The 57671-nt window shown below is 44.0% G+C and carries 47 protein-coding genes and 1 pseudogene (1 of these 48 running past the window's edge); 10 read left to right on the top strand and 38 right to left on the bottom strand.

Translation table 11 applies throughout. The annotated features are described in order from the left end of the window. A pseudogene (locus QM870_RS00240) lies at positions 1-249 on the bottom strand (hypothetical protein); its annotated part reaches 1008 nt to the left of the window's first position; the annotation flags it as partial. Between the two features lie 248 nt (positions 250-497). Here QM870_RS00240 and QM870_RS00235 point away from each other — a divergent pair. Next, entirely contained in the window at positions 498-2015 is a 1518-nt protein-coding gene (locus QM870_RS00235) for an ATP-binding cassette domain-containing protein (protein ID WP_049516153.1), read from the top strand. A 572-nt stretch (positions 2016-2587) separates the two neighbouring features. On the opposite strand, the gene QM870_RS00230 is transcribed toward QM870_RS00235, so the two are convergent. From QM870_RS00230 to QM870_RS00185, 10 genes are all read right to left on the bottom strand, one after another. Next, positions 2588-3172 carry a DUF1307 domain-containing protein gene (locus tag QM870_RS00230; protein WP_045759595.1) on the bottom strand — a complete coding sequence of 195 codons (585 nt, stop codon included), beginning with the start codon at positions 3170-3172 and terminating at the stop codon, positions 2588-2590. 127 nt (positions 3173-3299) lie between these two features. Continuing rightward, a complete protein-coding gene (galE, locus tag QM870_RS00225; protein ID WP_414367998.1) occupies positions 3300-4298 on the bottom strand; it encodes a UDP-glucose 4-epimerase GalE in 999 nt (332 codons plus the stop codon). Between the two features lie 64 nt (positions 4299-4362). Further along, the gene (gene galT / locus QM870_RS00220; protein ID WP_414367995.1) at positions 4363-5835 is read right to left on the bottom strand and encodes a UDP-glucose--hexose-1-phosphate uridylyltransferase; all 1473 of its coding nucleotides are present in this window, start codon (positions 5833-5835) and stop codon (positions 4363-4365) included. 12 nt (positions 5836-5847) lie between these two features. Further along, positions 5848-7026: a galactokinase gene (locus QM870_RS00215; RefSeq protein WP_155200362.1), complete on the bottom strand. Its 1179-nt coding sequence runs from the start codon at positions 7024-7026 to the stop codon at positions 5848-5850. Positions 7027-7267: 241 nt separating this feature from the next. Further along, the gene (locus tag QM870_RS00210) at positions 7268-9679 is read right to left on the bottom strand and encodes a glycoside hydrolase family 3 N-terminal domain-containing protein (protein WP_414367992.1); all 2412 of its coding nucleotides are present in this window, start codon (positions 9677-9679) and stop codon (positions 7268-7270) included. 126 nt (positions 9680-9805) lie between these two features. Then, positions 9806-11248 (bottom strand): sucrose phosphorylase, encoded by a 1443-nt coding sequence (gene gtfA, locus QM870_RS00205; protein WP_070466177.1) that lies wholly within the window; start codon positions 11246-11248, stop codon positions 9806-9808. Between the two features lie 477 nt (positions 11249-11725). After that, positions 11726-12559 (bottom strand): carbohydrate ABC transporter permease, encoded by an 834-nt coding sequence (locus tag QM870_RS00200; protein WP_021153463.1) that lies wholly within the window; start codon positions 12557-12559, stop codon positions 11726-11728. Positions 12560-12572: 13 nt separating this feature from the next. Next, the gene (locus QM870_RS00195; RefSeq protein ID WP_023022883.1) at positions 12573-13439 is read right to left on the bottom strand and encodes a carbohydrate ABC transporter permease; all 867 of its coding nucleotides are present in this window, start codon (positions 13437-13439) and stop codon (positions 12573-12575) included. Between the two features lie 13 nt (positions 13440-13452). After that, positions 13453-14712 carry an extracellular solute-binding protein gene (locus tag QM870_RS00190; RefSeq protein WP_031573760.1) on the bottom strand — a complete coding sequence of 420 codons (1260 nt, stop codon included), beginning with the start codon at positions 14710-14712 and terminating at the stop codon, positions 13453-13455. Between the two features lie 14 nt (positions 14713-14726). Continuing rightward, on the bottom strand, positions 14727-16889 hold the full coding sequence (locus QM870_RS00185) for an alpha-galactosidase (RefSeq protein ID WP_414367986.1): 2163 nt from the start codon (positions 16887-16889) through the stop codon (positions 14727-14729). A gap of 159 nt (positions 16890-17048) precedes the next feature. Here QM870_RS00185 and QM870_RS00180 point away from each other — a divergent pair, with 159 nt between their 5' ends. The 5 genes from QM870_RS00180 (at position 17049) to QM870_RS00160 (ending at position 22658) form a co-directional block, all read left to right on the top strand. Next, the gene (locus QM870_RS00180; protein WP_414367983.1) at positions 17049-17882 is read left to right on the top strand and encodes an AraC family transcriptional regulator; all 834 of its coding nucleotides are present in this window, start codon (positions 17049-17051) and stop codon (positions 17880-17882) included. Between the two features lie 67 nt (positions 17883-17949). Further along, the gene (locus QM870_RS00175) at positions 17950-18957 is read left to right on the top strand and encodes a LacI family DNA-binding transcriptional regulator (RefSeq protein ID WP_414367980.1); all 1008 of its coding nucleotides are present in this window, start codon (positions 17950-17952) and stop codon (positions 18955-18957) included. A gap of 8 nt (positions 18958-18965) precedes the next feature. Further along, entirely contained in the window at positions 18966-19907 is a 942-nt protein-coding gene (gene birA, locus QM870_RS00170) for a bifunctional biotin--[acetyl-CoA-carboxylase] ligase/biotin operon repressor BirA (protein WP_414367977.1), read from the top strand. 956 nt (positions 19908-20863) lie between these two features. Then, positions 20864-21967, top strand: a complete 1104-nt coding sequence (locus tag QM870_RS00165) for an ABC transporter permease (protein ID WP_414367974.1) — start codon at positions 20864-20866, stop codon at positions 21965-21967. Between the two features lies 1 nt (position 21968). After that, a complete protein-coding gene (locus QM870_RS00160; protein ID WP_368397709.1) occupies positions 21969-22658 on the top strand; it encodes an ABC transporter ATP-binding protein in 690 nt (229 codons plus the stop codon). 185 nt (positions 22659-22843) lie between these two features. Here QM870_RS00160 and QM870_RS00155 read toward each other — a convergent pair whose 3' ends face one another. The 9 genes from QM870_RS00155 to QM870_RS00115 form a co-directional block, all read right to left on the bottom strand. Then, the gene (locus tag QM870_RS00155) at positions 22844-24169 is read right to left on the bottom strand and encodes a sensor histidine kinase (protein WP_155124795.1); all 1326 of its coding nucleotides are present in this window, start codon (positions 24167-24169) and stop codon (positions 22844-22846) included. Beyond that, positions 24166-24819 carry a response regulator transcription factor gene (locus QM870_RS00150; RefSeq protein WP_070846066.1) on the bottom strand — a complete coding sequence of 218 codons (654 nt, stop codon included), beginning with the start codon at positions 24817-24819 and terminating at the stop codon, positions 24166-24168. Before QM870_RS00150 ends, QM870_RS00155 begins: the two co-directional genes overlap by 4 nt. 72 nt (positions 24820-24891) lie before the next feature. Continuing rightward, complete coding sequence (locus QM870_RS00145) at positions 24892-26268, bottom strand: ABC transporter permease (protein WP_155124794.1); 1377 nt, start codon at positions 26266-26268, stop codon at positions 24892-24894. Between the two features lie 12 nt (positions 26269-26280). Beyond that, complete coding sequence (locus QM870_RS00140) at positions 26281-26922, bottom strand: ABC transporter ATP-binding protein (RefSeq protein WP_049472614.1); 642 nt, start codon at positions 26920-26922, stop codon at positions 26281-26283. Between the two features lie 6 nt (positions 26923-26928). Next, positions 26929-28191, bottom strand: a complete 1263-nt coding sequence (locus QM870_RS00135; RefSeq protein ID WP_155124793.1) for an ABC transporter permease — start codon at positions 28189-28191, stop codon at positions 26929-26931. A 459-nt stretch (positions 28192-28650) separates the two neighbouring features. Then, positions 28651-29289, bottom strand: a complete 639-nt coding sequence (locus QM870_RS00130) for a YesL family protein (protein WP_049491958.1) — start codon at positions 29287-29289, stop codon at positions 28651-28653. 104 nt (positions 29290-29393) lie between these two features. Continuing rightward, complete coding sequence (locus QM870_RS00125) at positions 29394-30956, bottom strand: type 2 periplasmic-binding domain-containing protein (protein WP_049472611.1); 1563 nt, start codon at positions 30954-30956, stop codon at positions 29394-29396. Positions 30957-30965: 9 nt separating this feature from the next. Further along, positions 30966-31862: a carbohydrate ABC transporter permease gene (locus QM870_RS00120; protein WP_021153491.1), complete on the bottom strand. Its 897-nt coding sequence runs from the start codon at positions 31860-31862 to the stop codon at positions 30966-30968. A gap of 15 nt (positions 31863-31877) precedes the next feature. Continuing rightward, entirely contained in the window at positions 31878-32795 is a 918-nt protein-coding gene (locus QM870_RS00115; protein ID WP_070665232.1) for an ABC transporter permease, read from the bottom strand. A gap of 195 nt (positions 32796-32990) precedes the next feature. Here QM870_RS00115 and QM870_RS00110 point away from each other — a divergent pair, with 195 nt between their 5' ends. After that, a complete protein-coding gene (locus QM870_RS00110; protein WP_414367967.1) occupies positions 32991-34658 on the top strand; it encodes a sensor histidine kinase in 1668 nt (555 codons plus the stop codon). Then, complete coding sequence (locus QM870_RS00105; protein ID WP_414367965.1) at positions 34639-36183, top strand: helix-turn-helix domain-containing protein; 1545 nt, start codon at positions 34639-34641, stop codon at positions 36181-36183. Before QM870_RS00110 ends, QM870_RS00105 begins: the two co-directional genes overlap by 20 nt. Before the next feature lie 41 nt (positions 36184-36224). On the opposite strand, the gene QM870_RS00100 is transcribed toward QM870_RS00105, so the two are convergent. The 13 genes from QM870_RS00100 to yghU form a co-directional block, all read right to left on the bottom strand. Then, the gene (locus tag QM870_RS00100; RefSeq protein ID WP_013903789.1) at positions 36225-36422 is read right to left on the bottom strand and encodes a DUF3272 family protein; all 198 of its coding nucleotides are present in this window, start codon (positions 36420-36422) and stop codon (positions 36225-36227) included. A 38-nt stretch (positions 36423-36460) separates the two neighbouring features. Then, on the bottom strand, positions 36461-38137 hold the full coding sequence (gene dnaX / locus QM870_RS00095; RefSeq protein ID WP_414367962.1) for a DNA polymerase III subunit gamma/tau: 1677 nt from the start codon (positions 38135-38137) through the stop codon (positions 36461-36463). Next, positions 38137-38634 carry a GAF domain-containing protein gene (locus tag QM870_RS00090; protein ID WP_414367960.1) on the bottom strand — a complete coding sequence of 166 codons (498 nt, stop codon included), beginning with the start codon at positions 38632-38634 and terminating at the stop codon, positions 38137-38139. The genes dnaX and QM870_RS00090 overlap by 1 nt, the downstream gene beginning before the upstream one ends. Before the next feature lie 486 nt (positions 38635-39120). After that, positions 39121-39801: a YoaK family protein gene (locus QM870_RS00085; RefSeq protein ID WP_277838803.1), complete on the bottom strand. Its 681-nt coding sequence runs from the start codon at positions 39799-39801 to the stop codon at positions 39121-39123. Positions 39802-39994: 193 nt separating this feature from the next. Then, positions 39995-40633, bottom strand: coding sequence for a uridine kinase (gene udk, locus QM870_RS00080; RefSeq protein ID WP_003007856.1), 639 nt, complete (start codon positions 40631-40633; stop codon positions 39995-39997). A gap of 141 nt (positions 40634-40774) precedes the next feature. Next, positions 40775-41866 (bottom strand): hypothetical protein, encoded by a 1092-nt coding sequence (locus QM870_RS00075; protein ID WP_414367958.1) that lies wholly within the window; start codon positions 41864-41866, stop codon positions 40775-40777. 126 nt (positions 41867-41992) lie between these two features. Further along, complete coding sequence (gene rfbB / locus QM870_RS00070) at positions 41993-43039, bottom strand: dTDP-glucose 4,6-dehydratase (protein WP_414367957.1); 1047 nt, start codon at positions 43037-43039, stop codon at positions 41993-41995. Positions 43040-43241: 202 nt separating this feature from the next. Further along, positions 43242-43835, bottom strand: coding sequence for a dTDP-4-dehydrorhamnose 3,5-epimerase family protein (locus QM870_RS00065; protein ID WP_003007862.1), 594 nt, complete (start codon positions 43833-43835; stop codon positions 43242-43244). After that, on the bottom strand, positions 43835-44704 hold the full coding sequence (gene rfbA / locus QM870_RS00060; RefSeq protein ID WP_414367955.1) for a glucose-1-phosphate thymidylyltransferase RfbA: 870 nt from the start codon (positions 44702-44704) through the stop codon (positions 43835-43837). The genes QM870_RS00065 and rfbA overlap by 1 nt, the downstream gene beginning before the upstream one ends. Before the next feature lie 260 nt (positions 44705-44964). Further along, positions 44965-46053 carry an NAD(P)/FAD-dependent oxidoreductase gene (locus QM870_RS00055; RefSeq protein ID WP_414367953.1) on the bottom strand — a complete coding sequence of 363 codons (1089 nt, stop codon included), beginning with the start codon at positions 46051-46053 and terminating at the stop codon, positions 44965-44967. Positions 46054-46062: 9 nt separating this feature from the next. Beyond that, positions 46063-46860, bottom strand: a complete 798-nt coding sequence (locus tag QM870_RS00050; protein ID WP_414367951.1) for a Nif3-like dinuclear metal center hexameric protein — start codon at positions 46858-46860, stop codon at positions 46063-46065. Continuing rightward, entirely contained in the window at positions 46847-47536 is a 690-nt protein-coding gene (locus QM870_RS00045; protein ID WP_414367949.1) for a tRNA (adenine(22)-N(1))-methyltransferase, read from the bottom strand. The genes QM870_RS00050 and QM870_RS00045 overlap by 14 nt, the downstream gene beginning before the upstream one ends. Positions 47537-47858: 322 nt before the next feature. Further along, positions 47859-48647: a glutathione-dependent disulfide-bond oxidoreductase gene (gene yghU / locus QM870_RS00040; protein ID WP_414367946.1), complete on the bottom strand. Its 789-nt coding sequence runs from the start codon at positions 48645-48647 to the stop codon at positions 47859-47861. Between the two features lie 138 nt (positions 48648-48785). Here yghU and add point away from each other — a divergent pair, with 138 nt between their 5' ends. Next, positions 48786-49805 carry an adenosine deaminase gene (gene add / locus QM870_RS00035; protein ID WP_045759625.1) on the top strand — a complete coding sequence of 340 codons (1020 nt, stop codon included), beginning with the start codon at positions 48786-48788 and terminating at the stop codon, positions 49803-49805. Between the two features lie 317 nt (positions 49806-50122). Here the strand turns inward: add and QM870_RS00030 are convergent, their stop codons facing one another. The 5 genes from QM870_RS00030 to recJ all read right to left on the bottom strand — a co-directional run bounded on the left by QM870_RS00030 (position 50123) and on the right by recJ (position 55348). After that, the gene (locus QM870_RS00030) at positions 50123-50806 is read right to left on the bottom strand and encodes a DnaD domain-containing protein (RefSeq protein WP_118398563.1); all 684 of its coding nucleotides are present in this window, start codon (positions 50804-50806) and stop codon (positions 50123-50125) included. A gap of 9 nt (positions 50807-50815) precedes the next feature. After that, entirely contained in the window at positions 50816-51760 is a 945-nt protein-coding gene (metA, locus tag QM870_RS00025) for a homoserine O-acetyltransferase MetA (RefSeq protein ID WP_024055870.1), read from the bottom strand. A 101-nt stretch (positions 51761-51861) separates the two neighbouring features. Next, a complete protein-coding gene (locus QM870_RS00020) occupies positions 51862-52374 on the bottom strand; it encodes an adenine phosphoribosyltransferase (RefSeq protein ID WP_045759627.1) in 513 nt (170 codons plus the stop codon). A 158-nt stretch (positions 52375-52532) separates the two neighbouring features. Continuing rightward, positions 52533-53126 carry a TipC family immunity protein gene (locus tag QM870_RS00015; protein ID WP_414367942.1) on the bottom strand — a complete coding sequence of 198 codons (594 nt, stop codon included), beginning with the start codon at positions 53124-53126 and terminating at the stop codon, positions 52533-52535. Next, positions 53123-55348, bottom strand: coding sequence for a single-stranded-DNA-specific exonuclease RecJ (gene recJ / locus QM870_RS00010; protein WP_414367940.1), 2226 nt, complete (start codon positions 55346-55348; stop codon positions 53123-53125). Before recJ ends, QM870_RS00015 begins: the two co-directional genes overlap by 4 nt. Before the next feature lie 479 nt (positions 55349-55827). Here recJ and QM870_RS00005 point away from each other — a divergent pair. Then, positions 55828-57671 (top strand): Ig-like domain-containing protein (locus QM870_RS00005; RefSeq protein WP_414367938.1); only part of this gene is annotated, 1844 nt, incomplete at its 3' end.

Here is a 57671-nt window from a genome sequence, read left to right as displayed (position 1 = left end):
CCACTTGGAGAGAACCACATCACCCTGCCCCATAGTCGTAAATCTTTTATAGACTTGAATCACGTCTCCATACTCTTCCTCCAGTTCTGCACGTGACATTTTTGAGAGTTTGTCTTCTAATGTTTCAACCTTCGGATTCTTCACTTTGTTTAGGTTTGCTTGACGTTTTTGCCACCCTAAAGAGACTGTTTGCTTCCAAGATAGATCCACTCCACTACTTGGAGGCAAGTAGGTTCCACTAGCAGCATCTCCTGTCGCTAGCAGTTCTTTTGTTTAAATTAACACGCCTACAGAATCATCCTAATATCAAATTTTTTTGAGAAATACATGGACAAACTTCTTCTAAATTAATAAACTGACTTCATCATATGCTATAATTTAGTTATATTTTACAAAAATGAAAGTTTCTAACTAATGCCCCTATTTGCTCATTAATGTAACTGGGCTGTTATGTCATTATCAGTTTTATGTTATAGCTTTATCAAGGAGTTTCGTCTATGTTTCAATACCTTAAGCCTTTGCGCTGGTATCTTTTCTTTAATTTTCTCTTTAGTGGCCTGTCCAATATTTGTACGGCTCTTCTTCCATACTTTACACAAGAGTTAATTCGTGGCCACTATCAAATAGCTTTGTCAGGTTATTGCATCGCAGTTATAGGTTACCTGACTTGCAACTACATCCAAATGCGACTTGACTGGAAACAGGCCATTCTCTTTTCGACAAATCTAAAGAACGATTGGTTTCAATCTCTTTTAGGACTTGCCCACCATGATTTCAAGCAGAAAACAGTCGCAGAATACATTTCTTATCAATCTAATGATCTTGACTCACTGGAAAAAGATTATCTACCTCCACTGATGAGTTTTTTTAAGCAGATTCTACGAATTTTGATTTATACCATCATTATTACCAGAACGATCAATCCTATAGTGGCACTGATCCTACTGATTTCAACAGCCATCAGTATTCAAATTCCAAAGATCGTTGGTCAATTGACTGCGAAGCGTAGACAAACCTATCTTGAAAAGCAAGGTGATTATTATCGGACCTTGGAGGATCTATTCCGAGGACATCACCTAGTTAACAAACTTACTCTACCTCATTTTATAGAGCAACAAAGAAGTTCTCTCAAAAACTTGCAGGATAAGTATCTTGGGTATGGTTTGACTAAAATTACAGGTATTCTCTTGACGGGTATTTCTTTTGAATTCATTAGCCTTATTCTCTTTTCCTATCTAGCTTACTCTCTATATCATCATCAAATTGGTATCCCTGAGGTGGTGGCCAGTTTTGGTTATATTACAGCCTTCTCAGAACCAATTCAAGAAATCCTTTACGATCTGCAAATGTTGGAGTCGGTAAAACCTGTAATTAAAAGCTTTCAAACTATTGTTAAGCATCCATCTTCAATTCAGGCACCACAGCTTTCTTTTGAAACGATCAAATTGAAGAATCTTTCTAAACAACTTGGGGAATCAACATTGAAGATTTCTTTTGCCACCATTCACAAAGGAAATAAGATTGCCCTCATAGGAGAGAACGGATCAGGTAAGAGTAGCCTACTCAATATTTTAAATGGTACGGATGAGGATTTCCAAGGCGAGATTTTGCTGAATGATCTTCCCCTAAATCAGCTTTGGGGAAGATTTGGCTTGATTTTGCAACAAGAGCATAGCTTCATCTCTAGTTATGAAAATAATGTTACGCTATTCAATACTTTCCCTGCAGAGTTTAAGGATGTGGAGTTCGAAGTAACACCTCCTCAATCCCTGTCAGGTGGTCAACAACAACGCATGTACCTCAATCGAGAAAAAAACCGCCAGAGTCCATTAGTTATTATGGATGAACCTTTTTCAGCATTGGATGCTCATCAGTTCGAGGCAGAATTGAAAAAAGTACTAGACTTACCGTGTGCTGTCATCATTACTTTACACCGACAGAATGAAGCACTGAAGAACTTTGACCAAGTCTGGGAAATTAGATCTGGAGAACTAATCATTCAAAAAAATGAGTAGACTTGCTTTCTCACGAAGATTTGTTTTACCATGATCAATACATCATCAGGCACAGATAGATTGAGGTCATCTTAACCTCAAAAAGAGAGTGGGACAGAAATCGGTAATTCGTTAGAATTCGATTTCGTCGTCCCACCTCCGCACAGTTGAGTAGGGCTGTAAAAGCTGATGAAATCAGCGTAGTAGAGCCCACTCAACCACTGCGTCTTGCTCGACAATCCAAAAACAATTGAGAGGCTAGGACTTTTGTCCCAGCCTCTTTTTTATATTTAATTGTATTTCTTCCAACCCCTTCTATTACATCTTTAATTTCAAAAGGGATGAATCGTTTGATCAGTGCATAAGTAAACTGGATTGATCTTCTCAATACTTCCTACTCGTCAGTGGACTTCTTAACTGTAATCACTCAACTAAAGATTTTATTCATACAAATGCAAATCATGATTTGCACTCTCTAAAAAGATATCACTCATTTAAATACTCTTTTCCTTAAATCCTATTCTACAAAATATGGCCATGAATTCATACGAAAACAAAAAGAGAGCAACAAACTGAGCTACTCTCCATTTTGTTTATTTTTCGACCATTCCGCCTTTGATAAGACTGTCTTTCGTTACTGAATAACTGACTGTTTTGTCATCTAGGGGATTAAATCCTGGTACGATTTCTTTTAATTTATTAAAATCGATTTTTGTGTAATCAATGGTATTGCGGATATAAAAGATTCCGTCTTTGTATTCTGATGTTAGTTCAAATCCATGGCCCATCAGATCTTTGAATTTTTCTTGGCTCTTAGCAACGGCTTCTTTCATGGTTTCAAGAGGGTTCTCACCAGGCACTTTTGAGACGTCGTAATCATCAACTTTTTCTTGTAATAACAAGGTATCTCCCTTGTAATACAATGTAATAGTTGACTTACCTGCTTCATCACTCGTTTCGAGAACGGTTTTTTGTGCACCTGCTAGTGCATCTTCTTTTTTGCTTTCATCAGTTGATGACTCTTTTGTCTTCTCTTTAGCGGATGATTTGCTTGTTGCTTTACTGGTTGCTTTAGTAGACGATGGACTAGTAGATTTTGTAGTCTCTTTTTGTGCGCAACCAGCTAAAAGAAGACCCGCTGTCAAGAAGACGGCTAACATTTTTGTGGTTTTATTCATTTTGAATACCTCACTTTTTATGATGGTTAAGGAAATGACTGACGTTTGAAACGAGTCATTTAGCAAGATCAACTGTCGTTTTAAATGTTATTAGAAAAGTCTCAAAAATGATGTCCGCAGTCCCTCCTTATCGATCATTGTAGCCATCTGGGTGGCTGGAATGCCAAGCCCAGGCTGTTTGGATGATGGTTTCGATATTGTCAAATTTGGGTTGCCAGCCGAGGATGGCACGCGCCTTCTCAGAGGATGCGATCAGGGTATCTGGATCTCCTGGTCTGCGATCGGCCAGCTCAAGTGGGATCGGATGACCCGTCACCTTGCGGGCCGCTTCAACGATTTGAAGATTAGAGAATCCTGTCGATGAGCCCAGATTAAAGGCGGTAGAAGGGTTGCCATTACGCAGATACTCCACTGCTAAAAGATGGGCATCTGCCAAGTCAAATGGATGGACGTAGTCCCGAACATTGGTCCCATCTGGTGTCTTGTAGTCATCTCCAAAAATAGCGATCTTCTCGCGTTTGCCTTGGGCCACTTGTAAGACGATTGGCAAGAGGTGGGTCTCTGGTCCATGGTCTTCGCCAATAGAGCCGTCAGGTTTAGCACCCGCTACATTAAAGTAACGAAGGGGCACATACTTGATGCCATAGGCTTGATCGGCCCAGCGCATGATGGTTTCCATCATGAGCTTGCTTTCGCCATAAGGATTAATCGGTTTTTGTGGAGTGGTTTCAAGAATCGGAATCTCTTCTGGAATACCGTAGGTGGCAGCAGTTGAAGAAAAGACGATGTAGTGCACCCCACATTCATGCATGACTTCCAAGAGTTTGACCATGCCAGCTGTATTGTTATCAAAATACTTCAATGGATCTGCCATAGATTCCGCGACTAGTGAGTAGGCAGCAAAGTGGATGACCGCATCAATATCTGCATGTTCCTTAAAAACCCTGCGCATAAAGTCTTGATCCGCTAGGTCTCCTTGGTAAAAGACGGCATCTGGATGCACCGCTGCACGGTGTCCTGTGACCAGGCTATCGACTACGACGACTTTTTCCTGTCCTTCATTGACCAAACGGTCTACCATGTGGGAACCGATATAGCCAGCTCCTCCGAGTACGAGTATTGCCATTTGTTTTCCTTTCGCTTCTTTGTCTTCTCTCTTATTGTACCAAATTTCTGCCTCTTCTCCACACTTAAAGTGTCGCGACAAAGCGTCTAAAGGCTGCTTGGCCTTCTGCTGTTCGCTTGTAGACTCCGGCATCTTCGAGCACGCGCGCAAAGATCTGACCGACTGATTCACGAACAATAGCTTCTGCCTCTGCTTCTTCTGTGATGGATGGGTGAGTGGCTTTCAAGTCATCCGCCCAGTCCTGGTGGTAACTAGCCACACTGCTTTCTCGTCCAAGCAGATAATCTTGGACCTGCTTGAGCTCCTCCTTGAGTCGAGGTGGCAAAATGGCTAGACCCATGACCTCGATCAGGCCTATATTTTCTTTTTTGATGTGTTGGACATCCGCATGTGGGTGATAAATGCCATCTGGATGCTCTGGTGAGGTTTGGTTGTCACGGAGCACCAAGTCCAGTTCATAATGCCCATCACGAATCCGTGCAATGGGGGTAATGGTATGGTGGGGCTGACCGTCGGATACCGCTAAGACTTGAACGGCTGGATCCGAGTAGCCTCGCCAGGCTGTTAGGATATGGTCTGCCAGGGCAATCAATTGTGCCTTGTCGTCCGATTGCAAGCGGAGAACTGACATGGGCCAGTTGACAATCCCTACCGATACAGCCCCAAATCCCTCAACGCTAAAGCTTTCCTCCACAGGAGCTAGCTCCATAGGGAAGGTGTGGCGTCCGCCTTGGTAATGATCATGAGTCAGGATGGACCCCCCTACAATGGGCAGGTCTGCATTGGAGCCCGCAAAATAGCCTGGAAAAGTCTCGACAATGGTCAAGAGTCGCTCAAAGGTCTTGCGACTAATGGCCATAGGAACATGCTGGCTATCGAGGAAAATGCAGTGTTCATTGAAGTAGGCATAAGGGGAATATTGAAAGCCCCAATCATGACCGTCCATGTCAAAACGGATAATCCGATGATTGGCCCGGGCTGGATGGTCTAGGCGACCTTGATAGCCTTCATTTTCAAAGCACAATTGGCAGGCTGGATAATGACTGGCTTTGGCAAGCTTGGCCGCCGCAATGTCTTTAGGATCTTTTTCAGGTTTTGACAGATTGATGGTGATTTCAAGAGAACCGTAGGGAGTTTCTGCCTCAAAGGCAATGTTTTGCGCAATCGCTTTGACCTTAATGTAATCATTGCGCATAGAGAGGGCATAGAAATCTGCAATCGCGTCTTCCTTGGACTGACGGTAGGTTTCCCAGAAACGATGGTTGACCTGACTAGGGCTAGGGGTAATCCAATCCATCAACTCCGCACCCAGACTGTCTTTTGCGGCCATACTGTCCTGGATCTTGCTATTTGCAACAGCGATCTCTACCAGCTGATCTTTGAGTGCGATCAACTCTTCTTTTTGGGCTGGAGCATCTAGCCCTTCTTCTCCAACGCGACTCATGATGCGATTTTTTAGATAAATCCGATCCATCTCTTCGTAGTCACTTGCCGCAATGACGGCTGTGACAAATGCATCTAATACCTGTTCTGTCATCCTATCTCCTTTTTAATCAAGTACCCGTGTTCCTGCCGCAACTTCTGCAATATAAAAGCTAGGCGCATAGCCAACGACTTCTTCATAGCGTTTGCCGACAGCTTCTTTAAAGGCTTCAACCTTATCTTTGTTTACGAGGGCAATGGCGCAACCACCAAAGCCTGCTCCTGTCATACGAGCGCCCAAGACGCCTTCTTGTTCCCAGGCTGTATGCACCAAGGTATCCAATTCTAGACCTGTCACTTCGTAGTCATGCTCCAAGGATACGTGGGAAGCATTCATGAGACGGCCAAAGCCTTCCAAATCACCTGCTTCAAGGGCCTTACGAGCTTGGAGAGTTCGTTGGTTTTCAAGTACAGCATGGCGAGCTCGTTTGATGCGATTTTCATCCTTGATCAAGTAGCTGTAGGCATCAAAAGCCCAGAGATCCAGTTCCCCTAAGGTTTGGATATCCAATTTTTCTTGGAGTTCAGAGACGGCGGTTTCACATTCTGAACGACGTTCATTGTATTTTGAATCCGCTAATTCCCGGCGTTTGTTGGTATTCATGATGACTACGACATTGTCTTTGAGGTCCAGCGGTACCAGATCATACTCTAGGGTGTTGGTATCGAGATAAATAGCCCGTTGATCAGCTCCCATACCGATGGCAAATTGGTCCATGATCCCAGAGTTAACTCCGATGAAGTGATTTTCGGTTTGTTTTCCGATCTTGACCAGATCTAGACGATCTAACTGAAGATCATATAGTTTCTCAGCGATGACGCCAATCAAGAGCTCAAGGGAAGCTGAAGAAGAAAGACCAGATCCATTTGGAATATTGCCGTAGACATAGACGTCCATTCCGCTATCAATGACATGACCAGCTTCTTGCAAGAAGTGGAGTACGCCTTTTGGATAGTTGGTCCAGTTGTGTTCTTTTTCAAAGTGGAGGTTTTCAAGCGGAACTTCAATGATCCCCTTGTCTTCAAAGTTTCCTGAGAAGAAACGCAAGACCTTGTCCTCACGCTTTCTTGCCGCTCCGTAGGTACCAAGTGTAATGGCTGCTGGGAAGACATGCCCACCATTATAGTCCGTGTGTTCACCGATCAGATTGATCCGTCCTGGTGAAAAGAAAGTGTGGTCAGCCTTTTCCCCAAAGACAGCCTGGAACTTTTCTTGTAAATCTTGAGATGTGATTGTTGTCGTCATGAGAAACTCCTTTAGTTTTGTAAACGTTTTTATACTTGTATTATATCTGATCACAAGTAAAACTTCAAGTGTTTTTAGTAAAATTTTATTAATTTTTTATTTTATGCCAAAGAAGGCTATAACAAAGGGTTTTCCTCCGATTAAAACTTCTATTCGATCATTGACAACTTGAGTTAATTTTAGTAAAACTTTACCAAAAAATCTCAATTGGAAGTGTCACCCAATTGAGATTCTTAATTCATTAGTTTTTCTTTCTTGGATAGACAAAAGATCCAAGGAAGGTTAAGAGGCTGACACCCATAAGGGAGAGGAGGTTCCCTGTTTGACCGGTTTTTGGCAATACCGATGATGCAGGACTGGCTGAAACACTTGCAGGAACCTGAGCAGTGTCATGTGATACAGAAACCGGAGTGACTTGTGGACCATCAAGAGGGCTCACCTTTTCTTGCTTGCTAACAAGAACCTGTGTTCCAGTGTGACCAACCTCTACTGGTTGTGTCTGATGGGTTGGATCTTGAACTGGTGAAGTTGGATCTTGGGTTTCTGGTGTTGGCAATGGTGCAGGTGCTGGATAGAAGAGACCATGACCAATACGGTAGGCGTACTCTGTTTCCGACATTTTTCCGTCTACAATTTTTGGAATATCAACCGGTAAGGTACCTAGATGTTCTTTGCCATTGAAGATGACTTCCACTCCTGCAGGAATATTAGGACCAAATGCATTGTCTGGTTTGAGGGATTCCGTTGGATCCATTCCCTTATTTCCATAGACTGCCAAAATGGCTTTGGCTGCTGGATAGTTGGCTACATCATAAGGTTTAGAGATAGAAAGGACAGCTGCCTTCTTATGGTTGGTATTGGCATAATTGACGATCTCTGTTGGGATCTTGGTCCGCCAGAAATCTTTATCCAGTTGCCCTTCATAACCGATCTCTGAAATGACTACGATGTGAGTCGCTTTTTCAAGATCTTCTTTTAGACTATCCAGAGTAGATTCTTTAGTGAAGTTCTTGGCCACAAAGGAGGTGTCTTTTGGAAGCACTCCGTCAGCAATTAAGCGACGCATACCCAAATCGAGTCCAGGAACTTCGTTTTCAAAAGCTCCTAAGAGTAAGACATGGTCCCCTGTTTGCACCTTAAATGGCAAGGTATTGTCTTCATTTTTTACAACCGTCACCGCTGCTGCTGCAATCTTACGTTCCAAGTCACGGTTGAGACTAGATCCGACTGCTTCTTCTGCTTTTTCAGCTGTCCGAGCACTTGGATCAAAATTTAGGACCCCACGTTTTTCTTTGAGAGTCAGGATCCGACGAACCGACTCATTTAAGCGCTCTTCTGAAATGTCACCGGTTTTCACGGCATCTACCACTGCATCTACAATGGTATCAATCTTGCTCAAATCGGCTTTACTGCGAAGGGTCGTTGGCATCAAGACTAGGTCAACTCCTGCTTTGATGGCCATTTTCACAGCTTCCACCTCACCGAAGTTCTTGGCAATGGCATCCATTCCCATGGCATCGGAGACAATCACGCCCTTATAGCCGTATTTCTTCCTTACCAAGCCCGTTAAAATATCATCTGAAAGTGTCGCTGGAACATAGATTTTCTCACCCGTTTCTTTTGACACGACCTGATCTTTTTCAATTTGAGGGTATTGGATATGAGCCGTCATCAAGAGGTCTACCCCTTCATCCATAGCTTTTTTGAATGGAAGGAGTTCCAATTTTTCAAGCTCAGCAAGAGATTTATCTACCAATGGCAGACCTGTATGGGAATCGACCGCTGTATCTCCATGACCTGGGAAATGCTTGGCTGCTACAGCCACATTGTAGTCCTGAATCCCCTTCATCATCGGAATACCAAGATAGGCAACCCGATTTGGGTCAGATGAGAAGGAACGAAGCCCAATCACAGGATTTTGAGGATTGTTATTGGTATCTAGAACCGGAGCAAAGTCCACATTCAAGCCTAGCGCAGAAAGTTCACGTCCGATGATTTGACCGGCTTCTTTCGCTAGTTTGGGATCATTGGTAGCCCCAATGGCCATATTGCCAGGAAGGGCTGTACCTGTCCCCAAGCGGTAGACGATCCCCCCTTCTTGGTCGATGGCTAATAATAGCGGAATCTTCCCGTTATTGGCTTTGTTTTCAATCGCTGCCTTTTGCATATCTTGCGTCATAGCCAGGGTCTGCTTGGTCTCTTTGACGTTTTCAGCAAAAAGAATGACGCCTCCAAAATCATATTTATCAATCGCATCCGCTACTTCAGCATTGACCTTGGTGAGATCCTGTGGCGACTCCTGATTAGCCTCCTGCCACTTACGGAAGTCCGGCATGATCATTTGCGTAACCTTTTGCTTGAGAGGCATATCTTCAAGCAGTTTTTCCACTTGGGGAGAGGCCGTCTCCGTTGTTGTTTCCGTTGGGGAGGTTGTAGGGGTTACTGCACGGTCTGTTGAAGTTGGCGTTTCGGCCACTTCTCCCTGATTTTCTGTGGTGGTTTCTGGCGTTGGAGAAGCCACCACCTCTTCTACTGTTGCTGCCGGTTCATTGGCTTGATCCGACGCTTGAGCTGTGTCTGCTTTTGCTGTTTGGACGGACAATAGAGCAAAAGCCGCTAATAGGGCCGCAGATGGATACATGATTTTTTTCATAAAGCGACCTCCTTTCTTTCAATAGATATTGTACCATTGTTTTATAGTTTTGTAAACGGTTGCAAGGCGCTTGTTTTAAAAAAGGATAAGCATTTTTTACTTATCCTTTAGTTCGTTCATATTTTTTTAAAACACCATTTCTTGACCATTTTCTGTCACTTGGTAAGTTCCCTCAGCAAGATCGATTCGGGCTACTGCTGTGACAGTTTGGTCTTTATTTTGGCGCGTGATGACAATGGTATGATCATCTGGTGTTTCCACCTCAATGCTTCCTTCTAGGTCAAAAGCTTGCGAGTTATTCCGGAAACTAAAGAGCTTGAGAAGGGATTGCACGACCGGCCGCTCCACTTCTTGAGCAATTTCTTCATTGCTGTAGTAATGACGGTTGATATTGCGGCCTTCTTTGGTGTTTTCTAAGAGTTCCAAATCATTCTTCCCGGCTAGGAATCCAACATAATAAACTTGTGGAATACCTGGTGCAAAAGCTTGAATTAAGCGGGCTAGGAAGTACTTACGATCGTCATCTCCAAGCGCAGAATAGTAGGTCGAATTGATTTGGTAGATATCCAAGTTGTTGTACTCTGCTGTTGAATATTTGCGTTTAACATTTGCCCCAACCTTATAAAGCTCATTTGAAGCATAGTCAATCTCTTCATCCGTCAAGATATCCTTGACATCGACCACCCCAATCCCGTCATGGGTGTCCAGCGTCGTGAACTGCTTCATCGGACTCATCTTCAACCACTTGGCAAGGCGCTCCACTTTTGAGCTATAGAGGGTATAGAGGGTTACCATGGGTAGCGCGAAGTCATAGACATAATAGTCGTGATCGGCAATCTTAAATTGAATGGAATAGTGCTCATGAATCTCTGGAAGAAGCTCAGCACCGTAGCCTGCTGCCATATCGCGCACCTTATCCAACAAATCCCAAATGTCTGGCTCAACGAAGAAATCATTGGTGTCCAATTTCTTCACCGCATAGGCAAAGGCGTCCAAACGAATGAGGTCACAGCCATTGCTTGCCAGGTGTTCGATAGTCTTGCGAATAAAGTCCATGGTCACTTCCTTGGTCACGTCTAGGTCAATCTGCTCTTCCCCGAAAGTATTCCAGAGATGCTCAGTCGTCCCATCCGCAAAAGTGATTTCTTGCTTGGGAGCTCGGTCTTTGCGCTTATAAATCAAATCTACATCTGCTTGAGTCGGACGATTCTCCGGCCAGAACTTGTCCCAGTTGAGAAAGAGGTCCTTGTAAGCACTTTGGTCGTGCTTTTCTTGGTAGTCCTTGTAGTATTTAGACTGACGAGAAATGTGATTGATCATAAAGTCAAACATAAGATAGTACTTGTCGCCCAAGCGTTTGACATTTTCCCAATCTCCAAAGGCTGGATCCACTTGGTCATAGTCGACAGGCGCAAAGCCACGGTCACCAGTTGATGGGAAAAATGGCAAGAGGTGAACCCCACCTACTGCATCCCCAAAGTGCTTCTCCAGATTTTCATAGAGATCCTTCAGGTTATTTCCTAAGCTATCTGAGTAAGTAATTAACATGGTTTTGTTTTGAATTGGCATAATGGTTCCCTTTCTTTTTTGAAAGCCAAGTCTTTGAGGACCTGGCTTTCATGAGTTTTTCTATTTTAGAATTACTTCCTAGGATACGATTGAAATCAGCAAGCTGAATCGTCCCTTTGTATCTGGAATTGAACACGCCCTAAGCTCTGTGTGAAAAAGATGAATCTTCCAAGAAGCTGAGGCTTCTTATTCAGATTCCCTAGTTTTCCACAGCCGTTACTAGTTCAATAGTCTACGGATGTGGATGCCCTAGGGTACTACAGAAATTTTCAGCAAGCTGAATCGTCCTTTTGTATCTGGAATTGAACACGGGACTAATTTCTTAGGAAAAAAGATAAATCTCCTTGTGTGCAAGCACACTACGTCGATTTCCTATATTTCCACAGCCGTTACTACTTCAGTAGTTTACGGATGTGGATGCCCTAGGGTACTACAGAAATTTTCAGCAAGCTGAATCGTCCCTTTGTATCTTATTTCTTATTTCACTGCGCCGTTGCTCATTCCTGCGATGATATGGCGTTGGAAGAAGAGATAGACAATGGTGATACTGATAATGCCGACAACGTAGGAAGCAAAGCTTGGTCCGTAGTCGTTGAAATATTGGCCTGCGTAGTTGTATTGGAACAAAGGCAGGGTCCACATTTTGGAATCCCGGTTCAAGACAAGGAGTGGCAACATGAAGTCATTCCAGAACCAAAGGGCATTGATGATCATGGTTGTCGCATGCATGGGTTTCATCATTGGGAAGATGATACGGAAATAAGTTGTAAACTTATTAGCACCATCAATTTCTGCTGCTTCATCCAAACTTTCTGGAATCGAGATTTTGATATAGCCGACATAGAGGAAGAGGGTCTGTGGAATCGCATAGGTCAAGTAGAGCAAGATCAAACCAAAGGTGTTAGCCAAACCGAGTTTACTCATCATAACTGTAATCGGAATCATGATGACTTGGAAAGGTACGAAAATCCCAAGGATCAAGAGGGTGTACATGATAGTAAATGCTTTTCTCTTACTCATATTACGTGCAATGGAGTAGGCTGCCATGGGGATAAAGATCATTACTGCAAGTAAAGACAAGACAGTGATGACGACAGAGTTCCAATAATAGCCTCCGATCCCATCAGCCAATAGACGGCTAAAGTTGTCCCATGTGAAATTGGTCGGGAATCCAAAGAAATTGTCTACGATATCCTTGGTGGGTTTGAAGGAACTAAAGAGGGTGGCAAGGAGCGGCACTAAAATCAGAACCGATCCTAGAATCAATAGAATGTATTTGCCAATCAAGGCTTTTCTTTCATCTTGTTTCATCGTGCTTCTCCTCTTAAATTTCAAATTTCTTAGATACTCTCAATTGGATGATCGAAATCACTACAATCAAGAAGAACAAGATTACGGCAATGGCATTGGCATAACCGAATTGGTTGTTTTTAAAGGCGTAATTATAAACCAAGAGCCCAAGTGAGGTTGTGGCATTGTTTGGTCCACCACCAGTCATGGCAAAGACTTGGTCAAAGGCGGTAAGACCACCTTTTAGGGCCAGGATAAAGACCATAGAGACACTTGGTAGCAAGTAAGGCAATTCAACATTCCAGAAGACTTGCTTGCTCGTTGCACCATCGATTCTTGCTGCTTCTGTAATCTCAGTTGGGATAGATTGCAGACCAGCTAGGAAGATAATGATGGGCATGGCCACCCCTTGCCAAAGAAGGACAAAGACAGCCGCAAAGATCGCTCCCCACTTAGTCCCTAAAAGACTGGTTTGGAGAAACTCAATATGAAGGGCATTCCCAATGGCTGGTAGACCGTAGTTGAAGACTTGTTTGAAGATCAAAGCCACTGTCAAACCAGACAAAACAGCTGGGAAGAAGAACCAAGCACGGAAGAAGGTTTGCCCTTTGATTTTAGAGTTCAAGACACGCGCAATGAAGATCCCAAGGGCAATTTCACCAACCACCATGGCAATCGTGATGATCGCAGTAAAGCCAATGGCATTCATGAATTTTGGATCCATAAAGAGGAGCTTAAAGTTGTTCAAGCCAACAAACTTGTAGTTATAGGTCAAACCTGTCCAGTTGGTAAAACTGTAAAAGGCTCCTTGGAACATTGGCACATAGAAGAAAATTGCTTGTAATAAGAGGGGAATGACCACAAAAGCCCATGCCCAATATTTTTGTAATACTTTTTTCATTGTCTCTCTACTCCTAATCCACATCCGCTTTCATCGGGTTAAAGAAGGCATTCAAATCATTGACCATTCCTTGTTTATCACCTGTCAAGACATAGTTCATCGTCAAGGTATGGAAGTCTGCTTCACTGGTCCAGTATTGTTGCAACCAGACCAAGTGACGATCCGTAAAGGCATATTTGGTCATCCCAGCAAGCGGTGAATCCTCTCCTGCTTGTTTGACCCCTTCGATCGCTGTTGGAGATCCGTCCACATCATAGTACTTTTGCATGACTTCTGGACGGGTCATGTATTCCACAAAGGCATTGGCTTCTTTTGGATGTTTGGTAGTAGCTGAGATAGACCATGCTAAGTCTCCCGCACCAACGGTTAAGCTTTGTCCTTTTTCTTTCCCTGGAATCATGAAAGTTCCAATCTTAAATTTCGGTTTTTGTTCATTGATCGCGGTAATGGCCCAAGATCCATTTGGTGTCATGAGGACATCTCCACGCGCGAAGGCACCAATAACATCTGTATAGCCAGCGCCTTCCCAGTTCTTTTGCTTAGATCCTTTAATGCGAAGGATATCCATGACCTTGATGTCATCCTTCATAATCGGATCAGACAATTTAATGGAATTTGGCTGAGAATAACGAAGGTATTGATTGGCTTCTTTACCCCCACCTGCTGCTGTCGCAAAGGCCAATTGATTATACCCATTGAGCGTCCAAGCTTCTGCACCTGCAATTCCAAATGGTGTTTGTCCTTTAGCAACGATGTCTTTCACCAACTGTTCGAACTCGTCCCAAGTTTCAGGAACCTTCAAGCCCAACTCTTCGAATTTGTCTTTGTTGTAGTAGATTCCGTAAGCATTGGCTGTGAAAGGAACGTTGTAGACTTTTCCATTTACAGCATATTTTTCAGCGTAGCCGTTTTTCACGCGTTTGAGATAATCTTTATTGCTTAAATCTTCGAAGACACCCGCTTTCGCCCATTCTTGCAATTCAATGGACTGTGGGTAAATATTGACTACATCTGGCACATCCCCTGCGAGAACACGTGTTTTCAATACTTCACCACCATTTGGTACATTGACAACTTTGACCTTAACCTTTGGATTTTCCTTTTCAAAATCACGCGCGATTTCTTCCAAGGTTTTGGTCATTTCTTTTTTCTGGTTGAAATACTCGATGGTCACTGTGCCATCCGCAGATTTACCATCGTTGGAGCAAGCGCCGAGCCCAAACAAGGCTAGGCCTGTAGTCGCAAGAAGTCCGATTTTTTTATACCATTTCATTTGGCTGTCTCCTTTTATTTTTTGACAAAAACATATTGTTTGCTGAGGAAATCTCCCTGAGGAAGAACGACGGTTAAGCCAGCATACATGAGCTCGGCTCCTGAATAGACTTGATCCGTCCCTTCTAAGCTATAGAGCGCATTTTCTTCCAACCCTTTGAGTTTCAGGGTCGGCTCGATCTCCTCAACAGTTGATAAGACCCGTACATAAGTTACAACCGTGCGGTCTTGATAAGTGAACTGGACGGCTGCTTGATTGCTACCATGACCTGGATTGATCAAGCGGTAGTGTTTTCCGAACTGAACAAGTGGTCGAATCGTTTTGTAATGAGCGACTTGAGCTGCGATCCGATCCAACTCTTCTTGCAGAAGACTGGTTAGATCCAATTCATAGCCCAGATTTCCCATCATGGCTACATGACCACGCGTTTCAAGTGGTGTCATCCGTCCCATCTGGTGATTTGGCACCGCTGATACGTGAGCCCCCATAGAAATGGTAGGATAGAGGTAGCTAGAACCGTACTGGATTGGAAGTCTGGCAATGGCATCCGTATTGTCACTTGCCCAGACCTGAGGGAAGTAACGCATCATACCGAGGTCATTACGGCCACCGCCTCCAGAGCAAGACTCAAAGAGAATGTTCTCATACTTCTCTGTTAAGTAAGAAACCACTTCATAGAGACCTAAAATATACGCATGGGATTGCATCTTGGTTTCAAGGTAGGTTTTCCCATTCCCAAGCTTAGTGATATTGCGATTCATGTCCCATTTGATATAGTCGATCTCATGATTTCCAAGTAAGTCATCCAAGACCTGCTTAATATAAGCCACTACTTCTTTATTGGAGAAATCGAGCACCAGTTGATTCCGTGAATAGGTGTGTTCGTAACCTGGGACTTGAATAGCCCAGTCCGGATGAGCCCGGTAGAGGTCGCTATCAACGGAAATCATTTCTGGCTCCACCCAAAGGCCAAATTGAAGTCCCTTGTCATGGATGCCTTGGATCAGTTCTGCTAGGCTTCCTCCTAATTTTTCTTCATTGACAGTCCAGTCACCGAGAGCCCGATTGTCATCATAGCGATTGCCAAACCAGCCATCATCCAGAACGAAAAGCTCGATTCCCACTTTTTGAGCCTCATCCGCTAGCTCCAATAATTTGTCTTTCTTAAAATCAAAGTAGGTGGCTTCCCAGTTGTTGATCAGAATTGGACGTTCTTTTTGGGCAAAGGGGCTAGGAATGATATGGTTTTGGACAAATGCTTGACTCTCTTGACTGAGTCCGGTCAATCCCTTATGGGAGTAGCTGATCATGGCTACCGGCGTATCAAAACTCTGATTTGGCGCTAATTCCCAGGAGAAGTTTTCTGGATTGATTCCCAATCCAACCCGAACTTCATTGAGTTGATTCTTTTGAACAAATCCTTCAAAATTTCCACTGTAGAGCAGTTGGAAGGCAAGGGCAGAACCAGCATCTTCTGTCACTTCATGCTCAGCAAGAATCAAGGCTGGAGTCTGGGCGTGTCCAGAAGCACCACGGTTGGAGCTGATGGAGAAGATTCCTTGCTCTACTTGCTGGCGGCGGACTGTTTTTTCTCTCGCATAGGCCCCTTGAAGGGTGATGACATCGTAGTCACCTGCTGGGACATCGGCCAACACACTGAAGGCCTTGTGGATCACGACGGTTTCATCACTATAGTTTTCAATCTTTGAAAAGCTAGTGATGGTTGCTCGATCCTCGTAAGCCGTGTAATAGAGGGTCAAACGCAGGGCCGCTTTATCATCTTCAAAGACCAAGGCCAAGGTTTCAGCCTGATCTACTGTATGTGGATTGGGAAGACCAGTTGCCTCGACACTGCCAGAGTAGATATTGGCTCCGACATAGAGGAAATCCGTCACCTCTGTGGCCCCGTGCTGGATTTGAATAGACGGCTTTCGGAAATCTCCAAGCCCGTGCTGTCCTAGGATCTGACGCTGGGTATCCAAGCTGAAGGTTCGATTGTCAGGTGTTGGATTTCCAGAGAAAGCATGATCCTTCTCATGCACCGTATTGGAAAAATGATAAGACGGGATCGGACGCCCCAGATGCTTAAGCATCAGGTAGCCATCTCGATTTTCAAGGATCAGGCTCAGTCCCTTACTTTCTACATAGAACAAATTTTGTTCGATACGAATTGCCATATCTTCCTCCATTGGACCCTAAAAAATCACTATGTATTTTTATATTCAGTTCCAATATTTTTCTTTTTTTACATGTCTTTATTTTACTTGATGTAAACGCTTTCGAAAATAGAATTTTGTTGGACATATATGGTAAAATGTTAGGTAGGAGGTTTCCCTATGTTAGTCTTTTCTGAATACCAAACCGATACCATTGACCTAGCCCTTGATTTTTATGGCTATGAAGATTGTCCGAAGAACTATGAATTTGGCCCTAGCGTTCGGGATAATTTTGTTCTGCATTATATCACCAAGGGAAAAGGTGTCTTCCGCTTCAATAATAAAGAAATCCACCTAGAAGCAGGGGATCTCTTCCTTCTCCCCAAAAATAAGGTGACCTACTACAAGGCAGATGAAGAAGAACCTTGGTCCTACTACTGGATTGGCATCAGTGGTACCAAGGTGAGTGATTTCATGCGTTTTTCAACCCTGCATGCAAAAGGTTTTCTAAAGAAAACAGAGGTGGACACTGAGAGGATCGGCCAATTCATGGAGCAACTCATCCATAAGGCGGAAGCAGCAAAGCTGTCCCCACACTACCAGCTCCACCTTCTCTCGCAGATCTATGAACTGCTTTATCTCATTGGGGAAGTAGCTCCCAACGTACAAAAGAGCTATCTCTCTCCCACCTATCAACTCTACCTGACCTGCAAGCATGTGATTGAGACGCATTACAATAAAGAACACTTGAGTATTCAAGAGATCGCCGATGACCTCAATGTCCATCGGTCTTACCTGACAACTGTTTTTAAGGAGTTTCACCAGATCTCTCCCAAAGAATTCCTGCACTCGGTCCGCATGCAACGTGCCCAGCAGTTGCTGACCAATACAGACGAAAGCATCAAGATTGTTGCTTACTCGGTTGGCTTTTCAGATCCCCTTTATTTTTCAAAGGCTTTTAAGGCCTATAGCCACCTGACTCCTAGCCAATATCGCAGCAAACATAAAATTTAGTAAAAATTTATTTCTTTTTACTAGTATTTAGAGTATACTGGAACTAGTAAGCAATAAAGGATGAACTATGGCAACGATTAAAGACATTGCAGAAAAAGCAGGCGTTTCTCAGGCAACGGTCTCTCGCGTCCTCAACCAGGATGCGACCTTATCGGTTGGTGAAGACACGCGCAGTCGGATTCTTCGCATCGCTGAGGACCTGCATTACCAAAAGAAAAGTCGCAAAACAGCGGCTCAACCAGTCGAAGATTCTCATAAAATCGTCATCTTTGAATGGTACACGCGCGAAGAAGAATTAGAGGACCTCTACTACTATGCCATTCGGATGGGCTTGGAGAAACAAGCCCAGGAATTAGGCTATGAGATCTTTCGTATCTTTAATAATGACGATTGGTCCTTGATTCAAGAGGCAGACGGCATTATCGCTCTTGGGAAATTCAGTCCCAAGACCATTCAAGATCTGGAAAGCTACAGCAAACCCCTGATTTTTGTCGATAGCAATACCCTCTATCTAGGGCATTCCTGTGTGACGACCGATCTAGAAGATTCTGTCATCACCGCTCTCGAGTATTTCCTTGAGCATGGCCACAAGGAGATCGGGCTCTTGGTCGGGCAGGAAGAAACAGCAGATGCGACACCACTTCAGATGGATCCCCGTCAACGGACCTTTCAACAGTATCTCACGGAAAAAGGACTTTATGAGGAGCGCTTTGTCTCTGTTGGTCAATTTTCAACTGAGTCAGGTTATCATATGATGGAGCAACTGATTCAAGCATTGGGCGACGACTTGCCAACTGCCTTTTTCATGGCCAGTGATGCCTTGGCTGTCGGGGCTCTGCGGTCCCTTCAGGAGCACCAAATTGCAGTTCCTGATCGCGTCAGTCTCATTTCCTTCAATGATACTTCCATCGCCAAGTATGTCTTTCCTGCCCTTTCCACAGTGACCGTCTACACGGAAGAAATGGGCAAGCAAGCCATTCAGATGTTGCGGCAGACCTTTCAAGGGACTCAACCAAGTGTTCCCTATATGGTCAAATTAGCTACCAAACTGACGATTCGAGACAGCAGTCGTTAGGAGGTCTTATGAAAACACACGAAATCCTCTTTCAAACACTTTCTCAGGCAGATGATTATGTCAACGGGGAGCAGCTAGCAAAAGAACTAGGTGTTTCCCGCACCTCTATCTGGAAGGCCATCCAACGTCTAGAAAAAGATGGGGTCATCATCGAATCCCTCAAAAAGAAGGGCTACAAACTGGTCTCAGGCGATATTCTGCTACCTGAAGTGATCGCAAAAAATACCCAATTGACCGTTTCCTTAAATGAACAATGTAGCTCCACCCAATTGGATGCCAAATTAGGCATAGAAGCCCATCAAGAAGGCAAGGCGCTCTACCTAGCCAATTCGCAATCCGCTGGAAAGGGCCGCTTTGGTCGTGACTACTATTGCCCCGATCAAGGGGGCATCTACATGTCCCTTCATCTCAACCCTCAACTGCCACCTGCGGAGCTCCCTCCTTATACCTTGATGGTCGCTGGAGCCATCTATAAAGCTATTAAAAACCTGACCCTGATCGATATCGATATCAAGTGGGTCAATGATATTTACTACCGCCATAAAAAAATTGGGGGAATCTTAACCGAAGCTATCACGTCCATCGAGACTGGTCTTGTCACAGATGTCATTATCGGAGTCGGTCTCAATTTAGCCATCCCTACTTTTCCAGAAGAGCTAGAAAGTAAGGCTGGTTCCTTATTTGAAGGGCCTTGTCCCATCACCCGCAATGACCTCATCAGTGAGATCTGGAAGGAATTCTTCCAAACAGATGTCGATGAACTGGTCTACCTCTATAAAGAGCGCTCCCTGGTCCTAGGACGAACTGTCACTTTTGAGCAGAACCAGCAGACCTATCAAGGCCTCGCCAAAGACATCTCTGATACCGGCCAACTCTTGGTCCAATTAGACAAGCAAGAAGAAATCTGGCTCAATAGCGGAGAAATCTCCCTCAAGCAGTGGAATCTATAAAACAGAGCTCACAACTCACAAAAGAGTCTGGGACAAAACGCTGTCTCAGACTCTTTTGTGTGAAGAAATATCAAAACTTTTTAAACCAATTCTTGATAAATTCTAAGCATATATCCAGTAAGAATTTGATAAATAATAATACAATTCCAATCTTCACAAACATGTAATATTTAAATGTGTCATCAAATTCATGCACACGGATCGGAAAGGTGAAGATATTAGACGGATTGATAAGAAAATATAGTGAGATACAAATAGATAAAACCAACGCCACTATAAAAATTTTTTTATGTATTTGCATTTTTTACCCTACCCTTTCTTGTTTTACAACATTAAATACCAATCACCAATTTTATATAGCCTGATTCATTCTTTTCCTCCTCTTTCTAACAGGCTATTTTATAGTTCTTACACCTTCATCATATACAAATTTCAAAATAATACAAGTCTGTTTTTCTAATTATTTTCATGATATAATAATAAAGTTTGAATATTAAACAAAAAACTCAGTAACTATTCCAACAAACTCTATAAAATTAACTTTTTAGATAGCGCCATGATATATTTAAGCTACTAAACAGTTCAATTCAGTATGTTTTTTGCCCTACTTTATATCATGACATTGAAAATACCTAAAAGCGCCTTCCGAAATTCAATTAAATTTCAACATTATTAAGTACTCTCAATATGAAAGTTCTTTCCAAATCCATGCAGGGGGCATCTAAATCAACAGGAAAAGCCTTGAAATCAAGGCTTTTTCTTGTCTATAGCAGATTTATTTTTGTATTCATTAACAATTAATAATTGAGAATCAAATTGAACACAGTAAACAAATCCGATCCTTTCATACTCTACCAAACACCATCCCCATATTATCCCCCCACTTATGGTATGATAGTAGAGTATGTTTAGGTGCCAAGCTACTTGAGCACCTCCGTGCTAAAAGGAGAACGAATATGAAAATCGCATGGAATGAAATGAAATACCAACCCAAGAAGTTTATCCTGATTGAACTCCTCATTACCATCCTCATGTTTATGGTGGTATTCTTGTCCGGTCTGACAAATGGACTGGGCCGTTCGGTATCGGCTCAAATCGATAACTATGGGTCGCTACACTACATCCTTTCGACGGACTCAGAAGGGATTATCCCCTTCTCAACCATTACGGAGAAAGATTTAGATGAGGTCCAAAAGATAGAGGGGATGGACTATTCGGGTTTGTCCATCCAGCGAGCAACCGTCTCAAAATCAGAGGATTCCAATACTCTGGATATCACCTACTTCGCGACCGATCACAACGAAGAAGAAATCCTCAATCCAATCATGGAAGATACAGACCTCAAGATCTCCGACTTAAAGAAAAACGAGGTCATTTTGGACAGTTCTTTCAAAGAGGATGAGGGGATCCAAGTCGGTGATCAAGTGATCGATAAAACCTCTAAGCAAAAACTCAAGGTCGTGGCCTTCGCGAAAAATGCCAAATACGGCTATAGCGAGATTGGTTTTATCAGCTCGGAGACCTACACAGGCATGCGGCAAAAAACAGATCCAAGCTATCAATGGCAAGCCCAAACCCTTGTGACCAAGAAAAGCATCACTTCTAGTGATCTAGCCAGCAACTTAATGGTGGCGGATAAGAAGCAAGTGATCGATAAAATCCCTGGCTACAAGGCTCAAAACCTGACGCTACGGATGATCACGTGGGTGCTCTTGCTCGCTTCCTCTGCTATCCTTGGGGTCTTCTTCTATATCCTCACCCTGCAGAAGTTGAAACAGTTCGGCGTCTTGAAGGCTATTGGCATGTCCATGAGCCAGATTACCTATGTCCAACTATCCCAGCTCACCATTATCTCCCTCATCGGAGTGCTGCTGGGACTTGGCTTGGCAACCATAATGGCGCCATTTTTACCCAATAGCGTCCCTTCCTTTATGACCCTGAACGACAATCTCACCATCTCGGTTAGCTTTATCCTGACCTCTATTTTGTGTGGTGCCTTGTCCCTTGTCAAAATCAAAAAAGTAGATCCAATCGAAGTCATTGGTGGAAATGGAGAATAAGATGGCCATTATTGCATTAGAAAATATCAGAAAATCCTACGCCGATGGTAGCCAGATGCACCATGTCCTCAACCAGCTGAATTTAAACGTCGAACCCAACGAATTTGTCGCGATCTTGGGCCCTTCAGGATCCGGTAAATCCACTCTCTTAGCTATCGCTGGTTTACTCTTATCAGCGGACGAGGGGCGGATTTCTATCGCTGGCCAAGACTTGACCGGCCTCAACCAAGGCCAGTGGACGCAAAAACGTCTGGAATTGCTCGGCTTTATCTTTCAAGATCACCAGCTCCTCTCCTATATGAAAATCGGTGACCAGTTAGAACTGGTGGCCAAATTAAAAGGGGAGAAGGACAAGAAAAAACGCCAAGAGGAAGTCAAAGCCTTGTTGGCAGATCTAGGCATCGAAGCTTGTTACCACCAATACCCGAATCAGATGTCCGGTGGGCAAAAACAACGGGCAGCCATCGCTCGGGCCTTCATCGGAAATCCACAGGTCATTTTAGCCGATGAACCAACGGCTAGCCTAGACCCAGATCGAGGGCAAGAAATCGCCCAGTTGATCCAGAAAGAAGTCAAATCTAAAAACAAGAGCGCCATCATGGTGACCCATGACCGCTCCATCCTGACCTATGTAGATACCATTTATGAATTAAAACATGGCCAATTGCTAAAGGTAGAAAAGGTTGATTAAATACAAGAGAGTGGGACAGAAATCGGTAATTCGTTAGAATTCGATTTCGTCGTCCCACCTCCGCACAGTTGAGTAGGGCTGTAAAAGCTGATGAAATCAGCGTAGTAGAGCCCACTCAACCACTGCGTCTTGCTCGACAATCCAAAAACAATTGAGAGGCTAGGACTTTTGTCCCAGCCTCTCAATTATTCTTGTGGCTCCTTGGGCAGTTCCATACGGAAGCGTAGGCCCATAGCTGTTTTATCAAATTGATAGGCCAGTTCTTCATGGTCTAGCAAGTGTTGGACCACGAAGAGCCCCAGGCCGCCTTCCTTCTTCTGGCGACTAGCGGTCATTGGCATTTCAGCGGTCTCTACCATTTCCTGGCTGGTATTTTCAATCGCCAAGTGCGTCCCTTCCTCTTCGAGACGGAGCTGGATCTCTCCACCGGCATCCGAATGTTTGACGGCATTACTGATAACATTTGAGAGGACCAATTTCAGAATCGCTGGGTTCATATAGACTGGTTTGACTGGGATCTGATTGTCAATCATGAGCGAGCGAGATTGAGCCAAGACCTTGTACTGGTCGAGGATCTGCTCTACGACCTGATCCAACTGGATCCATTCCTTGTCTCCGGCCAATTCTTGGACAGAGGACAGGGACAGGATTTCTAGGACGATCTGGTTCATCTCATCGACGATATCGAGGGAGACCGACAGATAGCGGTCCCGGTCCTTGTAGCGGCCGATCTTATCCCGCATATTTTCTAGGATAATCTTCAAGCTGGCCAGAGGCGTCTTGAGCTCATGCGAGGCTCCCCGTAGGAATTCGACCTTCATCTGCTCCAACTTCAGATTTTCTTGTTTTTGCTGCTCTAGATTGTCAATCACCTCTAGGAGATGGTGATAGAGGTCGTTGATCTGTTGCTTGAGAACGCCGATCTCATCCTGCGAGTGAATGGGAAGACTGGCTGTCCGATCCAAGCGCTTCATCCGCTTGGTCATCTGCTTGATCTCAAGGATCGGAGCAGAAATCAGGCGGGCATAGAGATAGGAGGCAATCACTGACAGAACAAAGGAAGCAAGAAGACTATAGGGAAGAAAGCCCAGACTGATGTCCCGCGCTTCCTTTTGCGAATCGACGGTTGCTAAGAATTGCAAGGTCAAGTCTTTTCCCTCTTTGGTCTGGATCTTTCGCTCCTCAATGACCAGGGAATTGTTCTGACTGTTAGGGTTCAGGAGCAGGTCATCCTTGACCTCTAGGGCATTCTGTTTTTCCTTGCCCTTGATCGAGACCTTGATATCGTTGGTCTTGGAATAAAGGTCAATGACCGACTCAATGGTTCCTTCTTCCTGGCCTTGGAAACTCTTGGCCAGGGCCTGGGATTTCTTCAAAATCGTCTGGCGCTGGGACTCGATATAGGTCGAGGGGAAAATAAAGTAAACCGAAGCGTGTAGAAGGATGACTAAGCCACTAAATAGGGCAAAGGTGATCAGAAAGATCTTTGCAAAGATACTTCGTTTGGTCATGGTCTCTCCAATTTATAGCCGACATTGCGTACCGTTACGATACAGTCCAGCTCTAGTTTTTTTCGTAGTTCCTTGATATAGACATCGATCACCCGATCAAAAGGAATCTCCTCTGTCTCCTTCCAGACGGCATCGAGGATCTGAGAGCGGGTCCGGGCCTTGCCCTCATGCTGGAGCAAGTATTCCAAGATCTCCAACTCCTTGGCATTCATGGAGATAGGTTGACCAGCTAGGCTGGCTGTGTAGCTCTCAAAATCCACCCGTGCCTCTCCATAGGTGAAGACCCGGGAAGGCTGGAGCTTTTTAAAAATAGCTTCGATACGGACCTTTAAAAGTGACAAGGAGAAGGGTTTTTCCAGGTAGCCATCTGCCAACTCTCCAAAGGCCGTCAACTTATAGTCCTCGTCATGGAAGGCCGTCAGCATGAGGACAGGCACCGAGCTGGTCTTCCGGATGGTCTTGAGCACTTCCAAGCCATTGAGGATAGGGAGCTGGATATCCAGCAAGACCAGATCTGGCGCTTCTCTGTGAAAGAGGTCCAAGGCCTCCTGCCCATCACCTGCTTCAAAGACCTCATAGCCACATTCCATGAGATAGTCGCTCATCCCTTCGCGAATCAGGACTTCATCTTCTACGATTAGTATCTTCATACACTTTCCTTTTATCTAAGAAACTTCTTCTACCTCCTATTATACCCTATTTCTATTTTAGGAAACAATCTCTTATTCGACATCCACCAAGAGATCTTTTGGTTTCTTATGCAAGAGCCATTGAGAAGAAAGGATGGATACGAGAATCAAGAGGAGGCCGCCAACCAAAACAATCACCAACAATTGGCTCGGTTGGATGTCCATATGGAGGTCTGTTAGGGTCTTACTGAAGCTTTCTGCCTCAGCTCCACCACCAAGGTTGGCTGCAGAGGATTCTTGAGCCATTTGTTTGGCAATGCCACTGGTTACGTTCTTGAGTACCGTATCTCCGACTGTTTTGGCAAGAAGTCCTGCAACTCCATAGGAGAGGAGGAAGGCTGGGATGGAAATCATGACCAATTCTGCCACGAATTGCCCTGCAATCTGCACCTTGGAGAGTCCCAAAGCCAACAAGATTCCCACTTCTCTGCGACGGGCATTGAGCCACAAGACGAGGAGAAGGGTGAGAAGCAAGCTAGCAAAGATGAGGCTACCGATAAACAAGTAGTCCGCCACTTGGAACATGCTGCTGATCGATTTTTGCAAGGCTGGGTAGTTGGAAGAGCTCTTAACCAAGTCAAAGTAATTCCATGGGATATCCAAGGCTTTGATTTTTTCGATCAATTGATCGAGGTCCTGATCCCCCTTGGCAAAGAAGGTCGCATCCTCATAGGTAGCTGTTTGAACAGTATTGCCATAGAGCTTGGCAGCTGTATCTAGGTCAGAAATGAGGGTATCTTCATACAATTCTTGGGCGTAAGTTAGAGGAGCTTGGTTCTTCCCTGAAAACAGACCCTTAATGGTCACTTCGACGGTTTCATTGGCTCCTTTTTCATTGTCAGCATCGTAGAGATTAGACTTGAGACGCACCTTATCGCCTACCTTGAGGCCATTCTTTTTCGCCAAATCTTCATGCATGAGGATTTGGTTTTTGTCCTTATCCGTCAGGTGCTCCCCTTGGACCAGCTTGTAGGCTCCAGAGACAAACTTATCTTCTTTAGAAGAGTCATTGACCCCTGTCACCATCAAGGTATTCTTGAAGTGCTTGGCCCGCTCTGGAGATTGATTTTGCAGGGTTTCTTCGGTCTCAATGATCTCGTGGTCTAGTATATCCGCGATGGCATTGATCCGCTTGATGGAGGAGGTGATCCCCTCTACCTGGCTGATTTTTTCGATATCCTCTCCTCTGAGATTCCCAGCTCCCCGAGGGGTTCCCGGATTGGTCCGTCGGTTGATCTGCATGGAGAAGCTATTGGTGATGGATCCCAGGCTTTCCGATGAAGCTTTTTGGGTCGCTCCCTTCATGGAGAGTCCGATCAAGCTCAAGGTCCCCATGAGGAGAATGATGGCAAAGAGCAAGAGAGACTTGGGCCATTTACGTGTGATATAAGCAAAAGCATTTCGCAACATAGCATTCCCTCCTTACTTGCTCTTCTCAACGAGGCTACGGCGACTCAATTCCAAGACCACATCGGAGGCCTCTGCCACTTCCTTACTGTGGGTGACGACAATGACACATTTTTGGCGTTCCTTGGCCAACTTCTTTAAAATGGCAATAATGTCACCCGCTGTCTGTTCGTCTAGGTTTCCTGTTGGCTCATCTGCCAAGATGACAGGTGCTTCTGAAACGAGCGCACGCGCAATGGCCACCCGTTGCTGCTGCCCTCCAGATAGTTGCAGGACATTGCGTTTGATTTGCGTTTCGTCCAGCCCCAATTCCAAGAGAATGTCTTTCCCTGCCTGTTTGTTGACCAGGCGAACATTTTCAAGTGGCGTCAAATAGTCAATCAGATTGTAATTCTGAAAGACCAGGGAGACATGGTGCTTGCGGTGGTAGCTAGACCCTTTGGTCTGGATGTCCTCCCCATCAAAGAGAACCTGTCCCTTCTTGGGATTGTCCAGACCAGCCAAGAGGGATAGGAGGGTTGATTTCCCTGCTCCAGACTGACCGATAATGCTGTAAAAAGTCCCATTTTTGAACTGATAGTTCACGTCTGAGAAGATCTCTTCTTGGTAGCTTTGGTAACTATAGGATACATGTTTGAGTTCTAGCATATATGTCATTTCTCCTTAACTCATTTTTGTTAATATTTCTTTTGGGGTCTTGCGCCAGATCATGCTGGTCGTTACACCGAGCGACAGAAGGATCAAGCACAAGAGGCTAGCATAGGCGATTCCTAAGGAAAGGCCTTGAGGGACTTGGTTGAGCAAGTCTAGGGTCTGCTGTTGACCGGTCTGTCCGACAAACTGCTCTAAGAAACGATGGCTGACCATCCGCCCGATGAGAAAGGCTGGGATCACTGCTAGTAAGGATACCAGCACCACTTCCAAGAGGAACTGTCTAAAAATCCGGCCCTTGCTCTTCCCAATGGATAAGAGCACCCCGATTTCATGGATCCGCTCCCGTGTCCAGAGACTGAGTAAGAGCGATAGAGCACCGGCTCCTGTCACTAGGAGGAAGATCATCATGATCCGCACCAGGCCTTCTAGGGTCTGAGAGGATTCCTTCATCTGGTCAAAGGCCTTGCGATCTTCGACCACGCGTAGCGATTGCCAATCTAGATTCAAGCTTTTGACTTGCTTCAAGAGCGCATCGATTTTCTCAGGATCTTTGACGCCAAAGGTGACCTGGGTCACTTCTTGCTGACTGTGACCAAGAAGCTTGGTCGCATCCTCATAAGAAAGGTAGACTTGATTCTCACTCAAATCAGAGGTCATTCCTGTGAATTTTTCCTGTTTCTTACCCGAAAAGATCCCAACGATTTTAAAGGTTTGCTCTTTGGCAGGAGTCTCTCCCATCTGAAAGCTGGATAAGGTCAAGGAATCTCCGACCTTTAGCTTATTCTTCTTAGCCAACTCTTGGTGAATCAAGATCTGCCCGCGAGCCTTATCGGATAAGTGCTTGCCTTGCACCAGTTGAAAACTGCCACTGCGGAAATCTAGGTGCTGGTCTGTCTTCTGGGTAAAAACAGCGCCTAGCGCTTGCTTAGCTTCCTGACCCAAATCATCCCGCTCTACCGACTGCTGCCCAGTCACCGCTTCTTTACCAAGAATACGAACGGGACTTTCATATTGAGGAACCATGGCTCCCACCCCAGCTAGCTGCTGCACCTTTTTAGCCTCCTTCAGTGCAAAGGGAGTAGCCCCCTGCTTACTGGTCAGGGCAAAGCTGGTCCCAGCCGACTGTTTGATATGGTCCTCCAACCTTTCTCCCACTTGCATCAGTGAAAAACAGAAATACAAGCAAGAAAGGATCAAGAGGAGAATCAGAAAGAGGACCAGATTCCTCGTTCTTTTTCGAGAAATATAGGCGATTGCCTGTTGTAAGAGCATGATCTTACCCTCCATTTCAAGGTCCACGACAATACAATGTGGACGCTTTCATCATTTGTTATAGTTATTATAGAAAAGAAATGTGAAATGTTTATGAAATAGAAAAAGTTTCCTAGATTTTCTAGGAAACTTCGGATTGAGAAAAAGTCACCAAAGAAACTTTCCTTAGGTGAGAACGGACGTCAGCGAACTTCTTCAAAGTTCCATGACTTAGTTTTGGACCTAAAGTTCCAAAACTCCCGAGTGCTAGAAACAATTATGTTTCTAGCACTTTTCTCACAGCGGAAAGTTTCAGCATATGTTTGAATAAGGTTAAAAGCCGATATCATTTATTCTTTTAAGCATCACTTAGTTTTTTAGCAAAAAAAGTTGTGCTACTCTCTATCGTTTCCTAAAAATCTAGGAAACTTTATTCGATTTAAATAATATCAAGAAAACATACGTCCCATTTCCTTGACTTCATTTTTCAAAGATTTCTCCTTCTTGGATATTTGAAAAGATCTGATCGGTCAGTCGGACATTCAAGAAGCTCCAAAGAGCGAAACCTCCAAAGGTAAAGAGATAAATAGCTGTCAGTAACCGTTCAGGACTACTGAGACTGATATAAATCACTGCCAGATTGAAGAAGATAAGAAAGATGGTTTGAATAGGATTTAAGAGAGCAATGAGGAAACTATTCAGACAGACCTTTCTTGTAGGGTCTTCAAAGAGTCCAATATAAGGGAAGATCAAGGTCATCCCTCCACATAGAAGGACGATAAAGGGAAGCAAGATCCAAATCCCATACTCACTTAAAAAGGCCGTATTTGAAAAAAGACAGTAATCCAGATAAAGAAGGGCTGATAGTCCTAGGCAAGTCAGCCAAATCACCGTCGCTTGCTTGAAATTGGCGCGAAAGAGACGGAAAAAATGAAAGACGAGATCCGTATTTTCCCCTTTCAACAAGCGGTGCCACATGGTTGCTAAAGCCGTAAGCGATGCACCGATCGTGAGAACCGGAAGGCAGCAAACGATAAACAAGGTGTTCAAGATAATAATGTCTGTCAACCGGGTCAAAGTCTTGACCAAGCGTCCATCCAATGAAAATAATTTTTGCATCTTCTTCTCCTTGTTCTTCATCTCAATTTCTGCTACTTCCTCTACGGAAGCACTCAGGGGCTCTACGCCCCTGAGTTACTTACTTGAATCCATTTAGACCCCTGTTACTTCACTTCTTTTTGGTAACGATCATAGGCATCCTGTTGAATCTTCATAAAGTCATCAATGCCCATCTTCTTCAAGGTTGCTTTGTAATCATCCCATTCTTTTTCAATGCCCCCTTCTACTACCCATTTAGAAGCTTGTTGGGTAACATAGGAGTTGATATCTACATAAATAGAGGATAATTTGTTCAATTCTTCTTGAGAGTAGATGACATTTGGATATGCTGGCAAAGCGTATTGTTTCAATTCTTTGTCCATCTTCAATTTGAGACCATCACCTTGTGTTTGGTCGATGTCGACATGACTATTGATATCATCAGACACATATTTTGGTCCAAAGTCACGAAGGGAATTGATCCAAGCCCATTCATCGGCTGATTTACCATCTTTTGGAGCCAAGACCTTGTACTTATCGCCATCTTTTTCAGTCGCAATACCAAAGGATCCATAGAAGTTTTGGATGCTAGCATCATCCTTGTAGAATTTATCCAACCATTTGAGCAATTTTGCAGGGTCCTTGCACTTATTCGTGATCAGGATTTCATTTCGTCCATAGTTCAAATGATCTGGGTCAGAAATGACATATTGTTTGCCATCTGGGCCTTTCAATGCTGGGAGAGGAGCATATTCGCTAGCATGTTGGCCGAAGGTTGCATCTGCTGTCCAACCACTTGACACACCGACACGCGCCACACCCTTATCCATCCGTTTGGCAACAGACATAGAGGTATCTTCTGTAAAGAGTTCAGGGTCGATCAAGCCTTTCTTGTAGGCTTCATGCATAGCCGCTATCCCTTGTTTATAACTTTCTTCTGTTCGTAGATAGACCGGCTTGCCATCTTTGACGGACATTTCATAGGTATTATCTCCACCCAGACGGTTGTTGAATGGCAAGATATAAGAGAAGGTCGGATCAAAGTTACCAGAACCAAATGGAATTTCATCATTGACATCCCCATTGCCATTAGCATCCTTATCCTTAAAGGCTTGTAAAACAGTCACCAATTCATCATAGGTTTCGGGCATCTTCAAGCCAAGGTTGTCCAACCATTTCTTATTAATAAAGAGCTGGTTGCCGACGATTGGCCGCATTGGCAATTTCTTAGGCAGGCTGTAAATATGACCATCTGGGTTGGTCACCATGGCTTTTAATTTTGGTTCTTTTTCAAAGGCCTTGTTCAAGTTTGGCATATTATCCTTGATCAAGTCTTCCAATGGAATGAACATGTTTTGGTTCTGAGCGATTTCAGAATCCGTGAAGGCATTGGATCCCAAGAAAGCGTCTGGTAAATCTCCACTGGCTACAAGGACAGATTTCTTATCCGACCAGTCTGCAGCCACCATGGTATCCCATTTGATCTTGATACCTGATTCCTTGGCTGAATCATCTAGAAAACCTTTGTGATAGTCTTCCCCCCAATCCGACCAACGAACGGTCGTGATCTTGAAGGTATTTCCATCATTCTTGTCATTGCTTGATTTATTTGTGGAAGCTCCACAAGCCGTCAAGCCAGCTAAAGCAGCTGCTCCAAGGAGCAGATAGGCAAATTTCCTGTTTTTCATGATCTTCTCCTATTCTTTCAAGGCCCCTATCATGACACCTTGATTAAAGTATTTTTGGACGAATGGATACAGCATCATAATTGGTGCTGTTGAGATAACGATGGCTGCATATTTCATCATATCAGCCTTAATACGGAGGTCAGAAGCTACCTCCCCTGTTGCTTGCGATTGCAACATTTGATTACTAATTAAGAGACGGCGCAGGATCAGTTGTAGGGGTTGAAGATTTTCATTGGTCAAATAAATCAGGGCATTGAACCAAGAATTCCAGATCCCTACTGCTGTCCAAAGTCCAATAACTGCAATAATAGCCTTGGACAAGGGGAGCACGATCTTTCTAAAGTAGTGAATGGTTCCGCAACCATCGATCTGGGCAGCTTCCCACATCCCTTCTGGAATACTATTGTTGAAGAAAGTCCGAGCTACAACTATATTGTAAGGTGATACTGCAAACGGTACAACCATCACCCAGAAGGTGTCAACCAACCCCATTTGTTTCACTGTCAAATAAATGGGAATCAAGCCCCCAGAGACAAACATGGGAACGATAAAGAAGACACTGACCCATTTCTTAGCAAAAAGGTCCTTTCGCGACAAGGCGTAACCAGCCGGGATATTAATGACCAGAGCAACGATGGTCCCCACAACCGTGTAAAGGATGGTGTTGAGATAGCTCTTTAGAAATAACGGCTGCTCAATCAATCGTTGATAGCCGTCTAGTCGCCATTCCTTCGGGATAAACCAAACTTTACCAGTTGCCACATCAGACGGATTACTAAAGGAGGCAATAATGACAAACCACAAAGGGTAAACAATCAACAGAATCAAGCAAATCGCTAGACCATAGATAAAAATATCAAAGAGGATTTCTGACTTAGTCTTTCTCGCATGTTGAAATAGTTTCACAATTTCTCCTCCTTTCTAGAACAATCCCGTCTTGGTATAGCGTTTCGCAAACCAGTTAACCGACAGTAAGATGATCAAGTTGACCAAGGTATTAAAGAGACCGATCGCTGTCGAATAACTATATTGAAAATTAATCATCCCCACTTTGTAGACATAGGTCGAAATGATTTCACTTCCTGCCAGATTGAGTGGATTTTGCAAGAGCAAGACCTTTTCAAAACCAACACTGAGTAAGCTTCCTGCTCTGAGAATCAAGAGAATCATGGCCGTTGGTAACAGTAAGGGTAAGTCAATATGACGGATTTTTTGCAATCGACTCGCCCCGTCCATAGTCGCTGCTTCATAAAAGGTCGGATCAATGGCCGATAGAGCGGCTAGATAGATGATACTATCCCAACCGATATGTTGCCAGACATCGCTCCAGACATAGACACCCGCAAAGCTACCTGGTTTAGATAAGAGGGCAGGCATCTTTAAGCCGACCAATTTGAGGACATTGGCTAACAGTCCACTACTTGGAGAGAGAAAGAGAATAATCATCCCACACATGACCATGGTCGAGATAAAATGAGGCAAATAAGTTGTTACTTGAAAGATTTTTTTGAACTTGCCTACACGAATCTGGTTGCAAATAATGGCTAGAACAATCGGCAAGGGAAAACCAACCAGAATACTGTAAATAGAAATTTTCAAGGTATTCTTCATGGTTGTTGCAAATTGGAAGGATGAGAAGAACTGGTTAAAATACTTGAGACCAGCCCAAGGACTTCCAAATATCCCAGTAGCGGGAGAGTAATCTTTAAAAGCGATGACTAGACCCGCCATAGGGATATAGGCAAATAAAATCAATAAAATAATCGATGGCAGGAGCAGCACATATAAAGGAATATTTTTCTTACATTTGCTCTGCTTCGCATTAACTTCGCTTTTCATAAGGCCCTCCTTTTCTTTCTCCTCTATTTTATAGGAATCCTTTCCATCTTTATAGAACTTTTTCGTGCATCTTCATTCACTTTTCCGTTTTCTCCACACAAAAACATGCACTTTCCCGATTTTTTTTACTTTACTATCGGTTTTGTTCATGAATCCGTTTTCAAATAGTGCTATAATATATGTGAGGTGCTCATTATGAAAGCTATTCACAGAAGTACACGAGATCACTCGATTCAATTTTTTTCGCGCCTACTCTTTCTCCTCTTAGTCGTCAATACCTTGATCAACCTTTTGATTGGTGGGATTAGCCGAAATTTTATTAAACACCAAAATATGCTCCATTTAGAGGACTCGATTCATATCTATGCGGATTCCTTAAATACAGAGCTTCACTCCGTTGAGCGTTTTATGTACAGTACCATTAGTCACAATGACTATTTGACAGAGCTCAATACCCCACTTGATTTCACAGATTTTCATGAAAATCTAAAAAAACTGCGGATTGATTTCACGGAGTTCCAGTACCAGATGGATAGCCCCATCACCTTTTTCATAGAGACAAGAGATATCCCCCATTTTTTCAATGCCTCCAGTCTTCAACTGCCCTACCTGGACTATGTACAATTGAAAGATCATCTTAAAACCTATGACAAAGAAACAGACAAGACCAATCAAAAATGGCAACGAATCAGCCTGAACCAGCATGATTATCTCTTAAAATCCCTCCATTACAAGGGCAAGGCTATCTATGCCATCATTTCTACCCAGGATATTTTAAAACCCTTGCAAAAGCTCAATATTGGAAAAAAAGGGCGCTTATCCATCGATCGCCCCAACCAGATCCATGCTACAGATTCCGTCATTCAAGCCGGTAGCAATCAAACCCACCTGCCTTTTGATCTGTATGTGACGGTCGATTACGGAGACGTTTTCCGTACAAATATCGTACTGGAAACCCTTCTCTCCTTGGTCCCTTTGATCATCGCCGTTCTCTCTACCATTCTGATCCTTTATATTCGTCAACGGATGATCCAACCGATGAAACGACTCACCCAACGTCTTTCGCAGCTAGATGCTGCTTCTACCAAGCTAGATGTGATCGAAGACCAAGGGATCTTAGAGATCGATCAGGCCAATCACAAGCTCAATCAGGTTCTGATCCATATGAAAGACCTCCAAATTCGAGCCTACCACGCGCAACTCAATCTCAAAAAAGTCGAACTCAACTATCTCAAAAATCAAGTCCGACCCCATTTTTACCTCAACATGCTTTCCATGATTCACAGCATGCTCCAAACCAAGGACTATAAGGAAATCGAGGAGTTGACCAAGGTGACTTCCAACTACTTGCGTCACCTCTTTCAGGCCAATCAAGATTTCAATCGCTTAGCAGATGAAATCCAACATATCCGAAATTACCTAGAAATCCAGAAAATCCGCTATGGGGACAGTATCCACTTTGACCTGGACTGGGATCCTGGTCTAAAAGATGCGGCTATTCCACCCCTGCTTTTACAAACCTTTGTGGAAAATGCCATCAAACACGGCTTTTCCTTCCAAGATTCCTTCCACATTCAGCTTTCCATTCATGAAGAAGCAAACCAACACCTTGCCATTTCCCTTCAGGATAATGGTCCTGGTTTTAGCTCCGCTATCTTACAAGATCTAGAAGAGAAAAAATCCTTAGTCACTGAAGATGGCCACCACATTGGTTTGACCAATGCACGGGAGCGACTAGATCTCCTCTATCCAGATCACTACACGCTTCAATTTTCAAATGGATCCCAAGGAGGTGCCCGCATCCAACTGAGCCTTCCTTATGAACCCTACAAAGGAGACACACATGAATATCCTACTCGTTGACGATGATCGTTTTATCATTAAAGCCCTACAGGAAACCATCCATTGGGAAGCCTTGGGCATTGAGCAGGTATATACTGCCTCCAGTCTGAGCCAAGCCCAAGCCATCATTCAAAGTCACCCGATTGCCCTCATGATCAGTGATATCGAGATGCCACAAGGCAGTGGGTTAGATCTCCTAGCCTGGGTCCGGTCAGAAAAATATGACATTCAAACGATCTTCCTCACCAATTATGCTGATTTTAATTATGCCCAAAAAGCCATTGAACTCCAAAGTTTTGAATACTACCTCAAACCGATTGACCCCGACCGCTTAGAATTTATCATTCAAAAAGCACTCAATAAGATCAAGCGCCACAAGAGTGCGACCCAATTAGCCCAGCAAGGGCAAAAAGAAGCTGAATTTTGGCATGACTACTTGCGAAAACCGCGTCCATCTCAAGCAGAACAGCTCCTTCAAGAAGTGACAAAACGGGGTTATAGCCCCAAACCACATGAAGACTACCTTTTGGTCCTCATCACCCTCCACTTAGTTGAAGAAGACTTTCAGCCCAGTGTCCCTTCTTGGCGCTTGCAGCTCCGCCATTGTATCAAGGATCTCTCCCTGGATTTCCCTGTCCACTACTGCGCTCTCAGTAAAATCGAAAACCAGACCGATCGCTACCTCTGCCTCTTCAAAAAAAATCAAAACGCAGAGTGTGCAGACTTCCTAAAGGCCATCCAGCAGAAGATCCAGCAAGACTTAGACCGATCCTCAATCCTTCTTTACTCAGATACGATTTCCCTTGAAACCCTCTTAATGAAGGCTCTTCAACTCTGCCAATACAGTGACGAACAAGTCTTTCATTGGAACAGTATCCACTCCTACACTTCCAGCAATCCAGAAGCTCAAAAACCCGCATATCGGACATCGCTCACGTTTACAAATCAGCTGGAGACGGAACAGCTCCTCCAAATCATTCATAGCTTAGAGAGTCAGGATCGCATCCCGCTCTCGGCTCTTAGCAAACTCCAGCTAGACTGGACCCAGCAGATTGGGATTTACTTGGATAAAAACGGAATTCTCGCTCACAAGTTATTTCAAAACAAACACCATCAATTTCTCTTCGAACGACGTTTTCATGCCATCGAAGCTTTTGAAGCCTATATCGGAGATTACTGGAGCTCGGCTCGCCATTATGTGATTGATCTTGAACACCAGTCCAATCTCATCCAGCGGATCACTGACTACATAGACCACCATTACAAGGAGGATATCAGTCGCACCAAGCTAGCAGAGATGGTTTTTCTTAGTCCCGATCATCTAGCACGGATTTTTAAGCGCGATACGGGCACTACCCTGATGAAATACATCACTGATAAACGAATGGCCGCCGCAAAAGAAATGCTCTCACAAAGCGATACCCCTATTTATCAAGTTGCTCTCCAAGTTGGCTACGACAACTACTCCTACTTTACAAAGGCCTTTAAACAAAAAGTCGGTCTCTCCCCAGGAGATTACCGCAAACAATGCCAAGAGGTCTATTAAATACAAAAAAACCTTTGAAAAAGAATTTCTTTTCAAAGGTTTTATTTTCTTTTCTTCTTCATTTCTTTTTCAATCGCACTTGCAATTTTCTCCACCATATAGGCCGTTTGAAGATTGCGCAGGATCAAGAGGGCCCAAAAGAATGCAAAGAGCATCTGACCCGCCATGGTCGCTTCATTGAAAAAATAAGTCTCCATAGCAGTAAAGACTGCTATCACTGCAAATTGTTTTGTATTCATATCATTATTTTACCATGATTCGGTAAAAAATTCATGTATTAATCGTCTTGAAGGGTAATTTTATCGGATAGGAAGGTAAATTCCTCAGGGATGACGCTTTCCTCTTCTTCCACCACTTCGGCTTTTTGTCCACGCGTCTTAGCGGAAAACTCTGCCCGGATTTGAGTCCACTCCTCTAGAGAAACTGCTAGAATCTCTGGAGAGAAGCCTGCAGCATTGCTGAGGATATTGCCAAACATGGTATTGAGGTTTTCCCGCTTCATGGTCTGTTCGGCATTGAAGGCCGACTCAAAAGCTAAAATCGCGTGATTTTCATTGGCAGCAACCGGTTGAGATCCGATCAAGAGAGCCTTATCTGCACCTGCCAAGCTTTCGATAATTTCCCCCCATGCATTCTGGAGGCGGATCAAGTTGGTTCGAGCCAGTTCTGGGTTTTCGACTGCCTCTTGTAAAATCGCGTTCACCTTGTTGCGATCTGCTCGGTAGCCTTTACTAGATTTGGTTGGACGAGCTACAGGAGGTTTTGAGGCAGGAAGGCTACCACCAGCTTGGGTCAATTGTTGCTTGAGCTGAGCGACTTCCTTCTTCAAGTCTTCCAGCTGAGCTAGCACATTGGAAGGAAGTTCAACTACTGCAGCGTTAGAAGCTTGAGCCGTACTTTCCGCCAATTTAATGGTCATCATTTCAGTATAAATGCGCGGTTGCAGGCTGTTTTTGATATCTGATAGACTAGTCGTCGCCTGATCAATCAGAGCAAAGAGACGAGCTTGATCGGCTACAAGGTTGGCCGCGAATAATGCACTAGCATGGGTATTTTCTCCACCTGTCTGAACAATCAAGAGATCTCTCAGGTATTGAAGTAAGTCCGCGACAAAACGAGCCATATTCTTGCCATTATCAAAGATAATCGCGAGCTGGTCGAGCGCCGCTGTCGCATCATGAGCCAGGATGGCAGCCACGTACTGATCGAGCGCAGCTAGACTGATGGAGCCGGTGATCTCTTCGGCAATCGCGGTCGTTAACTCACTACCTGCAGTCAGACTAAGGGCTTGGTCCAAAATGGACAAGGCATCCCGCATCCCACCTTCAGCGCGTCGAGCGATGATCTGCACAGCATCTGCTTCATAGGCAATCCCTTCTGTAGCTAGGATGCTTTCCAAATGGTGAACGATATCTGGCAGTTTGATGGATTTGAATTCAAAGCGTTGGACCCGTGACAAAATAGTTGCAGGAATTTTGTGCAACTCTGTCGTTGCGAGGATAAAAACTACATTTTCCGTCGGCTCTTCCAGCGTCTTCAACAAGGCATTAAAGGCCCCTGTCGAGAGCATGTGGACCTCATCGATAATGTAAACCTTGTGCTTGGCTAGACTTGGAGCATAGGTCGACTTGTCGCGAATATCGCGAATTTCATCGACCCCATTGTTAGAGGCTGCATCGATCTCGATAACATCTTCAAGACTCCCATTGGTAATGGATTCACAGATATAGCAGTTGTTACACGGCTCCCCATTGACTTGATTAGGACAGTTCATAGCCTTAGCAAAGATCTTGGCCACACTGGTTTTCCCAGTACCACGAGGTCCAGAAAAGAGATAGGCATGGCTGATCTTGTCCTGCTCGACGGCCTGTCTCAATGTCCGTGCCACCACTTGCTGGCCAACCAATTGACCAAAGGTCTGGCTACGGTATTTCCGATATAAAGCTTGATACATTAGTTCTTAACTCCAAACATCTTAAAGTCCCAGTTTGTCTTTTCGATCAAGAGAGCGACAAACTCTTCCAAATACTCCTGATCCAGCTGATCATAGTCAGAGACACACTCCGAATCCAGATCTAAAACTCCAAGGAGCTGACCGTCCTTGACCATAGGCACCACAATCTCACTCATAGTCCGACTATCACAGGAAATATAGTTGGCATGCTGGCGCACATCATCGACAATCATGGTTTCCTGCTTTTGAGCTGCTTCTCCACAGACACCCTTTCCAAGAGCGATATGGACACAAGAAACACCTCCCTGAAAAGGTCCCAAGATCAATTCCGTTTGGTCATACAAATAAAAACCCGCAAAGACCGAACGAGGCAGGGCTTGATTTAACAGCGCACTGGCATTGGACAGATTAGCCAAGGCATTGCTTTCTCCTGTTAAGAGAGCGTCTAACTGAGCCAGCAAGAGCTGGTATTGTGATTCTTTTTCCGAATGTTTCATACCTTCCATTATACCAAATATTTGCCCAAAAATTAAGCTTCAAACAGCGAAAGAAAAGAGAGTGGGACAGAAATCGGTAATTCATTAGAATTCGATTTCGTCGTCCCACCTCTGCACAGTTGAGTAGGGCTGTAAAAGCTGATGAAATCAGCGTAGTAGAGCCCACTCAACCACTGCGTCTTGCTCGACAATCCAAAGATAATGGAGAGGCTAGGACTTTTGTCCCAGCCTCTGGAATATAGATAAACTAATTTTTAGTAAAATAACTTAAGCGATTCTGAAAAGAGATAAAATCGAGGTCTCATTAATTTAAATTGATAAAGAATATACTAAACTTTCCGCTGTGAGAAAAGTGCCTGAAGCTTAACTGCTTCAGGCACACGGAATTATTGAGACCTTAGGCTCAATAATTAGTCATGGAACTTCTTAAAAGAAGTTCGCTGACGTCCGCACTCACCTAAGGAAAGTTTTTTATGATACCTTTATCTATTCATGCAGCCGATTGAAGTGAAAGACTTCAAAATATTGAATGGCCCGGTAGATTAAAAAGATGGTCAAGATGATGGCCACCAGCCAAATCGTCTTTAGTCCATAAAACTGGATCAAGTAGGTCGAAAAGATGGCCCCACAGACGAAACTCCCGATCAGGCAGGTCATAAAGATGGCTTCCCAGAGGAATTTCATCTCCCTGTCTCTAACAAAATTTCCATAAGCTACCATGGTTTTCTTGAGATTTCCGGTCATAAAAGAGTGGTTGTAGGCATAGCTACCTACTTCTCCAAATGAGGTCGCTACGATTCCCAAACTCAGTCCAAAAAAAGGCACGATGAAGACATTTTTTACCGATGCTGGCAAAAATCCCGTCACCAAAGTTGTGAGGATATAGGGCACTAGGGTACTCAAGCGCCAGACTGAATTATCAATCAAGCGACGCAAGACCGTCATTAAAAAGATCCCCAGCATAAAGGCCAGCATCGTGGCTAACTTCACTTCTACATCTGAGATCTGCTGGCCGATCAAACCAACCGATAGAAAGACCACATTTCCCGTCTGGCCTGCCGCCAAGGTCCCACCCCGACAAATAAAGGTATAAGCATCTGAAAAACCAGCACACATGGTCAATAAACAAGCGAACGCCTTAGTCCGCGAATGAAACTCCCTTTTCATTTTCATTCTCCTTAGGAAAAAGAGGGAGTGGTAGAAAATATTTAAATAAACATTTCCCATACCACCCCCACAAAGTTGATTGAGAACTCTTCTGAGTCTTTTAGCGAATGAAGAGTCTCACCAACTACTGAGACATTCCGTAATTCCAACTATTGTTATAGGATTGGAGATCGATTGCCCTCTTTCCCCTATTTTATTTTCCCTCACGCGCTTCGTTGAGGATTTTTTCAATCTTGGTTGTGATCAAATCAATCGCTACCGTGTTGGTCACTCCTTCAGGAATGATCACGTCCGCATAGCGCTTGGTTGGCTCAATGAACTGATGGTACATGGGTTTCACCACTCCAAGGTACTGCTCAATAACACTATCGAGACTCCGTCCACGCTCCTCCATATCGCGTTTGATCCGGCGAATGATCCGAACATCATCATCCGTATCCACAAAGATCTTGATGTCCATCAAGTCTCGAAGGCGCTTGTCTTCAAGGACTAAGATTCCTTCCACGATGAAAACATCTTGGGGCTCCTGACGATAGGTTTTGCTACTGCGCGTATGCTCTGCATAGTCATAGGTTGGAATATCCACCGGACGACCCGCCAAGAGTTCATTGATCTGCGCAATCATCAAGTCCGTATCAAAGGCAAAAGGATGGTCATAGTTGGTCTTGATCCGCTCCTCAAAGGTCAAATGACTCTGGTCCTTGTAATAAGAATCATGCTCAATCATAGCAATCTTTTCATTCGGAAAATTAGCCAAAATGGCACGAGACACACTGGTCTTTCCACCACCAGAACCACCAGTAACACCAATAATAATAGGTCTATTTTGCATTTTCTACTCCATTACCTCTAATCGCTTGAAAAGGTCCTAACCTCTCCATTACATCTTATCCATTTTACCATATTTTTGCCTAGACTTGAATCATTTTTTCTGATGAAATTTAGAGTAGAAAAGGACCTTGCGGTCCTTTCATTATTTCACTTTTTCTAATTTTGCGGCAAATTCATTACCACCATGTAAGACGAGTATATTTTTTCCACCGTTGACAGGTACGAAACAATAATTTGAATTAGCTTGTATATAGACTTCCTTAGCGCTCTTCACTTGATAGCCTTGTGATTTCACCGCTTCTTGAATTACGTCAAATGTGTGTTCGATCTCTTCTTTAGAAGTCGTGTCTCCATCATACTTTTCTGAATCAGCTAGAGAATAGAATGCGTAAGCCTTGCTATCGTAATACTTATCACTAATAATTCCGTGATCTGAAATCTGAACAGTTGTATTATCTCCTTCTGTCACATTCTTCCATTTTCCAACCATGGCCTTTGGTGTTTCAACCTTGTGATAGACCAAATTATCTTCAAAGTTTCCTTGGTATGACTTATAAGTTTTCAAATCGAATAAATCATTTCTTAAAATAATATTGCTTCCGTCTTTTTGTAGCAAGTTATAGCGTGTGTTCCCACCAGACTTAATAACAACTATTTCTGTCGTCTTCAGGTTAAATTTCTTATCGACATCCGCAAGTGAATGCAAGTCTGTTGCATTTAACAAAGAAAGTGCTGTATTAAATTCTTTTTTCGCTTCATTGCCCTTGAGAACCTTTTTGATGGTCTCACCACCATTAACTCTTTGTTTCTTTCCGCTTAGTTCATAAGTGACCGGACTTGAATCCGTATCTCGCAACCAAACGCCATCTACACTTGGTCCACCTGAAAAGAAAAAGAACCAAGCAAAAGCAATCACTGCGACAAGTCCTCCAACTGCGCCCCCAATCTGTGCTTGTTTATTGAAAGAAAATGTCAATTTTTTCGGTCTTGGAACAGGTTGCAAGGTTTTCGCCGATGGCTGTGGTTGGACAAAAGCAGTCTGCTCTTGTGAAAGAGGTGCGCTAGGTGCAACAGGTACTTCCTGAGCTGGAGCCTGCGCTTCAATTGTTGGAGTCGTTGCTTCTTTGCGCTCTACGACAAACTCCCCTTTTTCACGCGCTTCTTGAAATTCTTGCATACTTGGCTTACGACCATTGATCGCTTCAAAGTATTCAACCCAATCTTTTTGATTCATAATATCCCCCTTATTGATTCATCATAAAAACTAACCATATTATACCACAAATCAATGGTTAATTTTTTGATTTTCAGAAAAATATCTGAAAAAAGTCCAAGTGATTTTCCACTTGGACCTTCTTCATTATTTCAAAACTTTTTGTGTTTTCGCGTAGTTGGCTTCTACAGCTTCTTTTTCAGCCTTCCACCAGTCTTGGTGGTCTGTGTACCACTTGATGGTATCTTCCAAACCTGCTTCAAAGTTTGTGAATTGTGGTTCCCAACCTAATTCTTCACGCAATTTGGTTGAATCGATGGCATAACGCAAATCGTGACCAGCACGGTCTGTTACACGGTCGTAGGCGTCTTTTGGTTGACCCATTTTTTCAAGGATCAACTCCAGCACTTCTTTGTTATTCTTTTCACCATCGGCACCGATCAGGTAAGTTTCACCAATACGGCCTTTAGTAAGAATCGCCCAAACACCAGTTGAGTGGTCGTTGGTGTGGATCCAGTCACGGACGTTCTTCCCTTCACCATAAAGTTTTGGCTTGATGCCAGACAAGATATTGGTGATTTGACGTGGGATGAATTTTTCGATGTGTTGGTATGGCCCGTAGTTGTTTGAACAGTTAGAAATCGTTGCTTTAACACCAAAGGAACGAACCCAAGCCTTCACGATCAAGTCTGAAGCAGCCTTGGTTGATGAATAAGGTGATGATGGGTTGTATTTTGTTTCAGCAGTGAATTTTTCACCAGGACCTTCCCCATGTCCAGGAAGATCTTCGCGCAATGGAAGGTCTCCATACACTTCGTCTGTTGACACGTGGTGGAAACGAATGTCGTATTTACGAGCCGCTTCCAAGAGTGTGTATGTTCCAACAAAGTTTGTGTAGATAAATGGAGATGGGTCTTTGAGGGAGTTGTCATTGTGGCTTTCAGCCGCATAGTGAACAATCGCATCAGCCTTGGCGGCCAATTTGTCAACTAATTCAGCATCAGCGATGTCTCCCACCACCAACTCAACACGATCTCCAAGGATTTCTTCGATATTGGCACGGTTTCCAGCATAAGTAAGTTTATCAATGACAGTCACATGCACGTCTGGATGGTTGTTGTAGACATAGTGTACGAAGTTTGAACCGATGAAACCAGCGCCACCGGTTACGATGATGTTTTTGTATTCAGTCATTTTTTCTCCAAATAATTTTTAGTTTTGATTGTTCCTTTAGCTAGTGAGGGACGCCAGCAACCTTTCGGTTTCATGGCTAAATCCGAAGCCAAAGTCTCCGGATTTCCTTACAAGATTCCCTGAGGGAATCTTGTTTTCACTAGGACAGGAACAATCTTATAACGCTCCTTGCAGTCGCGATACTGCTATGCAAGGTTCATTCTTACAAATCTTCTGCTTTTAGGGGTTTAACATCTTTGAGCAATGGGTGGTTCTTGTCTGCTTCTGAGACTTCTGCTTCTTCCAAGTTTTCCCACTGGATGTCTAGGCTTGGATCTGCATAATTAACAAAAGCATATTTTGGTTTGAGTTCCAGTGCCCAGTAGTCATTGACTAAGTAGGTATAAGCCACTTTATCCGTCAAAACTTGGAACCCATTGGCTACACCACGAGGGACGAAGATGCCTTTTGAAGCATCGATCACGGTTTGGTAGGTGTTCCCAAAGGTCTCACCTTCACGAAGGTCTACCCAAGTACCGAGAACCTTTCCTTCATCTGCTACAGAGATGTACTTGTCCCAGGGTTCTGCATGCAAGCCACGCAAGACATTCTTACGAGAGAATGAAATGTTATTTTGCAACTTGCCTTCTGCAAAGAAGCTTTCAGGGAATCCAAGGGGAAGCATCTTCTCTTTTTGGAAGTTTTCCTTGAACCAACCACGGTTGTCTCCACGAACTGGAATATCAAACTCCATCAAACCTGGGATCGCTTCAATCTTGCGGGCTGCTAATTCTTTCTCGAAAAATTGTTCTGTCATTAAGCTTCTCCAATCAAACGGAGCAAATATTGTCCGTATTCGTTTTTCTTCAATGATTGCGCTAATTCATAGACTTGCTCTTTAGTAATATAGCCCATACGATAGGCAATTTCCTCAAGGTTGGCTACTTGAACGTTTTGCAAGCGTTGAACCGTCTCGATATATTGAGAAGCCTGCAAGAGACTTTCATGAGTTCCTGTATCCAACCAAGCAAAGCCACGGCCCATGAGCTCAACAGAGAGATCTCCACGCTCCAAATAGGCCTTGTTGACATCGGTGATTTCAAGCTCTCCACGAGGACTTGGTTTGATGTTTTTGGCAATCTCTACTACATCATTGTCATAGAAGTAAAGACCAGTCACCGCAAAGTTTGATTTCGGATGTTCTGGTTTTTCTTCGATAGAGATGGCATTCATATCCGCATCAAACTCTACCACACCAAAACGTTCTGGATCTTTGACTTGGTAACCAAAGACAGTCGCGCCTTTTTCTTTCGCTTCCGCCCGTTGCAACATCTTGGTTAAGCCATTTCCGTGGAAGATATTATCTCCAAGAACGAGGGCAACATGATCATCACCAATAAATTCTTCTCCAATGATGAAAGCTTGCGCCAAGCCGTCTGGGCTTGGTTGCTCAGCATAAGAGAGAGAAATACCAAGTTCAGAACCATCTCCAAGAAGCTCTTCAAAACGAGGAAGATCCTGCGGAGTTGAGATGATCAGGATTTCTTTGATCCCTGCCAACATAAGGGTTGATAAAGGATAGTAGATCATTGGTTTGTCATAAATGGGCATCAACTGTTTGGAAGCGGCACGAGTCAAAGGATACAAACGAGTACCTGAGCCACCAGCTAAAATAATACCTTTCATAATGTTAGGCCTTTCTACGTAGTCATTACCCTTATTTTATCATGTTTATATAAAAAAGTCACCTTGCATTTGTGTTACAAGGTGATGACAGGAGATGAGCGTTGTAGAATTGTTAGCATTGGTCTTAATCATCATTCAAATAGATTACTGCTCCTTAACTGAGTCGTCTGAAAACCTTACCTTGTAGTAGAGCCCACTCAACCACTGCGTCTTGCTCGACAATCCAAAGACAATTGAGAGGTTAGGACTTTTGTCCCAGCCTACTTCGTCACATATTGTTCAACTGGATAATCCGCTGGATCTAAGCGCACCTTTCCTCCTACCACTAGTTGGGCCAGGTGCCACCCAATAAGGGGACCAGTTGTGAGGCCAGACGAACCGAGACCACTTGCGACATAAAGGCCTGCTTGATCAGGAAGGCCTCCCCAAAAGGGCGAGAAGTCACTGGTGTAGGCCCGGGTTCCCACGCGCTCCCCGATAACTTCCGCTTGAGCCAAGTCTGGATAATAAGACAAGGCCTCATCTTCCATCTGATTGAGTAAAGCCTGGTCCACTGTCAGGTCAAAGCCCATCTCATTCTCATGAGTGGCTCCCATACTGATCTTGCCCTTTTGGAAGGGAATGATATCCAGCTCTCCTTCTGGCATGACCACCGGATAATCATCCGTATCTAGGTCTAGCTGATAATCTCGCAACTGTCCTTTTTGCGGACGGACATCGACTTGGTAGCCAAGTGGCTCGAGGATTTGCCCCAACCAAGCTCCTGTTGTTAGGATGACTTGGTCATAGCTTACTCCTGCAATCTGATAGCCAGCAGCCGAGACTGAGAGAGCAACCTCTTCCTGGATCACTCGTGCCCCACTTGCCTTCAGAAGAGTTGCCGTCAGAAGGGCTCCCTCTACATGGGCCCCACCCGAGGCATAAAGGAGCTGTTCAAAGCCTTGCAGACCTGGGAATTGTTGGGCCACTTCTTCTGTAGTCAAAATCGATAAGTCTCCGATTAAGGGAGATTCTTCCCGTCGACTCAACGCCAACTGATAGAGTTCATCTAATTTCTCTTCCTTCTTCTTAAGGAGATAGACCCCAGTCTGCTGGTAAAAGTCTGTTTCGATTCCGTCTTTGGCTAGGTCCTCTACTAATTCTTGGTAGAAATCAGCTCCTAGCCGAGCCAGACGATACCAGGCCTTGTTTCGCCGCTTGGAAAACCAAGGGCTAATGATCCCAGCTGCTGCCTTGGTTGCTTGGCCAACTCCGTGATCATAGACGGTGACATCTATCTGTGCTTCCTTGGATAAATAATAGGCTGCAGTGGATCCTACGATCCCTGCACCGATAATGGCAACTTTCATAACAACCTCTTAGATATGGTAAAAAGGATTGGTGCTGGCTTGACTGCCCAGCACTTCGATCTCCCACGCTTCTTCAGACTTCCACTGATTGAGCTTTTCGACTAATTTTGATACAAAGAGAACTTCAATATGGTGACCTGGATCCAAGGCCAGGAGACCATCGCTCAGCATGTCTTGAGCCGTGTGGTAGTAAATATCTCCTGTGATGTAGACCTCAGCCCCCTTAGCGAGAGCATCCTTGTAAAAGGATTGACCACTTCCGCCACAGATAGCGACGCGTTCAATCACCCGTTCCAAATCCGCCTGGTCATAATGAACCAAGCGCAAAGCATCTAAGCCAAAGGTTTCTTTGACCTTGCCAGCCAACTGGCCAAAGGTTTGAGCTGGTACCTGACCGATACGACCAATTCCGAGTCCTTCTCCTGTCATGCTGAGGGGCTCTGTATTTTCAATTTCTAAAAGTTGGCAGAACCAATCGTTGAGCCCATCTGGGACAATGTCAATATTGGTATGGCTGACATAGACCGCAATATCATGCTTGATCAAGTCAATGTAGATCTGATTCTGAGCCCGATCGGCTACCAAATCCTTAATCGGACGAAAAATGGGCGCGTGCTTGACGATGATCAAGTCTACCCCATGGGCGATAGCTTCAGCCACCGTCTGCTCACGGATATCTAAGGCCACCATGACCTTGTGGATGTCTTTTTGCAGGGTACCGACCTGTAAGCCACGGACATCTCCCTCCATGGAAAGTTCTTGAGGACAGTAGGCTTCATAGCGTTTGATAAGTTCACTTGCTAACATGTAGGACCTCCTTGATGTGAGAGATGCGCTCTTCTAACGATGCTCTGGCGGACTGATTCTCAACTGGGACCTGCTCCAAGGCAAAGGCTAATTTCTCCACTTCCTTGGACCACTTTTGGACAAAGGCTGGTGCTTGTTCCCGCATCAAATAGGGACCAAAACGCAGTTCCTTAGCTGACAACTCTTGAGAACCAAGCTCGACCACGAGGATCTCATAAAACTTCTCATTTTCTTCCAAGATAGCTTCATCAACAAGGCGAAAATCATGATCTACTAACCAAGACCGCAGTTCATCCTCCCGATTATTGGGTTGCAAGACCAAGCGAGAGACACCGGCTAATTTCTCAAGACCTGCTGCCAGGATATCCGCAATCAAGCGCCCGCCCATTCCTGCGATGGTGATGCAAGAAATGTCATCGGACAGTTCAAATGCAGCCAAACCATTAGCTAGACGGACCTCGATTTTGTCATCTAAGCCATTATCGGCGACATTTTGCAGGGCGGATTGATAAGGCCCCTTTACTACTTCCCCTGCAATAGCAGCCTCAATTTTTTCTTCCTGCAAAAGGGCGATTGGTAGATAGGCATGGTCACTCCCTACATCTAGAAGACGAGCTCCAGCTGGGACGAAGCTAGCCACCAAGTCCAACCGATTTGATAATTTTGTAAATTCCATGTGCTTCTTTCTATACTTTTATTCCACCCTTTAGTATACCATGTTTGCACCATTAAAAAAAGGCGCAACGGCGCCTTGTCAAATTGCTTCTATATTGTTCTAGCTAGATATATAAATTGAGAAGTCTCTTATTTTTGGAGCCAATAAAATACGTATTGAGTTTCCGCAGTGAGAAAGGTGCATGGAACTATTTTGTTTCATGAACCCGGGAGTTTTGAAACCTTAGGTTCAAAACTAAGTCATGGAACTTCTACGAAGTTCGCTGACATCCGGACTCACCTAAGGAAAATCTCAATACAATTGAATTATCTATGCTTAGACTTTAGTCAATTTCCTTATATTCTACTTCCAAGCCACGTTTCACAGCGGGGCGATTGGCGATTTTCTCTGTCCAAGCTTGCAGATGCTTGCATTCCTTCACATTTAGGAAAATCCCTGCACGGTCCCAAACCTTGTCTTGGGCTAGACGGCCATACCAAGACCAGATGGCAATATCTGCAATGGTATAGTCATCCCCTGCGATATAAGGTTTAGTGGCCAGCTCCTTGTCCAGTAGGTCCAATTGGCGTTTGGCTTCCATGGCAAAGCGATTGATAGCATACTCGATTTTCTCCGGCGCATAATGGAAGAAATGACCAAAGCCTCCCCCTAAAAATGGTGCCGCACCCGTCTGCCAGAAGACCCAGTTGAGCACTTCTGTCCGTTTAGCCAGATCAGTCGGGATTAATTGGCCAAATTTTTCAGCTAGATACAGGAGGATATTGGCTGATTCAAAGACACGAATGGCTTCCTCTCCTGATTGATCCAACATGGCTGGAATTTTCGAGTTAGGATTGATGGCTACAAAGTCACTACCAAACTGATCTCCTTCGCCAATCTTGATCCGATAAGCGTCATAGCCTGCATCCACTCCCAGCTCTTTGAGTTCTTCAAGCATAATGGTGGCCTTGATCCCATTGGGTGTTGGAAGGGTATAGAGTTGGAAAGGCTGGTCGCCTTTTGGAAGAGTTTGTTCAAAGCGGGCACCTGCTGTTGGTTGGTTCAAGCCACCCCAGGCTCCTCCCATTTGGCTCGGTGCTTCCCATACTTCTGGTAATTGATAATCTGACATCTCTTTTCTCCTTTGTCTATGTTACTACTAGCATATCAAATCCAATCGCTAGTTTCAAAAATCTGCTACGCTGGCTTTACTTGACTTTTCTTGGCAAAATGATAGTATAGAAAAAATACATTTTGAAGGAGAAAAAACATGTCCACGATCGACTTTCATAGTTTGGCAAAGACAGAACTACACTGCCACTTAGACGGTTCCTTGTCTCTTCCGACCATTCGCCAATTGGCAGCCATGGCCAATATTGACCTCCCTGCTAGCGATGAGGAGCTCAAGCACCATGTCACTGCACCTGCCCACTGTGAGAATCTTTTGGACTATTTGGAGGCCTTTGACTACATTCGCCCTCTCCTTCAAACCAAGGAAGCCTTGACCCTTGCTGCTTACGATGTGGCCAAGCAAGCTGCTTTGGAAAATGTCGTCTACATTGAGGTTCGTTTTGCCCCAGAATTGTCCATGGACCAAGGGCTCACTGTTCCAGAAACAATCGATGCTGTCTGTGAAGGACTGCGCCAAGCCCAGGATGAATTTGGCATTGTTGCAAAAGCCTTGGTCTGTGGCATGCGCCAGTCCGATCAAGAAGTCACATCTCGCATTCTTGCAGAAGCCAACCAAGTTAGTGATCAGGATTTTGTTGGTTTTGACTTTGCCGGGGATGAGCACAACTACTCTCCAGAAGATATTCGACCTCTAATTGAGCAAGTCAAGAGTTACCATCGGCCCATGACGCTTCACGCAGGTGAGTGTCATTGCCCACACTTTGTTGCCCAATCGATTGCATTTGGTATCAAACGCAATGGCCACGTGACAGCTCTATCTCATGAACCGGACTTACTCCAATCCTTTATTGAAAATGGGGTCACTGGTGAACTCTGCTTGACCAGCAACTTACAGACAAAAGCAGCACCGAATATAGAAGATTTTCCTTATTTGAAGATGAAGGCGGCCGGAGCTCGGATCAGTATCAATACCGATAACCGGACTGTATCTGATACCGATCTTACCAAGGAATATGCCCTCTACCATCAGCGCTTCCAAACCAAGGAAACTGACTTTTACCAGCACAATGTCGATGCCATCCAGGCTTCCTTTGCTAGTGAAGAGGAAAAACAAGAACTCCTTACCAAACTAAAAAAAGCCTACGCGGACTATCTATAAACAAAAAATGCTAGCAATATATGACTGCTAGCTTTTTGAATGGTTAAAAAATATTTTTTCAATTAAGAACCTATTTGTTTCAGTAAAAGTAATGTCTTATTTTTATATTATTCAAGTATAAACTAAAAATTTTCCGCCGTGAGAAAAGTGCCTGAAACGTAATTGTTTCAGGCACTCGGGAGTTTTGAGACCTTAGGCTCAAAACTAAGTCATGGAACTTCTTCGAAGTTCTCTGACGTCCTTAATCACATAAGGAAAGTTTCTAGGAAAACTTTACCTTCCTTCTGCAGCTAGCACTCAATTAAGTACTAGTTTTTTTAATCCTTCCACAAATCCATGGCCTTCAAGAAATCGTCTGAAACCGTCACATTGCGTGGGTTGGCTTGCTCGCGTTCCTGCAGTTTCGCCTCTACTTGGACCAGGCTGTTAATACCTTCACTGCGCCAGTTTCGCAAAATGGCCTGGATATATTTCCAGTGCGGCTTGCCGTTAAAGACAGCTTCTCGTAATGCTGCCTTGATCACATCTGGATCTGTCTGATCCTCGCGCACAGTCTTGGTCAGGTCTTCAATCTCAAAAGGTGTCAAGAGTCGTCCCAGTTCTTGTTGGAAGGTTTCCACCAAATCCTTGATGACATTTCCCTTAGCTGGCGCGCTTTGTGCCTTCCCTTGTGATTGGGCTTCTAAAATCTCATCCAAGCGCTCCAGGGCAATGGTCGCATCAAAGATGGCTTCAATCTCGCCATTGAGCTCAATAGTCCGGTATTGAAGGAGTCCCTTAGTGGTCAAATTGGACATAATCCGATTGACCTCTGTCACCGTTTTTCCTAGATGACTAGCAATCTGATTAGGAGTCAAGGCCTCTTGGCCGGTCGTATTTTGAAGGAAGAAAAACTGCCAAACCAAGTAGTCATCTGCTTGGTCAAACAATTCATGATAATGAAAAAGCAAGGCACTTGGAAGAACCAAGTTGCCATACTTAAATGCTTGTGAATATGTCATAATTCCCCTTTATAGGTAACCATAAAATGAAATATCTTTTTCCAATTCTTCCAAGCGGTAAGGTGTTTCTTGATAAACCGCATAGTTGATCCAATTACTAAAGAAGGTCGTTGCAGCTAGATTCCAACGAATGCGAGGCTCTGTATTAGCGTCATCCCCATCAAAGTAATTCTTGGGAACGTCCGGATCCAAGCCCGCCTTGACATCTCGGTGGTATTCTTTTGCCAGTGTATCGCGATCATATTCCAGATGGCCAAAGCTATAGACCTCACGCATGTCTGGACTAGCAATGATGGAAAGTCCAACTTCATTTCCCTGAGCGATCACTTGAAGATTGCTCTTTTCAAGGACTTCCTTCAAAGGAATATCTGTATAGCGAGAATGAGGGGCAAGGAAGCGATCGTCAAATCCTCTCATGAGCAGACTATCAGGACGCACCACTGCTTGGTCATAGATACCGGATAGCTTGTCACAGAGCTCTACTTTTTGAATCCCGTAGCGGTGATACAATCCAGCCTGGGCTCCCCAACAAAGGTGTAAGGTAGAAAAAACATGACGCTTGGCCCATTCAAAGACCTGGGTTAATTCTTCCCAGTAGTCCACTTCCTCAAAGTCCATCTTTTCGACAGGCGCCCCCGTCACAATCAAGCCGTCATAGTAATTATCCTTGATATCCTCAAAAGTCTTGTAAAAACTCTCCATATGCTCGGCCGCTGTATTTTTAGACTTATGGCTCGCCATATAGAGGAAATCTACATTGATCTGCAAGGGCGTATTGGCCAGGAGGCGTAGCAGTTGAGTCTCAGTTGCTTCCTTAGTCGGCATGAGATTCAAAATCAGAACATTTATAGGACGAATATCCTGGTGAGTTGCTCGAACATCATCCATGACAAAAATATTTTCTGAACGAAGAATATCTACTGCAGGTAATTTTTTATCTAGTGTAATTGGCATAAAAAGCTCCCATCGTGCAAGTTCTTAACTAACATTATATGATAGGAGCTTATAGTTTTCAATTATGGTTTTTCTGTATCCAGTTATAGTATTAGACTATATCAGTAATGCATCAAAACTTTGTAGTCGTAATCGCCGATCGCTTCGCGACCTTTCAATTCATCCAACTCGATCAAGAAGGCACACCCTGCAACGATCCCACCGAGTTTTTCGATCATTTCGATGGTTGCTTTCACCGTACCACCAGTCGCCAAAAGGTCATCAACGATAAGGACGCGTTGACCTGGTTTGATGGCATCTGCGTGCATGCAGAGGGTATCCACACCGTATTCTTTTTCGTAGTCAGCAGAAATGACTTCACGTGGCAATTTACCAGGCTTACGAACAGGCGCAAATCCAATTCCCAACTCAAAAGCGACCGGACATCCAACGATGAAGCCACGCGCTTCAGGACCAACGATCATGTCAATTTTCTTATCCGTTGCGTATTGAACGATTTCACGAATCGCATAACTATAAGCATTGCCATCTGCCATCAAAGGGCTGATATCACGGAAGGTAATTCCCTCTTGTGGATAGTTTTCAATGCTTGCAATGTAATCTTTTAAATTCATGGTTAACTTTCTTTCATAAAAAATTTTTACATTCCATTATACCATGAATTCCACTAACTTGCATCATTTTTTGCCAAATCATTTTCCCAAGCTCCCGCGTCAAAAGCAAAAATCCCACATCCGAAAAAAGATGTGGGATTGGGTTCCAAAAAAACTTACTATTCTTCTATCAATTTATTGTACTCGATTTTCATATCCCCCAAGTTTTTTAAGGAATAACGGGAGCTTCCATTCTTGAACCAGGTACCGAGGATGTATTGCTCAGCGACTTTCTTGCTTTGGTTTTTCAACCACGTGCGGTCTTTGCCGTAGGTGGCAAGTTGATCAAGAATTTGCTGGCCCACGTAAGTAGTATCTTCTTTAGAAAGGTAGACCTCCTTCTGGAAAAATAGCTTTTTAGATGAGTCGTATTTAAATATAAAACCAAGTGTCACACCTTTTTCCAATTGAAGATCATACATATAGGTCCCGTTGGGAGTTCCCCTAAACATCATCACGGACAGTTCTTCGTTAACATCGACAATTCCTTTAGAATAGGGGTAGGTCTGAAAATCCTCGTCTTCTTTCCAGATACCATCGTTTCCTATCGTTTCTGTATAGGGCTTAAACATCATATAGCGCATCAATCCACCATTTTCGGAGTAGTTGATTTCTTCCATAGGGTTTTTCAGGCTCAGGTAGATTCCCAACCAATAAAGAGCTAAAAGTAGGAAAGGGATGAGCCAGAGAAACTGCTTTAGGTGTTTTTTCATAAGGCCTGTCCTGTTAGATAGTCATAGATTTCACGAACCGTCCCAAGGGCCATCAACTCCTGCTCTTTCACCGTTTGTTTGAGATTTTGGTAGATGCTGCTTTCAACGATTTCCCGTTTTTCTGCTTCTTTATTGACCTTCATGACCCCATTTTCAATGGTCACAAAGCCCAGCTCTTGGAAGATCTGGATCATTTTGACCAAGAGGATCTGCTGGATCTTGAGATAGGCTGCTAGGTCTTTGAGTTTGTAGCGGACATCAAACTCTGGGTATTGGTAAATAGTTTTATAGAGTTTGGCATACTGGTCCCTGCTACCGTAGCCTGTCAGATAGTAGGCTTTGGGGATCTCATTTTTGAAATAGACAGCCTGGAAATCATGCTCTTGAAAAATTTGCCGTAAGGACTCTATATCCTCAGGGATATTTTCAACCACTACAGCAGAAGCATCCGCTAGATCTGGTAGTTCTTGGGTAAAATCAAGAACCGGAACACCTGCAGGGAGACTGGCATTTTTTGAGCGGATATTGAAGAGCTGCACTCCGTCCACACGCGCATCAACCAGCATGAGCTGAAGGGTCGTTTGGCCATTCCATTGGTTGACTGACAATTGCACAGCTAGCTCAAGGTCTTGCGCCTGGGCAAACTCCGTCTCTAAGCTACCCAAGCCAAAGGCAACCACCTCAAAGGTTGCATCTTCTTGAGAAATTTTGAGTTTCAAGTGGGTATTGCCGGCTCCCATTGAACGTGCTCCTTCTACCTTGAAATTACGGACCAGAAAGACCGGCTTTTTATTATCCATGCCAAAAGGACTCAAGCGCTCAAAGCTTTTCAAGGTCTCAAGCGTTAATTCTGTTAAATGCAGTTCCTCGTCAATGGCTAAGCTTGACTTGCTGCTGAGATCAATCTCTTGCTCTCGAATGTAATCCGTAAGGGCCTGAGACAAGGCAGGTAGTTGGTCCACCTCGAGCGTCATCCCTGCTGCACCAGCATGTCCTCCAAAGACGACAAAGAGCGACCGGTGAGGATCGAGAGCCTCAAAGATATTGACCGACTCAGGACTCCGAGCGCTCCCTTTAGCTCGTCCATCTTCGATGCTTAAGACGACGACCGGCTGATGTAGCTCTTCTAATAAACGACCGGCAACAATGCCAAGAACCCCAGGATTCCAACCTTCTTTTGCCAAGACCTGGGCGGACAAGCTCGGATCGACCATGGCTTTGGCTTCGTCATAGATACTTTGGACAATCTCTTTTCGTTCTTCATTTTTCTGATGAATCATGAGGGCAATTTCGTGCGCTTCTTCATCATCAAAACCAGTCAGTAGTTCGATGGCTGGATTTGGGTCATCGAGGCGACCAAGGGCATTGAGACGAGGGGCGATCTGAAAGCCAATTGTTTCTTCATTGACATCCTCCGGACGAATCCCAGCGATCTCAAAGAGCTCTTGCAAGCCCATGCGCTGGGTATGTTGGAGAACCCCCAGGCCGTATTTGACCAGAATTCGATTTTCATCTGTCAGACTCACCATGTCAGCGATGGTCCCGATGGCTACCAAGTCTAAAAGATCAACTGGTACTTCCTCTAGGAGGGCACAGGCCAACTTAAAGGCTACACCACAGCCTGCTAGATAATGGAAGGGATAGGCCGCATCTGGATGCTCTGGATGGATGATCGCATAAGCATCCGGCAAGACTTCCGGCATAGAGTGGTGGTCCGTCACGATAACATCAACTCCCATGGCTTGAGCCATGGCAATGGCTTGATTGCCCGCCACACCATTGTCCACCGTAACAATCAGGGAAATGCCTTGCTGCTCGATAAAGTACTTATAGACACTCTCATTGGGACCATAGCCGTCTGTGAAGCGGTTGGGTAGGTAGACTTGCACCTCTGCTCCCATCTGCTCCAAGGTTTCCTTCATAATAGAGGCCGAAGTCATCCCGTCCGCGTCATAGTCTCCATAGATGAGGATCTGCTCGTAATCTTCGATGGCCCGTCGGATGCGCTCCACTGCCTTGTCCATATCATGGAGCAAATAAGGGTCGTGAAGGTTCTCCAGCTTGGGTTCTAAAAAGTCTTCTAAATCCTCTTTGGTCTGAATGCCACGCTCATACAGCAAGGTTGCTACGGATGCTTCTAGGCCTGCTTTTTTGACAAGGGCTAAAAAGGTCTCATCTGCACTTGGCGAAGCTAACTGCCAATCGTATTTTGAAGTGATCATCTAGCTTTTGGTCTCCTCTTTTTCTTATCTGAATATTATAACATGAAAGGCTAAAATGGCGGGAAATAAAAGGTCGACTTATACAAAAACCAAAATCAACATTTTTCGTTATTTTTGTTGCATTTAACTTGACTTATCATACTAAAAGAATATAATAATGATGATAATAATCTTTTAAATATGCAATGGGATGATTATTCTGTTAAAATTTGCAACGTTTATTATCACTTTAACATTATGACGCTTGTCATTTCCCTTGTTTTTCTATCTAAACAAACGTAGTTAGAGGGTTTGAGCTGATTTTATCGGTGGGTTTGTTTTCTTTTATTGCTTAAAAGGGAGCAAACATTTCATCAATCTATCTTAGACTGAGGCAGCTGGTTTCATGGAGTAGAAATTGGAAGCCTTTCTGTTTTAGGATATATCACTATATAGAAAAACCTCGGAACGGGCAGGCCGAAGAAAGGAAATGAGGCCAATTGAAATCTCTTTATAAAAAGATAGTTGCATTTGTAGCTATCATCGGTGTGGTAGCCTTGGGCTTGTCTGTGATCAAACCCGTAAGCGCGGCCACTGTTTCACCAACCGTCACCAACTTAAAGGCCCAAACAAATGGACAAAAGGTTACCTTTTCATTTGACTGGGATTTAACTGGTAAATCAGTTAAAGACGGTGATACATTTACTATTGACGCTCCAGAAGGTGTTAATATCACTGAAATTGCAACTCAATCACTCCAAGCAAATGGAGCTGAAGTCGCAACCATTTCAATGACAAACAAAAAGATTACTTTCACCTTTAAAAAAGCAATCGAATCCATGAACCAAAACGTTAAGGGTGGTTTCTCATACAAAGCAGAATGGGATAGCACACCAGGAAATCCTGGAAATAAAACTGCCACTTCTAAGGTTGGATCTGAATCCGTTGTTATCACTCGTCCTGACGGACCTGGAGTATTTGAATCTGTGTTGAACAAGTACAACCTTACTGGTGACTATGTAACTAAGCAATTCAAATTAGACGCATCTGAAAACTATGCATGGTTGAATGTTGGAGATGACTACTATCTAACAAAATGGTTCATCCGTATCAATGGAGATGGTAAGAAACAAGCCATCACAAACCCTGTTGTGTCAGATAAAATCCAAGCCCCAGCAGTCGATTACTCAAAAATCACTTTTGCTCCTGCTGCAAACCACGCTGCAAGTGAATTCTTTGTGGGAACTTACTTAAAACCATCCTTCACTTTAAGAAAAGGTGGACAAGTAGTTGCTTCTGGTTGGGACTTCTGGAAACATGTGAAATTCGATGCAGATGGTAATGGATTTACCGTAAACTTATCAGATGTCAGTGATGTCTTTAAAACAGCATCTAGTGATGAATTGATCGTTGAATACCAAACATTAATTCCTAAGACAACCATTCGCGTTGACAACAATGCTACATTGACAGCTGATGAAATCACAACACCTCAAACAGACCCAGCCTTCTGGAACAACACTGAATTGAAATACTGGGTGAGCGGTGACAAAACTGTCACTGTTCAAAAAGAATGGGTTGGTGATGAAGAGTCTGACCGTAAAGATATCACTGTTCAATTAGTAGCTGATGGTCAAAAATTAGACGGTCTGACGAAAACTCTAACAAAAGATTCTGGTTGGAAAGCTGATTTCACTAACTTACCTGGTATCAAAGACGGTAAGAACATTGAGTACTCCGTAGTGGAAACCAACACTCCAGAAGGTTACACTTCTAAAGTTGAGAAAATTGATGAAGACAACGTAATTAAAGTAGTCAATACATCAAACAAACCAACTACAACAACCACTACGACTACTACAACTACAACTACAACTACGACTCAAGAGCCTACAACTACAACCACTACGACTCAAGAGCCTACAACTACAACCACTACGACTCAAGAGCCTACAACTACAACCACTACGACTCAAGAGCCTAAGACTACTTCAACTACAACTGAAGAGCCTAAGACTACTTCAACTACAACTGAAGAGCCTAAGACTACTTCAACTACAACTGAAAAGCCTAAGACTACTTCAACTACAACTGAAGAGCCTAAGACTACTTCAACTACAACTGAAGAGCCTAAGACTACTTCAACTACAACTGAAGAGCCTAAGACTACTTCAACTACAACTGAAAAGCCTAAGACTACTTCAACTACAACTGAAGAGCCTAAGACTACTTCAACTACAACTGAAGAGCCTAAGACTACTTCAACTACAACTGAAGAGCCTAAGACTACTTCAACTACAACTGAAGAGCCTAAGACTACTTCAACTACAACTGAAGAGCCTAA

Source organism: Streptococcus parasanguinis (assembly GCF_047463195.1).
Classification (GTDB): Bacteria; Bacillota; Bacilli; order Lactobacillales; family Streptococcaceae; genus Streptococcus; species Streptococcus parasanguinis_R.
This window is presented reverse-complemented; position numbering and strand designations above follow the sequence as displayed.

Excerpts from the sequence above, each read along its gene's own strand:
- QM870_RS00190 (WP_031573760.1), bottom strand. The coding sequence starts at position 14,712 with ATGAAATGGTATAAAAAAATCGGACTTCTTGCGACTACAGGCCTAGCC.
- udk (WP_003007856.1), bottom strand. The coding sequence starts at position 40,633 with ATGCAAAATAGACCTATTATTATTGGTGTTACTGGTGGTTCTGGTGGT.
- QM870_RS00235 (WP_049516153.1), top strand. The coding sequence starts at position 498 with ATGTTTCAATACCTTAAGCCTTTGCGCTGGTATCTTTTCTTTAATTTT.
- QM870_RS00105 (WP_414367965.1), top strand. The coding sequence starts at position 34,639 with ATGAATATCCTACTCGTTGACGATGATCGTTTTATCATTAAAGCCCTA.
- QM870_RS00140 (WP_049472614.1), bottom strand. The coding sequence starts at position 26,922 with ATGACATATATGCTAGAACTCAAACATGTATCCTATAGTTACCAAAGC.
- dnaX (WP_414367962.1), bottom strand. The coding sequence starts at position 38,137 with ATGTATCAAGCTTTATATCGGAAATACCGTAGCCAGACCTTTGGTCAA.
- QM870_RS00195 (WP_023022883.1), bottom strand. The coding sequence starts at position 13,439 with ATGAAAAAAGTATTACAAAAATATTGGGCATGGGCTTTTGTGGTCATT.
- QM870_RS00180 (WP_414367983.1), top strand. The coding sequence starts at position 17,049 with ATGTTAGTCTTTTCTGAATACCAAACCGATACCATTGACCTAGCCCTT.
- QM870_RS00200 (WP_021153463.1), bottom strand. The coding sequence starts at position 12,559 with ATGAAACAAGATGAAAGAAAAGCCTTGATTGGCAAATACATTCTATTG.
- galE (WP_414367998.1), bottom strand. The coding sequence starts at position 4,298 with ATGGCAATACTCGTACTCGGAGGAGCTGGCTATATCGGTTCCCACATG.
- QM870_RS00055 (WP_414367953.1), bottom strand. The coding sequence starts at position 46,053 with ATGAAAGTTGCCATTATCGGTGCAGGGATCGTAGGATCCACTGCAGCC.
- QM870_RS00215 (WP_155200362.1), bottom strand. The coding sequence starts at position 7,026 with ATGACGACAACAATCACATCTCAAGATTTACAAGAAAAGTTCCAGGCT.
- QM870_RS00165 (WP_414367974.1), top strand. The coding sequence starts at position 20,864 with ATGAAAATCGCATGGAATGAAATGAAATACCAACCCAAGAAGTTTATC.
- rfbB (WP_414367957.1), bottom strand. The coding sequence starts at position 43,039 with ATGACTGAATACAAAAACATCATCGTAACCGGTGGCGCTGGTTTCATC.
- QM870_RS00075 (WP_414367958.1), bottom strand. The coding sequence starts at position 41,866 with ATGAATCAAAAAGATTGGGTTGAATACTTTGAAGCGATCAATGGTCGT.
- QM870_RS00110 (WP_414367967.1), top strand. The coding sequence starts at position 32,991 with ATGAAAGCTATTCACAGAAGTACACGAGATCACTCGATTCAATTTTTT.
- QM870_RS00100 (WP_013903789.1), bottom strand. The coding sequence starts at position 36,422 with ATGAATACAAAACAATTTGCAGTGATAGCAGTCTTTACTGCTATGGAG.
- QM870_RS00085 (WP_277838803.1), bottom strand. The coding sequence starts at position 39,801 with ATGAAAAGGGAGTTTCATTCGCGGACTAAGGCGTTCGCTTGTTTATTG.
- galT (WP_414367995.1), bottom strand. The coding sequence starts at position 5,835 with ATGACAGAACAGGTATTAGATGCATTTGTCACAGCCGTCATTGCGGCA.
- QM870_RS00065 (WP_003007862.1), bottom strand. The coding sequence starts at position 43,835 with ATGACAGAACAATTTTTCGAGAAAGAATTAGCAGCCCGCAAGATTGAA.
- QM870_RS00020 (WP_045759627.1), bottom strand. The coding sequence starts at position 52,374 with ATGAATTTAAAAGATTACATTGCAAGCATTGAAAACTATCCACAAGAG.
- QM870_RS00210 (WP_414367992.1), bottom strand. The coding sequence starts at position 9,679 with ATGAAAAAAATCATGTATCCATCTGCGGCCCTATTAGCGGCTTTTGCT.
- QM870_RS00125 (WP_049472611.1), bottom strand. The coding sequence starts at position 30,956 with ATGAAAAACAGGAAATTTGCCTATCTGCTCCTTGGAGCAGCTGCTTTA.
- QM870_RS00050 (WP_414367951.1), bottom strand. The coding sequence starts at position 46,860 with ATGTTAGCAAGTGAACTTATCAAACGCTATGAAGCCTACTGTCCTCAA.
- metA (WP_024055870.1), bottom strand. The coding sequence starts at position 51,760 with ATGCCAATTACACTAGATAAAAAATTACCTGCAGTAGATATTCTTCGT.
- QM870_RS00130 (WP_049491958.1), bottom strand. The coding sequence starts at position 29,289 with ATGCAAAAATTATTTTCATTGGATGGACGCTTGGTCAAGACTTTGACC.
- QM870_RS00045 (WP_414367949.1), bottom strand. The coding sequence starts at position 47,536 with ATGGAATTTACAAAATTATCAAATCGGTTGGACTTGGTGGCTAGCTTC.
- QM870_RS00155 (WP_155124795.1), bottom strand. The coding sequence starts at position 24,169 with ATGACCAAACGAAGTATCTTTGCAAAGATCTTTCTGATCACCTTTGCC.
- rfbA (WP_414367955.1), bottom strand. The coding sequence starts at position 44,704 with ATGAAAGGTATTATTTTAGCTGGTGGCTCAGGTACTCGTTTGTATCCT.
- QM870_RS00030 (WP_118398563.1), bottom strand. The coding sequence starts at position 50,806 with ATGACATATTCACAAGCATTTAAGTATGGCAACTTGGTTCTTCCAAGT.
- birA (WP_414367977.1), top strand. The coding sequence starts at position 18,966 with ATGAAAACACACGAAATCCTCTTTCAAACACTTTCTCAGGCAGATGAT.
- QM870_RS00135 (WP_155124793.1), bottom strand. The coding sequence starts at position 28,191 with ATGCTCTTACAACAGGCAATCGCCTATATTTCTCGAAAAAGAACGAGG.
- QM870_RS00160 (WP_368397709.1), top strand. The coding sequence starts at position 21,969 with ATGGCCATTATTGCATTAGAAAATATCAGAAAATCCTACGCCGATGGT.
- add (WP_045759625.1), top strand. The coding sequence starts at position 48,786 with ATGTCCACGATCGACTTTCATAGTTTGGCAAAGACAGAACTACACTGC.
- QM870_RS00145 (WP_155124794.1), bottom strand. The coding sequence starts at position 26,268 with ATGTTGCGAAATGCTTTTGCTTATATCACACGTAAATGGCCCAAGTCT.
- QM870_RS00015 (WP_414367942.1), bottom strand. The coding sequence starts at position 53,126 with ATGAAAAAACACCTAAAGCAGTTTCTCTGGCTCATCCCTTTCCTACTT.
- yghU (WP_414367946.1), bottom strand. The coding sequence starts at position 48,647 with ATGTCAGATTATCAATTACCAGAAGTATGGGAAGCACCGAGCCAAATG.
- QM870_RS00175 (WP_414367980.1), top strand. The coding sequence starts at position 17,950 with ATGGCAACGATTAAAGACATTGCAGAAAAAGCAGGCGTTTCTCAGGCA.
- gtfA (WP_070466177.1), bottom strand. The coding sequence starts at position 11,248 with ATGCCAATTCAAAACAAAACCATGTTAATTACTTACTCAGATAGCTTA.
- QM870_RS00150 (WP_070846066.1), bottom strand. The coding sequence starts at position 24,819 with ATGAAGATACTAATCGTAGAAGATGAAGTCCTGATTCGCGAAGGGATG.
- QM870_RS00090 (WP_414367960.1), bottom strand. The coding sequence starts at position 38,634 with ATGAAACATTCGGAAAAAGAATCACAATACCAGCTCTTGCTGGCTCAG.
- QM870_RS00115 (WP_070665232.1), bottom strand. The coding sequence starts at position 32,795 with ATGAAAAGCGAAGTTAATGCGAAGCAGAGCAAATGTAAGAAAAATATT.
- QM870_RS00230 (WP_045759595.1), bottom strand. The coding sequence starts at position 3,172 with ATGAATAAAACCACAAAAATGTTAGCCGTCTTCTTGACAGCGGGTCTT.
- recJ (WP_414367940.1), bottom strand. The coding sequence starts at position 55,348 with ATGATCACTTCAAAATACGATTGGCAGTTAGCTTCGCCAAGTGCAGAT.
- QM870_RS00185 (WP_414367986.1), bottom strand. The coding sequence starts at position 16,889 with ATGGCAATTCGTATCGAACAAAATTTGTTCTATGTAGAAAGTAAGGGA.